Genomic DNA, 57,671 nt, shown 5'->3' on the forward strand with positions numbered 1-57,671 from the left:
CGGCCGCGTGGACGGCCTCCCCGACCCGGTCGAACGCTTCGGCCAGCAATCCTGCGGTGTTCATCCGCCCACTGTCGCTCACCGGGCGCCGGGAGCCCGGGGTGCGACACACCGCCGTACGATCGGCCCATGGTCCAGAGCAGCGCGCAGGATGTCGATCAGTATCCCGCCGAGGCCCCGGAGGCCCGCCGGGAGGCCCTCACGAGGGTGCGCGCGCTGTGCCGCCAGGAGCTGACGGAGTTCCGCGAGGTGATGGCGTACGGCATGCCCTGCTGACGAGGGCGCGGAAGGTCCGGCGGATGTTTCAGACGAGCAGGCTCAGCAGGTGGGCGCAGGCGGTGGCCTCGTCCGGGTGGCGGGCGATGAGCTCGTACGTTCCGCGCTCGAACGCCCCGGTCTCCCAGCCGCCGTCCCCGCTCCGCCGGACGAGGAGGAAGTCCGGTGGGGTGGGGACGGGCTCGTGGACGCCCTCGATCCGGTAGTAGCCGCCGGGGATCCGTGCCTCGACGAGTGCGGCGTGCAGGGCCCGGCGGTCCATACCGGGTTACGCGCCCGCGGGTGTCAGGTAGGCGTTGTCCAGCAGCCACTTCACATTGAGCCGCTGCCCCTCGCCCGGGTCGAGGAACACGGCGTCGAGCTTGATCTGCCGGCCGCCGCCGGGCTGCTCGAACCACGGGGCGATGGAGCCCTGCCAGACCCAGAAGGGCTTGGCGACCTTGTAGACGCGGTAGTCGCACGGGGTGTCCGCGTCGCGGGTGTTGAGGTTCTGCGGCGGCAGGGCGCGCTCGGCGTAGGCGTCCCCGGCGGGGGCCAGGTAGCCGCCGTACTCCGAGCCGAAGCGGTCCAGGCGCTGGCCGGTGCGGAGCTTGACGGGCTCCTTGTCGATCTCGCCGTTCACCTCGGCGAAGCCGTCGTTGGGCGGGTACTTCCAGCTGCCGGTGTCCGCGGCCCTTCCCAGTACTTCTTCAGGAAGTCCTTCGGGGTGAGGTCTCCGTGCGCTGGTAGCCGTTCAGGAGCGGGCCGACCGGGGCGAGCCGCTTGTTCGGCAGCCACTTGGGGCCGAGGCGGGCGTCGCCGCGGAACTCCCCGGTGCACTGTTCGTGGCGTTCGGCGGCGGGAGCGGGCCGGTCGGGCGGGGGCGGCGCTCGCGTCGGCGGCGATCAGTCCGGCGGTGATGCCGAGCGCGGCGAGTACGGTACGCATACGGTTCATTCAGGAGTCCCCTTGAGCACTGATGATCCATCAGGACAGCTGACGTAGGGTAACCGCTCGACTACTGCCATGTGTTCCACCATGCCGTCTTCCGGCCGACCGGAACAGCACCGCGCCCCGGTCGCGGCGGGGCGCGTCCGGGGCGTGGCGGCCGGCCGGGTGTGCACCCCCGGCCGGGTGGGGCCGCTAGCCGACGTTGACGTCGATGCAGGCGTAGAAGGCGTTGGCGGTGTCCGCGATGTTCCAGACGGCCAGGACCTTCTGCTGACCGGTCTTGTTGTCGAAGTCGACCTGGTGGGTCACGGTCGCGCCGGGCTGCGCGCCGCCGTCGTCGAATTCGGCGATCTTCTCCCCGCCCACGAAGTACTGCCAGGTGCTGGTCGAGTGGCGCGCGGTGAGCTTCCACTCGAACTGCTGGGACCGGTTCACCGAAGTGACGGCCCAGCCCTTGGAGTCGTCGTCCAGCTCGGCGAAGCCGCTGTTGCCGCCGCTGCAGCTGGTGAGCCCCTTGGGGCCCTCGACGCTCTGCGGTTCGTACGTGATCGCGCCGCAGCTGACCGTCCCGGCGGCGCACTGGGCCTGCCGGCTCGGCGGGTTGGAGATGTAGCCGTGGGCACTGGCGGAGCTTGCCGGGAGGCTGAGGGCGAGGGACGGGGCGAGCATGGCGCCGACGGCGAGTGCGGTCTTCCTTTTCGCGTGCATGCTTCTCCTTCACATGAGACCGCACCGCGCGGTGGTGGACCGTGGGGGGTCCGGCTTCGGCGGCAAGGCCTCGCGAGTGTGGGGCCAAGAGGCGAAGGGCTGCAAGTCCCTTGCCGGACAAGCCTGATGACAGGTGACCGGAAAGGCCTTGCACTTGGACTAGACCATACCCACCGACGCGTTCACGTCAAGAGTGTCCTGGGGGGGCGCACCCCCCAGCCGCGTGAGCGGCCGCGCGGGGTGCGCGGGCCGCCCGGGTGACTCGATCACTCCTGGTCGTCTCCGTAGCGGACCGTGACGCGTTCGAAGCCGAGGGAGCCGAGCAGCCCCTTGAGCATGTCGGCGGTGTTCTTCTCCGCCCGGGCCGTCAGTTCGCTCTCCTTCGCCGCCTCCGAGATGTGCTGGGCGGCGAGCTTGTTGACCGCCTGCTCGCTGCCGGGTTGTCGGAGAAGAGGTCGCCGAGACGATCCAGGGACCGCGCTGCTTGGACACCGCGTAGGAGCGGTCGGGGTCGAGGGCCGGTTCGCCCAGCACGGCCCGGGGCAGGCGCAGTTCGGCCGTGGTGCGGTCCTCGTTGACCACGACGCCGCCCTCGGTGACCTTGCCCAGGTCGACGGAGGCGTCGACCGTGCCCGCCCCGACGAACAGGGTACGGTGCCGCGCAGCGCGTCGGGGACGAACTTCGTGTCCTTCTCCAGGTCGACGACGACCTGGAAATTGCCCGAAGCCGCCTCGTACGAGCTCATGTCCTGGATGGACTTGAGCACGGCGGGGCCCGACCGGTCGCGGGTCTCCTCGCCGAAGAAGTCGCCGAGCCCCGGCAGCAGGCTGAGCCGGCTGCCGGCGAACAGCAGGGCCAGCACGGCCGCGCCCGCGCCGAGGACTTTCAGCCATCCCCGCGAGGGGCGGGCGGTGCGCTGTCGGTCGCCGTGCGGCGCGGGCTCTGTGGTTACGTCGCTGGACGTCATGGTAAGCGTGTGACCACATCCGGTGCGTTCAGTCCGCCTCCTGCTCCCACTCGCTCGAACTCCCGCACAAAATAGTCCTGTTCCGGTACGGACGGGCAGACACCCGAAGGGCTCCCGGGGCCGTTCAGCGCGGCGACGCGGCCACCCGTACGCGGTCGCTGTCACCGTCGGAGAGGAACGCCGCGAGCTCCCGCCCCTGGTCGGCGACGGCGGCCCGGTCGGCCCGGGAGAGAGTGCGCAGGGGTTCCACGGCGACGACGTTCTCGGTGACGGTCCAGGTGGCGGCGACGCGGCCGTCGACCAGCACGACCCGCTCCCCGCGACCGAGAGGCCCCGGTGGACGTCGTCGATGATCCGGCCGCGGTCCTGGTATCCGAGGATCACGTTGTCGAAGGCGGGCAGGAACCGCACCGGGGCGGGGGTGTCCGGGTCCGGGCGCGGCGCGTCGGGCAGGTCGAGCAGCTCCCGCCCACGCTCATCGCGGAAGCGGACCAGTTCGTCGCGTACGGCGGCCACGGCACCGGGCAGCCCGGCCAGGCCGGACCAGGCGCGCAGGTCGGCCGTGGCGGCGGGCCCGTACGCGGCCAGATAGCGCCTGACCAGCACCTGGCCGACCGGGTCGGTGCCCTCGGGGGCGGGCGGATCGACCGGGCGGCCCAGCCAGGAGGACAGCGCGACGTTGCGCACCCCGCCCTTGGCCCGCCACAGCCCCCGGGGCGGCGCCTGCGCCATCGGGACGAGGCCGGCGACCACCATCTCGCCCAGGGGGCGCGGCCCGGGACCGGGCCATCGCCCGGCGAGCGCCCGCACGATCTCGGCCGCGGTGCGGGGCTCGCCGTCGGACGTCAGTTCCCGGGCGTCCGCCGCGAGTTCTTCGAGGTCGACCCCCGTGAGCTCGTCGCGGTAGACGCCGAGGACTCGTTGGCGCAGCATCGCGTCGTGGCGGGCCCGCCAGGCGAGGACGTCGTCGGCGGTGACGAGGTGGACCGTGCGGCGCATCAGATGGGTGCGCACCACGCTCCGCCGGGTCAGCAGGTCCGAGAGAACGGCCGGGTCGAAGGCGGTCAGCCGGGACCAGAGCCCGACGAAGGGTTCCTGCGGTTCCTGCGCCTGGAGACCGCAGAGGTGGGCCACCGCGTCCACGACGGGCAGGTCGGCCCGCTCCAGCAGCAACTGGCGCGCGAGGGTCGCGCGGTTGAGCGCCCGGTGGTCGAGGACGGTCACGTCGCCTTCCGCCCGTCGAGCGTCTCGCGCAGGATGTCCGCGTGCCCGGCGTGCTGGGAGGTCTCGGCGATGACGTGGGTCAGCACCCGCCGTACGCTCCACGCGCCGCCGGGTTCGTTCCAGGGCGCCTCGGGGAGCGGGTGCGAGGCCGAGAGGTCGGGGACCGTGAGGATGATCTTCTCGCTGCGGGCGGCGACCTGCTCGTACGCCTGGAGGATGCCGGTCACCGTCTCCCCGGGCAGCATCCGGAACTCGTTCTCCCGGTCGGTCATCCACTGCGGGAACTCGCGTGCGGTCCCGGCCATGAGGTCGTCCCAGGTGACACCGTGGGGCAGGTCGAAGGACATCGCCGAGGGGCCCTCCGTCGCGAAGTTCAGCCAGCCCTCCTCCACGGCCGTGACGTGCTTGACAAGGCCGCCCAGGCACAGCGCGCTGACCGTCGGGGTCTGGCCGGCCTGTTCGTCGGTGAGGTCGCGCACCGAGGCGGTCAGGGCGGCTCGCGCCTCGGCGAGGGCGGCCAGCAGGTCGGCGCGCTCGGCGTCGCGGAACACGGAGGATGTGGTCATGGTGATCGGGTCCTTCCGGGGTTCTGTCGTGCGGTACGGATCGACCTTCTCAGGGACAGCGGTCAGGTTGTGTCCTCTTCTCCCCTCATACTCGTGACATGCCGAAGACTTCCGCCCGACTGCTGGCACTGCTCTCCTGCTCCAGGCGCGCCGCGACTGGCCGGGGCAGCTGCTGGCCGAGCGGCTGGAGGTCAGCCAGCGCACAGTGCGACGTGATGTCGACCGGCTGCGGGAGCTGGGCTACCCCATCGCGGCGTTCAAGGGGCCCGACGGTGGATATCGGCTGGACGCGGGCGCCCGGTTGCCGCCGTTGCTGTTCGACGACGACCAGGCCGTCGCCCTGGCCGTCGCGCTGCGGACCGCCACCGCGACCGGTGCCGGGATCGGGGAGGCCGCGGCCCGCGCGCTCACCACGGTCCGGCAGGTCATGCCCGCCGGCTGCGCCATCGCGTCGACGCCCTGAACGTCACCGCCGTCGAACGGACGGGAGGCCCGCCGCGGCCCCAGGCCGATCCCCGGTTCTTCTCGCGCTGAGCGACGCGGTGCGCGCCCAGGAGGTGCTGCGCTTCGGCTACTCCCCCGCGTACGCCCCGGCGACCGACGACGCACCGCCCGTGGTGCGGCGGGTGGAGCCGCACCGGCTGGTCACCTGGGGCGGGCGCTGGTACCTCGTCGCCTGGGACCTGGAACGCGAGGACTGGAGGACCTTCCGCGCGGACCGGATCACGCCGCGCACACCCACGGGCCCCGGTTCACCGCCCGCGAGGTGCCCGGGGGCGATGTGGCCGCGTTCGTGGCCGCCCGGTTCCAGGGCTCCGGCGGCCCCGGCGTCTGGCCCTGCCGCGGCGAGGTGATCCTCGACGCTCCGGCCTCCGCCGTGGCGGGCCACGTCCGCGACGGAATCGTCGAGGAGCACGGGCCCGACCGCTGCCGGGTGGTCCTGGGGGCCTGGTCGTGGCCCGGCCTGGCCGCCGGGCTCGGCAGGTTCGACGTGGACATCGAGGTGGTGGGGCCCGACGAGCTCAGGGACGCCTTCGCCGATCTGGCCCGCCGCTTCGCCGAAGCGGCGGGCCAGGGGCACGGCGGGTTCCGCGGGGCCCGGTGCCCCTTAGGGGGCGCCGGTGAGCTGGGTGTCGGTCGTGTCGTCGGTCGTCGAGGCGGTCAAGGACGAGGTGATGTGTCCGGCGAGGCCGAGCACCAGGAAGAGGACGACGAGCCACTTGGCGGCGCTGCTCAGGATCAGCGGGCGCGTCGCCGACCGCGCCTGCTCCGGGGGAACGGCGAGAGCGTCGTCGCCGAACAGGCCCTTGGGGTAGGCGGGGGTGAGCATCATGACGTACGCGGAGAAGCGCATCCGGTAGCGCAGAGTGGCCGCCGTCGCCTCGAACAGCGGCCGGGGCATCCGGCCGAGGCAGAGCGTGATCAGCCACCAGACGAAGGCCAGCGCCCACCACCCGTACACGGCGAGGCTCTGGACGATCGCCGCCGGGATCATCAGGAAGACGCGGAAGAGCACCGCGAGCCGGTTGAGCGGGGTGGGCCGCACCTCGATCTGCACCGGGTAGTCGGCGGGCGGGGTGAGGGCGAACGGCGGGTAGCGGTCGATGAGCAGCATGTCGCTCGCCGAGACGCGCATGTCGTAACCGAGGACACCGGTCAGGAAGCGGAAGACCGGGTCGGGCAGCCGCCCCAGCACCAGGGCGGCGAACCACCCCACGATGACGGTGAAGAACGCCGCGATGTGCAGGAAGAACAGCACGATGAAGTGCGGATCAGCAGCAGGAGTCGCAGGAGGACGGTCAGCCGCCGCTGGCGTGCCGGTTCGACGATGTCCAGGACGGGCCTGAACTCGTCGGCGTCCGCCTCCTTGCGGCCCGGGCTCCACTGGCCTTCGGCCATGTCGCTCCTCCTCGGCAGGGGATCCGTACGGCATCCGCACGCAGGACGTGTCCCCACCGTGCGTCCGGTCCGGGCCGCTCGCAAACGGCCCGGCCCGAACGGGTGCCCGGGCTCAGCGCCTGCGGAGGCGGTCGAGGAGGGGGCGGGGGGCCTTGGCGCCGGCGGACTTCACGTCGGTGGTCTTCTCGGCGGCGGACCGGTGCCCGTGCGCTTGGCGCCTGTGCCCTTGGTACCTGTGCGCTTCGGCCTCGGTGCGGGCCCGGGCTTGGGCTCGTCCCGCGGTTCCGAGGAGCGGGGAACGTCGGAGTACGCGTAATAGCGGTGGCTGATCCGGCGGCCGAGCACGAAGTACCCGAGCAGTGCGCCCGCCGTGTTGAGGATGACGTCGTCGATGTCGAAGGCGCGCCCCTGGACCAGGGCTCCCTGGATCAGCTCGACGACGGCCATCGCGGACGGCCGTCAGCAGCGTGGTCCGGATCATCCGCAGGCGCCGTGGCACGAAGAACGGCAGCAGGAGTCCGAACGGCACGCCGAGCAGCAGGTTTCCACCCGCCTGCTTGCACGCGGCGAGGAAGGTGTAGTCCTCGGCGTACTGGCGCAGCGAGCGCCCGGGGCGAAGGTTGGCGGTGACGATGTCCTCGGAGGCTGGCGAGGGGGTGAGCGTCACCTTGGCCAGCAGTACGGAGAACGCCACCAGTCCCAGCAGCACCACCGACAGGACCGCCCGCGCACCAGTACGCGTACCCATGTCCTCTGGCGGGCGGGGGGATTCGCCTCTGCTGTCATGGCCCACGGATGCCCCCGCCCGGCCGGAACACACGCCCAAGCGGGCGGCGGAGCAAAATCTGGTCCGGCCGTCCGCGACCGCCTGCGACGATGTGCGCCATGAGCACAGAGAAGAAGAAGGACCTGCTGGACGAGGCCGACCGGCTGCGTGAGGGGGGCCGGCCCGAGGAGGCGCGCGAACGGCTGCTCGCCCTGACGGCCGAGTATCCGGACGATGCCGAGGTGGCCTGCCGGACGGCGTGGATCCACGACGTGCTGGGCCTGGAGTCGGAGGCGGTGCCGTACTACGAGCGTGCTCTTGCCGACCCGGAGCTATCGGCGGAGGACCGGCGCGGGACGCTGCTGGGGCTGGGCAGTACGTATCGAGTCCTCGGCCGGTACGGGCAGGGGGTGGAGACGCTGCGCCGGGGCGTGGAGGAGTTTCCGGACGACGGTGCGATGCGGACGTTCCTGGCGATGGCGCTGTTCAACACCGGCGAGCACGACGAGGCGATGCGGCTTGTTGCTGGAGCTGACGGCCGCGACCAGCCAGGACCCGTACGTCCAGCAGTACCGGCGGGCGATCGAGCACTACGCCAAGGACCTCCACGAGACCGTCTGACCCACGCGGCGGCCGGGGTCGTTGCGTGTTGCGCGGGCGCGCCGAGGGCGACGCGCCGGTCGGGGAGCGGCGCGTCGGTCGGGGAGCGGCGCGTGCCGAGAATGCTCGGGTGTCCTCCGCTCCCCCGGCGCTTCCGCCGTCCCCGCCTTCCGCCTCTTCCTCCGGCGGTCCCGGACCGGTGACGCGCCGTGGGGCGGCGAGGCGGCGCTGCTTCTGCTGTCCGCGGCTTCCGGCGCGGCGGACGCGTTCGTCTTCCTGTGCGTGGGGCAGGTCTTCGCCGGGGTGATGACCGGGAACCTGGTGCTGCTCGGGGCCTCGGCCGCCGGTGCGGGCGAGGACGGCGTGGCGCTGAAGGTCGTCGTCGCCCTGGGGGCGTACTTCTGCGGGGCGGCGGCGGCGGCGCTGATGGCCGGGCGGTGGGGTACCGGGTCCCGGCGCTGCTGGGGTGGAGGTGGTCCTGCTGGGGGCGGCCGCCGCACTGGGGGCTGGAGCTGGTCTCGTCGTACGGGGACCGACTCGGGCTGCTGTCTCTGGTGGCAGTGGCGATGGGAGTACAGGGGCGGGTCCGGGTGACGCCGACGAACTACTTCACCGGGACGCTGACCTCGCTCGCCGGCCGCGTGGCGTTGCGCAAGCTGCGGGGCGGGGACGGCTGGGTGCTGGGGCGGCTGGCCGCGGTGGTGGCGGGGCCGCGGTCGCGGCGCTGGCCGAGCGATGGTGGAGCCCCGGGGCCGCGCTGGGGCGGTGGTGATGGCTGCCGGCGCGCTGGCCCTGGAGACGGGTCTGGGGGCGGGGCGGCCGATTGCGGCCGGACAGGAGGAAGCCCCGGCCGGATCGGGGGAATCCAGCCGGGGCGGCTTGAGTGCGGGCGTGAAGGGCGGTCGCCTCTCGGCGGGAGGCTCCACGGGGCTTCGGCGGTGCCGATCGTCCCCATGGGCTACAGGTGAGGCCCGGGGACACTGCCCCCCTCACACCCACGTATAGATGAACGATAAACCATCCCGGGGCGTTCCCGGGAATCAGCCCCCGCGGATGTGATCCACGGCACGGAATTCCCGGCTCTTCCCCTGGTCAGGCCGCGTTCAGTCAGCTTCCGGACGCCTCGCCGGTGCCGTAGCGGCGCCGGAACTGCTCGACACGGCCCGCCGTGTCGAGCACCCGGGTGCCACCGGTGTAGAACGGGTGGCTCGCCGACGAGGTCTCCACGTCGATGACGGGGTAGGTGCTGCCGTCCTCCCACACCACGTGCTCGCCGGAGTCGGCGGTCGAACGGGTCAGGAAGGCGACGTCGGCCGCGGGTCACGGAAGACCACGGGACGGGAGACGGGGTGGATACGGGGCTTCATCGATGCGTTCCTTCCTCACCGCCCGTGGCGGTGCCGTACAGGGTGAGGGGCCTTCTCCGTGCGGTCAGCGGACCTCGCGGAACAGGACGTGGCGACCGACGGCCGAGTCGAACTTGCGGAGCTCCAGCCGGTCGGGGTCATTGCGGCGGTTTTGCGTGTCACATAGCTGCGACCCGTTCCGGCGGTGGACCGGAGAGTGACGACGGGCCTGGACTCGCTGCGCGCCGTGGGCGCCTCCTTCGCTGCCTCCGACGAACCCCAGCCCCTCTATTCGGGAATGGGATTCGTTTTCGTTTTGGTGGGGTAACGCGGGTCGGTCGCGCGGCATTCCCGCCCCGCCCCACCCCTTCACCTGTCACCCGTGCGCCACTCCCACACCATCGGCCCTCCTCAGGGACCCCAGTCAACTCGCCCCACACGCAAGCCTGTTCGGACGGGAACCATCTCGGCCAGCCGCTGGCATATGCCAGAAGCAACTACGCGTCGAGTGTCGCCAAATCCCTTACGGCCCGCCGCGGCCTGTGCGACAGTCGGTAGCGGTCCCCTTCGGAACCGGCTAGGCCGCGCCTGCAACGGAGTACGAGATGCCGTCCCCCCTCTTCGCGGACCGCCCCGCACCACAGCTTCCCGCGCACGACGCCGTCGACGACCTGATCCACCGGACGCGCCGACTGCGCGGAGATGTGGACGCCGTGCGGCGGGACGCCGTCATGTCCGACGAGGACGACCCGCAGCTGCGCTGGCAGCGCGCCCTGTGCGAGCTGGCCGTGCACCACCTGGACACCCTCGGCGAGCATCTGGGCCAGCTCAGGGCGGGTCTGCCGGGCCCGCGCGCCGAAGGCTCCGCCCCGGGGGGCGAGGAAGCCCCGAAGGACCCCAAGGCCGGTTCCCTGCTGAGCCGGGTGGGCAGCGCCGAGTGGAACCTCCTCACCGACGAGTCCAGCTGGTCCGAGGAGCTGTACGAGATCTTCGGCAGGCCGCTCGACTCCGCCCCCCTCTCCCTGGACGACCTGCCGTCCGTGCTGCTGCCGGAGGACCAGCCGGTGCTGACCGCCATGGTGACGGGCTGCCTGGTCGACGGTCGGCCGATGGACGGCGAGTTCCGTATCGTGCGCCCGACGGCGACACGCGCACGCTGCACATGACGGGCGAGCCGGTCCTCGACGCCGAGGGCTGCACGGCCTCCATGTGGGCGGTCCTGCGGGACGTCAGCGAGCTGCGCCGCAGCGAGCAGGCCGTGACCAGGAGCCGCGCGTCGGTACAGCGCGAGGAGCACATCGAGCGCGCCGAGCACCGCATGGCCGTGGAGCTCCAGGAGACCGTCCTGCCCCCGTGGCGCGGATCACTGCGCCTCCCGCCGCAGGGCCCCGGCGCCCTGGACATCGCGGCGCACTACCTCCCCTCCGCGTCGAGCGGGCTCATCGGCGGCGACTGGTACGACGCCATGGAGCTGCCGGACGGACGCACGCTCCTCACCGTCGGCGACCTCACCGGGCACGGGATCCCGCCACCTCGGCGATGGCGATGCTGCTGGGCGCGGCGGGGCATGGCCGTCGCCGGCATCGAGCCGGGCGCGCTGATGGGACACCTCAACCAGGTGCTGGAGACGACGATGCAGCCCGCGCTGGGCAGTGCCCTGTGCTGCCGCTTCGACCCCGGAACCTCCGTTCTCTCCTGGGCGCAGGCCGGTCATCCCGCGCCGCTGCTCTTCCGCGGCGGTTCGGGGCGGCTGCTGCCCCCGCCGGACGGGATACTGCTGGGTGCCGCGCCGCAGGCCGTGTTCGAGCAGGACGAGGTACGGCTGTTCCCCGGCGACGTGCTCGTTCTGCACACCGACGGGCTGACCCGACGCGGCGACCGGGGTGCGGGCCCGGAAGCACTGCTCGCCCTCGCCCCTCGGTTCGCAGAGGCCCGTACGGCACAGGAGTGCGTGCGGGGCGTCGTCGAGGAGTTCGGCGGGACCGAGCGCCTGGACGACGCGTGCGTGCTGGTCGCCCGCATCGGGGCGTGAGGGAACACGGACGGATCAGGGCATGCCGCTGAAGCGCGGACGCGTCAGGGTGTGAAGGAGCGCGGGGCGGCGCGGTGGGGGCGGTTCAGATCTGCGTGCCCCTGGCCTTCTTCTGGCTCGGCAGCGACAGCTCGATCTCCTCGCGCAGATCCTGGATGCCCGCGTATCCGGCGAACTGGCCGGTGAGCCGGTACATCTCACGGAGCCGGTCCCAGGTCCGGTGCGAGGAGGTCTCCCCCATCGACACCAGCGCGAGCCGGGCGTAGCGGTCGGCCTGTTCCGGGTCGTTGGCGATGAAGCAGGCCGAGGCGAGCGAGATGTAGTCGAAGATCTTCGACCGCTGGCGCCCGTTGACCCGCAGCTCCAGCGCCTGCTTGGCGTGGCGCTGGGCGATGATCGCCCCCCCGGGTCGTGCTCGGCGAGCGTACGGAAGGCGAGCGCCTGCATGCCGTGCATATCGGCCTCGTCGAACATCTGCATCCAACTGGGCGGCGGGACGTCGCTCTTGTCCGAGACGAAGAGTTCCTCGGCCTCGCCGAGGGTGCGTCGCATGGCCTGGCCGCGCCCCATGGACGCCTGTGCCCAGGCCTCGATGGTGCGCAGCATCGCCTGCGTACGGGGCAGGGTCTCGTCGCCGAACCGGATTTGGCGAGCTTCATCAGGTCGAGTGCGTCGTCGGGGCGGCCCAGGTGCACCATCTGGCGCGCCGCCCGGGAGAGCGCCTCTCCGGCGCGCGGCCGGTCGCCGCCCTCGCGGGCCGCATGGGCGGCGATGACGAAGTACTTCTGGGCGGTGGGTTCGAGGCCGACGTCGTGGGACATCCAGCCCGCCAGGACGGCGAGGTTGGCGGCGACGCCCCACAGGCGGCGCTGGAGATGGTCGGGTGGCGGTAGGCGAGCATGCCGCCCACCTCGTTGAGCTGGCCCACGACCGCCTTGCGCTGGAGTCCGCCGCCCGGGACGCGTCCAGGCGCGGAAGACCTCGACCGAATGCTCCAGGCCTCGATCTCCTCGGAGCCGACCGGTGCGGCCTCGTACCGGTCGAAACCGGCGGGATCGGCGTGCAGCGGGTCGTTGGTCCGTGGCGCGTCGGCCGCCGGAGCGGGGTCGCTGTGCAGCCAGTCGTACATGGGGCCGCGATGGTTGAGCCGGCGGCGAGCGCGGCGCCCGCACCCACCAAGCCGCGTCGGTTGAGCATGAGGTCCATTCCGTGAATTCGGTGAGGACCGCTGCCGTCCGTTCGGGCGCCCACGGCAGTTGATCGGGATTGTTCTCCGTCCCGGAGTCACGCCGTTTCCCCACACGCCCGCGTCGGCCGAACCGAGGTCCTCGATGGTCACGACACGGCCGAGCCGCTCGGTGAACAGAGCTGCCAGCACTTCGGGCACGGGATCACGCGGGGACTCCCCCATGTCGATCCAGCGCCTGACACGCGAGGTGTCGGTGGCCAGCTGCGGGTGGCCCATGGCCGCCGCCTGCCGGTTCACCATTCTCGCGAGTTCGCCCTTGGACCAGCCGGCCAGGCCGAACAGGTCGCTCAGACGGGTGTTGGGTTCTCCGGTCACTTCAAGCCCCCAGGTTCTCGGCTGACTTGACACTAACCCCCTGTCAGATGCGCTGTGACTATTCGCCAGGGTTCGCCAGGGTCCGCAGATGGTCTGCCACCCGTGACCCGTTGTCAGGTAGGAGTGCGCCACCCCGCCCGGCAGCCCTAGGTACTCCCCAGGGTGCCGAACGGCCGTCGGCCGGGTTGGCGCACGTACCTTGTCGGCGCACGAAGGGATCTGTCTCGCCCATGTACACAGCATCGTCCTCCGTGTCCGCCCCGCCCCGTCCGCTCCGCCCGATGGGCGCGGGCGGCGGGCCCTATCTCGCTCCTCACGCCGGTGCGCCGGTGCAGGGTCCGGGCCGGGCCCGACGGGCCGCGGGACCGGGCGCCGGACCGCTCAGCGGAAGGATCGACCTGTCCGGGCCGCAGGGCGCACAGTGCGGATGGCCATCGCCTCCGTGCAGCGCATCTGCCCCGAGTTTCAACCCGGTCCAGGTACTGGCGCAGCGGACGTTCGGTCCTGATCGTGGGAACGACCGGGCGGGCGACGGCCGTGGCGAAGTGTTTACTGGACCACTCGCCGGCGTGGACCGAGCGGTTCCGGCACGAAATAGCGGCGTACCGCGCGTTCGTCCGGCATCGGCCCCCGGTTCGGGTGCCCCGGCTGATCGCGGCGGATCCGGAGAACTGCACGCTGGTGATCGAGCGGATGCCCGGACGGGTCGCCGCCCTCACTCGGCATCCGGCGGAGGCGCCGCCGCGGGCCGACATCCGGGCCGCCCTGGGCGCGATCGCCCGGGTGAACGCCTGGCGACCGCCGCCCGGACTGTTCGAGGCGCCGCTCGACTACGCCTCGCGGATCGCCCGCTACCACGAGCTCGGACTGTTCACCGACCGTGACCTCGGTGACCTCCAGAAGCTGTTGCACGGTCTGGCCCACGCGGGCGGCCGGCAGGGCATGGGGCAGTTCTGCCACGGGGACGCCCTGCTCTCCAACATCCTGCTGTCGCCGACCGGACCGGTGCTCGTCGACTGGGAGCACGCCGGCTGGTATCTCCCGGGGTACGACCTGGCGACGCTGTGGGCGGTGCTGGGTGACGCCCCGGTGGCGCGTCGCCAGATCAGCCAGCTGGCCCAGGCCAGGGGCCCGGCCGCGCGGGACGCGTTCCTGGTGAACCTGATGCTGGTGCTGACCCGCGAGATCCGGAACTACGAGACGGCGGTGCAGCGCACCATGCGGGAGGCGCCCGTGGCGGGCGCGGGGGCGGACCGCCCGGGTGCGCTCTCCTCGGGTGAGGAGCAGCGGCTGCTGCTGCGGAGGCTGCACGACGACTGCGCGATGGCGCGGAGGGCGGTGCGGGCGGCGGTCGGCACCCGCTGAGGCGGGACGACGCCGACGGACGAAAGGGCGGGCGGAGGGCCTGCCCGTCGAGGACCCCAGTGCCCCGTCGCTGTGGGCCCAGACCACTGTGAAGAAGAAGCGCGCTGCGGGACCGGTGCCGACACACCGGTCCCGCAGCGCGCTGTTCTGCGTTCGGTGACCGTGTGCTGACCCTGTGCCGTTCCGGGGCCCTCGCGGGTGAGGCCCGCCACGAGACCCACGTCACCTACGACGCCCGGTAGGAGGCCCGAGCCCTCCCGTCCGGCGTAACGAACCGCCCATACGGCTCATAAATTGGCATCTCACGATGAAGCGTAGTAAAGGCGGTCATTGCTTCCTATGTCGGTGCCCGCTAACCATGGATCCCGGCAGGCACCGAGTTCGAGTCCGCGTCGATCGCCCACCGGCGACCGCGGCCCGGACGGTCCGGTACTCGCCGACGCGGCGCGAAGGCCGCGAAGCCCGTCCCCCATAGGAAGAGCTCACGCATGCCCCGCATCTCCACCCTGCGCATCACCCGCTCGCACAAGATCGCCACCGCTGTGCTCGTCGCGGCCGGTTCCGTCACCGCCATAACCGCCACCGGCGGTCCGAGCGAAGCGCAGACCACCGCGACCCGGTCCTCCGTCTCCGTGGAGCCGGTCGCCGCCGCGGGCATCCCCACAGCGAAGGACGCGGCCGAGAAGGCCGCGAAGGAGAACGCCGCCAAGGAAGCCGCGGCGAAGAAGGCCGCCGCCAAGGCGACCGCGAAGAAGGCCGCCGAGAAGGAGCGCTCCGAGAAGCAGGCCGCCAACCGGTCCACCGAGCGCAAGGCCGTCACCCCGAAGAAGTACGCGAACAACCTCGACGGCTGGATCCGCGAGTCGCTCGACATCATGAAGAAGAAGAACATCCCCGGCTCCTACGAGGGGCTGCACCGCAACATCATGCGCGAGTCCAGCGGCAACCCGAACGCCGTCAACGACTGGGACATCAACGCGCGGAACGGGATCCCCTCCAAGGGTCTCCTCCAGGTGATCCAGCCCACCTTCGACGCGTACCACGTCAAGGGCACCCCGAAGAACCTCACCGACCCGGTCGCCAACATCACCGCCGCCGCCAACTACGCCGCGGACCGGTACGGCTCGATCGACAACGTCGACTCCGCCTACTGAGCCGACACCCCGACGCGCCGATGATGTGACTAATGGCCATCGTGCGTGCCCCGGATGGCCGAAGGGTAGTGCTGCGCGGACACCACCGGTCCGCGCGATTCCCGCGCGGAGGCTTCTGGAAAGGCCTGACGCACATGGCACAGCCCTTCTCACTGCCGGACTTCTACGTTCCGTATCCGGCCCGGCTCAACCCCCATGTGGAAGCGGCACGCTCGCACACCCGGGAGTGGGCCCGTTCCATGGGGATGCTGGAGGGATCCGGCATCTGGGAGGAGAAGGACCTGGAGGCGCACGACTACGCCCTCCTGTGCGCCTACACCCATCCCGACTGCTCGGCGGAGGCGCTCAGCCTCGTCACCGACTGGTACGTGTGGGTCTTCTTCTTCGACGACCACTTCCTGGAACTGTTCAAGCGCACCCCCGACCGGGCGGGCGGCAAGCGGTATCTGGACCGGCTGCCCGCCTTCATGCCGATGGAGCGCGGAGCCGCGACACCCGAGCCCGAGAACCCCGTCGAGGCGGGCTCGCCGATCTGTGGGCCCGGACGGTGCCCGCGATGACGGACGACTGGCGGGCCCGGTTCGCGGAGTCGACGGAGAACCTCCTCAACGAGTCCCTGTGGGAGCTCGCCAACATCCACGAGGGCCGCATCGCGAACCCGGTGGAGTACATCGAGATGCGCCGCAAGGTGGGCGGCGCGCCCTGGTCCGCGGGCCTGGTCGAGTACGCGGCGAACGCGGAGGTACCGGCGTCGGTCGCCGGGTCCCGGCCGCTGCGGGTGCTGCGGGACGCGTTCTCCGACGCCGTGCACCTGCGCAACGACCTCTTCTCCTACCAGCGTGAGGTGGAGGACGAAGGGGAGAACAGCAACGGCGTGCTGGTGCTGGAGAAGTTCCTCGGCTGCTCCACCCAGGAGGCCGCCGAGGCCGTCAACGATCTGCTGACCTCACGGCTCCAGCAGTTCGAGAACACCGCCCTCACCGAACTCGGCCCTCTCTGCGCCGAGAAGGCCCTCGACCCGGCGCAGACCGGGCGTGCTGGCGTACGCCAAAGGGCTCCAGGACTGGCAGTCCGGCGGCCACGAATGGCACATGCGTTCCAGCCGCTACATGAACGGCGGTGGCGCGGGCGAGGCCGTGCCCGGCCTGGGCATGTCCGCCGCCTCCATCAGGTTCACCCTCCGCTCGGAGGCCGCGCGGGCGCGCAGCCACAGCCATGTGCCGTACCAGCACGTGGGCCCTCGTCCTCCGCTCCCTTCGACTTCAGCTGCCCTACCACGCTGAGCCCCCATCTGGAAGGGGCCGGGGCCGGCTCGTCGAGTGGGCACGGCGGATGGGCATCCTGGAGGCCCAGCCGGGTGTGCCGGGTTCGCACATCTGGGACGAGGAGCGGATCCGCGCGATCGACCTGCCGCTCTGCGCTGCCGGTATCCACCCGGACGCGAGCCCGGACGAGCTGGACCTGTCCTCGGGCTGGCTGGCCTGGGGGACGTACGGGGACGACTGGTTCCCGGTGGTGCACGGACGGGCCCGGGATCTGGCCGGGCGCGGCTGGCGAACGACCGGCTGTCGCTGTTCATGCCGCTGGACGACGAGGGAACGCCGGAGCCGGTGAACGCGCTGGAGCGGAGTCTGGGCGACCTGTGGCGCAGGACCGCCGGCCCGATGGACAGGGACGCGCGGCGCACTTTCCGTACCGCGATCGAGACGATGACCGAGAGCTGGCTGTGGGAGCTGGCGAACCAGGCGCAGAACCGCATCCCCGATCCGGTGGACTACATGGAGATGCGACGGGCGACGTTCGGTTCGGACCTGACGATGAGCCTGTGCCGGCTCGGCCATGGCCGGAAGGTTCCGGAGGAGGTCTACCGCAGTGGTCCGATGCGTTCCCTGGAGAACGCGGCGGCGGACTACGCGTGTCTGCTCAACGACCTGTTCTCGTACCAGAAGGAGATCGAGTACGAGGGTGAGGTGCACAACGGCGCCCTGGTCGTGCAGAACTTCTCGGCGTCGACTATCCGACGGGCGTGGCGATCGTGCACGACCTGATGAACTCGCGGCTGCGGCAGTTCCGGCATGTGGCCGAGGTGGAGCTCCCGGTGCTGTACGACGACTTCGGCCTGGACGCCGAGGCGCGGGAGATCCTGGCGGGCTATGTGCGGGAGCTGGAGCACTGGCTGGCGGGCATCCTGATCTGGCACCGGGGCTGCCGCCGCTACCGCGAGGAGGATCTGCGGAGCGGTCACGCCGCGCCCTGGCATCTCGGCGGGCCCACGGGGCTCGGCACGTCGGCGGCGCAGGTGACCCGGATGATGACCCCGTTGGCGGGCAGCCGGGACACGGCCCCGTTGGCGGGCAGCCGGGGCTGACGCCTCGGGCCTGTCGTCACCTTCCCGTCGCCGCGGCAGGCGGGAAGGCGGCGGCAGGTCCGGCCGTGCGGCCGGGCGGACCAGGACGTGTCTCGGCACGGCCTCGAACGATCCCGCCCTCGGAGGTGTGCCGGTCGGCGGTCACTGGAGGAGCAGTCCGTCGACGACCGATTCCAGCGAGCAGGCGGTGAGCAGAGGGTCCGGGGTCCTGCCGTCGGCGTCAAGGGAAAAGGCCGCCCGGACGGACCCGGACGGCCTTGCGAAGGGACGTTTCAGCCTTGCTGGAACAGCTCCGCGGGCAGTGGCTTGAGGAGGGTGTAGAGGTCGTCGGTGATCGGCCGGTCCCAGCTGGCGATGGTCACGAGGACGCCGTCGCTGCGGTCGAACTGGACGCAGGCGATCCGGCTCTCGGAGAGCTTGACGCGGCGGACGATCAGCAGGTTGTCGCTGCATGACGGGGACGTCCTCGGAGCTGACGACCTCGATCGGCTCGTCGTTCTCCAGGGCGAGGAGCAGTTGGGCCACCTCGAAGGGGACCTGGCCCTCCTCGGTCTCGCGGGCGGGCGAGCCTTCCGGCAGGTTACCGATGATCATCGCCGGGCCCCGTCCGCCGTACAGGTCGTAGCGGAGGAAGACGCCCTGGCAGCTGCCGTCGGGGGCGGGGAGCAGACCGGCGCCGAGGTTGCCGGGCCAGTCCCCGGGTCCATGGCCAGGACGTCGAAGTCCGGGCCCGCGGGTGTTGCGGCGCTACGGCGGCGGAGGAAGGACATGCCTGCCATGTTACGTGTCCCGGCTCACGTTGCGGAGCCGGGCCCGGGCGCGCGGGGCCGGGCCCGTCGCGTCTTCTCAGCCGGGCGGGGGCTCCGTACCCACCAGCCACATGGCGAAGAACTGGGACCCTCCGCCGTAGGCGTGGCCGAGCGCCCGGGTGGCCGCGTCGATCTGGTGCTCGCCGGCTCTCCCCCGGACCTGGAGGGCCGCCTCGGCGAAGCGGATCATGCCGGAGGGGCCGATGGGGTTGGTGGACAGCACGCCGCCCGAGGGGTTGACGGGGAGGTCGCCGTCCAGTTCGGTGACGCCCGCCTCGGTGAGTTTCCAGCCCTCGCCCTCGGCGAAGCCGAGGTTCTCCAGCCACATCGGCGCGTACCAAGAGAACGGGACGTACATCTCCACGGCGTCGATCTCGCGGCGCGGGTCGGTGATCCGGGCCTGCCGGTAGACGTCGGCGGCGCAGTCCTTCCCGGCCCGCGGGGAGACGAAGTCCTTGCCCGCGAACAGGGTCGGTTCGCTGCGCATGGCCCCTCCGTGGACCCAGGCGGGCGGGTGCGGCGAGCGGGCGGCGCCGTCCCGGCCGGTGAGGATCATGGCGCAGGCCCCGTCGGAGGAGGGGCAGGTCTCGGAGTAGCGGACCGGGTCCCAGAGCATGGGCGAGGACTGGACCTTCTCCAGGGTGAGGTCGTGGTCGTGGATGTGCGCGTAGGGGTTCTTCAGCGCGTTGCGGCGGTCCTTGTGTCGTCGTGCATCGCAAGTTCGTGCCTTGACCCTGGAGGCGGTGCAGTCCCACTGCCGGCTCCGGCTGGCCGGCTACAAGATCCCCGGCGCGCTGGTGCTCGCCGACCGGATCCAGCGCTCGCCGAGCGGCAAGGCGGACCGCCGGTGGGCGAAGGCGGTGGTGGCGGGGGCCACCGGAGCTGAACGACCGGAGCTGAACGGCCGCGGGCCCATCCGAGCTGAACGGCCGAGGGACCCCGCCTGCCCCGGGCGCTGATCGTCAAGGCCCCGGCGCCGATCGTCAAGGACAGATCGGGAAGTGATCCGCAGACTGGTGGGTGTCGGGTCGCCCGGCGCCGCGGGGGTGCGCCGGGTGCTCGACCCCACGTACTCTCCCACCTGCGCCTTCATGTTCGAACGGGAAAGAGATCACAGTGAGTTCGCCGCTGACACAGGACGATCCGGAGCGCATCGGGGAGTACTGGCTCGCCGCCAGGCTGGGGGCGGCGGACAGGGCGTGGTGTACGAGGCGTACGACGCGTCCGGAGCCCGGTTCGCGCTCAAGACGCTGCACCGGGCCGCCGATCCGTTCCTGCGGGAGCGTTTCACACGGGAGGCGGAGGCGGCCCGGCGGGTGGCGCCGTTCTGCACGGCGCGGATCGTGCGCGCGGGCGTCGACGGCGAAGTCCCCTATCTGGTCAGCGAGTACGTGGCGGGGCCGACCCTCGCCGCCTCGGTACGGGAGAACGGGACGTCGTCCCCGGACGCGGTGCTGCGGCTGGCCACCGGGGTGGCGACCGCGCTGGCCGCGATCCACCAGGCGGGCGTCGTGCACCGGGATCTCAAGCCCGGGAACGTCCTGCTCGGCCCGGACGGGCCCCGGATCATCGACTTCGGGATCGCCCGCGCCCCCGACATGTCCCTCACCGCCACCGGCGCGATCATGGGAACGTTCGGCTACATGGCCCCCGAGGTCCTGGCCGGGCAGCGGGCCACCGAGGCGTCCGACGTGTTCGCGTGGGCCGCGGTCGTGCTGTACGCGGCGACCGGCACGGAGCCGTTCCGGGGCGAGAACATCGCCGAGGTCGCCCACCGCACCACCACCGTCGAGCCGGATCTGGGAGCGCTGCCCCCGGAGGTACGGCCGCTCCTGGCCGCGGCCCTCGCCAAGGATCCGGAGCTGCGGCCCACCGCCGCCGATCTGCTGCTGGGCCTGGTCGGTGCGCCCGTCAAGGCGGCGGACCCCCGAGCCGCGCTGATGGAAGCGGGCGCCCGGAAGGCCGCCGCGCCCGGGGCCGACGGACCGATGGCGACCGGCACGGATGGAGCGGGCAGCGGGGACGGCGCTGGTGGCGTCGGCGGGACCGTGGTGGAGGCGCCCCTCGGCGAGCGGGCAGAGGCGGCCTACGCGGCGCTCTCCCCCGCCGCCCAGCTCGCCGCCCACGGGCTGCTGCTCCGCCTCACCGTGCCGGGGGCCGCGGCGGACGGCTCCCAGGACTCCGTGCGTACCGCCCACCCCGACGAACTGCTGGCCGACCGGCCCGAGGGAGAGCAGCAGGAGGTCACCGCCGCCGCCCAGCGATTGCTGGCCGCCGGGGTCCTCGCCTCGGAGGCGGACGGGGCTCTGCGCCCCGCGAGCGCCGCGCTGCTGCCCGCGTGGCGGCGGCTGCACGCCTGGGTCGACGCCGACCGGCCGGGCCTCGCCGTCCTTCAGCGCATCGGCTCGGCGGCACGGCTGTGGCAGCGTCACGGCGAGCGGCCGGAAGACCTGCTGCGCGGCACCGAGCTGACCCGGTGCCTCGACTGGCTGCCCACCGCCCCCTACAGCCTGCGGCCCAACCCGCTGGAGCAGCGCTTCCTCACCGCGAGCCGGGCCACCGTGGCCCGTACCACCCGGCGTCGGCGGCAGTTGCTGTCGGGGCTCGCCGGGGCCACGGCGCTCGCTCTGCTGGCGGGTGGCCTGGCCTGGACCCAGAGCCGGGAGGCCGACCGCCGCCGGGCCGAGGCCACGGCCCGCGCGGTGGCCCGGGCGGCGGAGAACCTGCCGGCCACGGAGCCGGAGACCGCGATGCTCCTGGGCCTCGCCTCCTGGCGGATCGCCGAAGTGCCGGAGGCTCGGGCCGCCCTCGCCGCTGCCGCCGTCCAGCCGGTGCGCTCGGTCATCGACCTGAGCGACGTGAACGACGGTGAGGAGCAGTCGAGCCACCTCTCCGTGACGGCCGGCGTCTGATCGCCTCCTCGTCGCTGGGTGTGCGCATCCACGATCTGGCGGGCGGGCAGGCGGCCCTGAAGAAGCCGGTGGCGACCCTTTCTCCCGAGGAATTCGCTCTCGACGACACACGACGCCCGGCGTTCAGCCCGGACGGCCGGCTCATGCTCCTGGTCGCCGAGGACGGAACGTTCCGGGTCATGAACACCGAGGACGGTACTCCGGCCGCGCCCCGGTCCGGGCGCCGTCGGGGTACTTCGAGGGAGAGGCCATATCCAACAGCGGGCACATGCTCCTGTCCGACGGCCGCTCGACCGCCCTGGCCGACCGGGACGGCAACGGACTGGCGGTCGTGCCCCGCGGAAGCACGCTGACGCCCGACGGCTCGTACTCCGCCGGCTGCGAAGGCGGCGAGCTGCGCGTGGCGGGCCTGCTGCCCGGGGAGGCCCGGTCATCCGCGAGGAACTCCCCGACAAGGCCGGCCCCTGCGGATTCGAGTTCAGCCCGGACGGGCGGCACATGTCGGTGCGGATCGGTTCGACCGCGAACCTGTACGACCTGGTCACCCACAAGAGGACCGGCTCGATGCGCCACCGCGGCGACGGCCTCCGCTTCGGCTCACAGGGGCGTTTCCTCGTCGGCTGGGGAAACGACGGCACGACCATCGACGTGTGGGCCCGTGGCTCGGAGGAACCCCTGTTCACGGTGACCGCGCCCACCGGACAGGGTGACAAGGGGATGTACGCCCACCAACTCGCCCTGGACGAGGAGGCGGAGCGGCTGCGCTACTTCTCGACCACCACCGGCCGGCTCTACGAGATCGACCTGGCCGGCGCCCTGTCCGGCCGGGCGGACCGGCGCGTCACCGCAGCCGTGTCGGCCGGGGGCCGGTTCGGGCTGGTCCGGTCCGCGCCGAGCTCGGTCGACCCGCCGACGCTCCAGGCGGTCGACCTGCGCACCGGAGAGCCCGTGGGCGACCTCGTCGCGCAGCGCGAGGGCGGCGACGCGCTGGAGGGCGAGGAGCTGTTCGCCTCCATCGACGACGAGGGCCGCGTCATGGCGTACTCGTACCGGGAAAGGGTCTCCCGCTACGAGACCGACGACGAGGTGGTCGTGCGCGACGTCAGGGAGGGCAAGAACCTCCACCGCGTCCCCGTCGCCGCGAACCACCGCCCTCTGCATCTCGCCGTCTCCCCGAACGGCCGCCATCTCTCCCTGGTGTCTCAGGAGTTCGGGGTGAACAGTGCGGACTCCCACATCCACGAGGTCTGGGACATCGAGAAGCGCACGAAGATACGGCAGTTCAACGACCGGACCGCGGAAGCCGTGTTCAGCCACGACGGCGAACGGCTGGTGACCGCCGCGGGGACGGAGGTCACCTTGGCCGACGGGGCGGTGCGCAAGACCGGACTCGCCCGCGATCCCGGTGGCCGGCCGGTCTTCTCCCCGACGGTCGCTACCTGGCGGTGCTCAAGGAGTCCGGCTGGCTGGAGCTGTGGGACGGTGCGGTACGCGAACGCGAGGCGGTGCTGGCGAGCGAACTGGTGCCGGGCGCGACCAGGTTCGGGCAGCCCCTCGGCGACCTGGCCTTCTCCGCCGATGGCAGCCTGCTCGCCGTGGCCGTTCGGGCGAGGCGGTCCAGCTCTGGGAGACGAGCACGAGGACGCCCCTCGGGAACCCCCTGCCCATCACGGGACGCCGGGTGGACGCCCTCGCGTTCGAGGGCACGCGCCTGCGCACTGTGACAGGCTCCGCGGTCCACAGGCTGGACCTCTCGCCGGACCGGCTGGCGGAGCAGGTGTGCCGGCGCGCCGGGCGCGACATCACCCCTCAGGAGTGGCGTACGTACGTGCCCGACGCCCCGTACCGGAGCCTGTGTTGAGCGGGCGGGCCGACCGCCCCCGCCGCTCAGTTCGCAGACTCGTCGCTCTCCCGGAGCTTGGCGTACCGGTAGTCGACGGGGGACATCCCGTGGGCGGCGCGGAACACCCGGCTGAAGTGGGCCGGTGATCCGAAGCCGCACCGCGCGGCGATCACGTGGACCGGTGTGCCGGCCAGTCCGGGTTCGGCGAGGTCCCGCCGGGCCCGCTCCAGGCGGCGGTTGCGGATGAGGGCGGCCACCGTGGTTCCCTCCTGCTGGAACAGCCGGTGCAGGTGGCGGGTGGAGATGTGGTGCGCGGCGGCGACGGCCGCAGGAGTGAGCCGAGGGTCGTGGAGGTTGCCGCCGATGAAGGAGCGGATGGCCGGGACGAGGTTGTGGCTGCGGGCCTCCGGTGACAGGGCCGACTCCTGGTCGAGCCCGTCGGCGAGCACGCCGGCCATGAGGTCGAGCAGGACGCGGTGCAGCCGGGGTCCGTCGGCCGGTCCGTAGACCTCCGTCTGGTCCACCAGGTGCAGGAGCATCTGGGAGATCAGCGCGCCGAAGCCGTGGCGGCCGGACAGGCGGCGGCCCACGACGCCGTCCAGGGACGTGCTCGGCGGCAGGGGCAGCTGCGACCGGGGAGGTCGAGGCCGATACCCCTGATGGGGGCGTCGACGGTCGCCACCTCATAGGGCTTCGAGGTGTCGATGAAGTAGATGTCGTCCGGTGCGACAGCGCTGCGCACCGTGCCCTGTTCGACCTGGACGGACCCGCTGCCGGGCTGAACGAGCGTCATGTGGAGCAGCTCCGGGTCGGACTTCCGGATCAGCCGGGGGTGCGCCGGTAACGGGAGGCGGGCGCCCGGGTGGGCCACAGCGCCGCGTCCTCGATGCGCAGGAGCCGGTACTCGGCCCGGAAGTCGTGGGCGTAGGGGCTGCTGATCTCCATGGGCGCGACGACGTCGGCCATGTACGTGTGCCAGTAGGCGAACCGGTCACCCCGCGGCATCGTGTCGGTCCGGAACCTTCCCGCGCTCAGCATGCGTCGCCGCCTCCTTCCCGCCCGTGGAGCCCGAACGCCCGGATGGCCGCGAGGAATTCCCTGGGCCGGTCCGTGTGGATCAGGTGTCCGGCGTCGACGGTGACCAGCTCGGCGTCCGGTATCGCGCGGACCATCCGTGCGAGCTGTTCCTGGTCGATGTGGCTGTCGGGCCCGCCGCCGATGACGAGGGTGGGGACGGTGATCTCCGGGAAGCGTTCCCGGACGGCCGGGTCGGGATCGTTCAGCTGCGCGTCGGTGTCGGGAACGACGGGCCAGTCGAAGTCGAGGTCGCCGTCGGGGCGGACGGCGGGCGGGCGGGGCGGGTCGAGCGGGAGGAGGGGCGGCGCGTCCTCGATGATCAGGCGCCCGATCAGGCCCGGTTCCCGCTGGGCCAGCAGGTAGGCGGCGACCCCGCCCATGGAGTGCCCGACGACGGTCGCTCCGGCGAGGTTGCGGGCTTCCAGGAAGGCGCGCAGGTCGTCGCGGAACATCTCGAAGGAGTAGCGGCCGGGCCAGTCGCTCAGTCCGTGGCCGCGGAAGTCGGGGGCGTACACGCGGTGGTCGGCGGCCAGGTCCCGCGCGATCCGGGTCCAGGTCTCGCCGGAGCCCGTCCGGCCGTGCAGCAGGACGACGGGCGGGGCGTCGGGGCGCCCCACACCCGGTAGGAGAGCCGGACCCCGCCCGCCTGGACGCTCAGGATCTCCGGGTCGAGGAAGGCCTCCACCGTACGGGCGAAGGCCCCCGGGTCGTCCAGCCACGGGAAGTGCCCCGCGCCGCGCTGGACGACGAACTCGGCGCCAGGGAAGAGCGCGGCGAGCTCCGCGGCCCGGTCCGGGCCGGGGTGGCCGTCGTACTCCCCGGCCAGGACGAGGACCGGCACGGTCACCTCGCGCAGGGCGGCGGCGGTGGCGGCGGGGTCGAAGGCCCCTTCCCCGGGTAGCGTTGGCGGGCTTCCGCGTTGGTCTGGCCGGCGGAGGCCTCGGCGTGGGCGCGGGCCGCCTCGTCCCAGCGGCCGTAGGTGAGGGGCCGGACGGCGGGCCACAGCTCGGCGAACGGTCCTCCGGCGAGCAGCGCCTCCTGGGCGGCCCGTGCCTCGGGGTACCAGGGCTCGCCGCGCCGCAGTTCGGCGGCCTCGCGCAGGTCGTCGTCGGTCACTTCGATGCCGACGGCCCGGGTGCTGGGGGTGACGAGGGTCAGGGTGCGCAGCCGCTCCGGGTGCCGGGCCGCGTACAGGAGGGCGAGGTCGGCTCCGGCGGAGTGCGCCAGCAGGTCGACGCGCTCCAGGCCCAGGTGTTCGCGCAGGGCTTCCACGTCGTCGACGAGACGGTCGCAACGGTACGTCGAGGGGTCCTCGGGCACACCGGACGCGCCGGTTCCGCGCAGGTCCAGCAGGATGAGGCGGCGCCGCGCGGCGAGCCCTCCGAGGTCCCCGAGATACGCGCTCGCCCGCATCGGCCCGCCGGGCAGGCAGATGAGCGGTTCCCCCTCCCCCACCGGGTGCCAGGCGAGCGGGGTCGTGTCGTACGCGGAGAAGGTCGGCATACGCCCCATCCAAACAGGAAGCCGTGGGCGAGCACAGCGGACTTCGCGGGGAGCTGATCCACAGCGATGTGTGCGCTCCTCTTGCCAGCGCCCCCGACCTCCTGAATTACTGCTCCCAGGAAGATCGACCGAATGATCGGTCGCCCGCTTCGGGAGAGGAAGGGTCCTTATGACGGCGTTGCTGGACGCGGCGGAACAGCTCGGCCGGGGCGAGCTGGAGGCCCTGCAACTGGAGCGGCTGCGGACCACCCTGCGGCACGCCTACGACAACGTTCCTTTCTACCGGAACGCCTTCGACCGCGCGGGGCTGAAGCCCGAGGACTGCCGTGCGCTCGCCGATCTGGCCCGTTTCCCGTTCACCGCGAAGACGGATCTGCGGGACAACTACCCCTTCGGGATGTTCGCCGTACCGGAGCACGAGGTGCGCCGGATCCACGCCTCCAGCGGCACGACGGGCCGGCCGACGGTCGTCGGGTACACCGAACGGGATCTGGACACCTGGGCGGACGTGGTGGCCCGGTCGATCCGGGCGGCGGGCGGCCGGCCCGGCCACAAGGTCCATGTGGCGTACGGGTACGGGCTGTTCACCGGTGGTCTCGGGGCGCACTACGGGGCGGAGCGGCTGGGCTGCACGGTGATCCCGGCCTCCGGGGGCATGACCGCGCGGCAGGTCCAGCTGATCCAGGACTTCCGGCCCGAGATCATCATGATCACGCCGTCCTACATGCTGACGCTGCTGGACGAGTTCGAGCGGCAGGGGGTCGATCCGCGTTCGACGTCCCTGAAGGTGGGGATCTTCGGCGCGGAGCCGTGGACCGAGGGGATGCGCCGGGAGATCGAGGATCGGTTCGCGATCGACGCGGTGGACATTTACGGGCTCTCGGAGGTGATGGGCCGGGGGTGGCGCAGGAGTGCGTGGAGACGAAGGACGGCCTGCACGTCTGGGAGGACCACTTCTATCCGGAGGTCGTGGACCCGTTCACCGGTGAGGTGCTGCCCGACGGTGAGGAGGGGGAGCTGGTCTTCACGTCGCTGACCAAGGAGGCGATGCCGGTGATCCGTTATCGGACCCGGGACCTGACGCGGCTGCTGCCGGGGACGGCGCGGACGTTCCGGCGGATGGAGAAGGTCACCGGCCGCAGCGACGACATGGTGATCCTGCGCGGGGTGAACCTCTTCCCCACCCAGATCGAGGAGATCGTGCTCCGTACGCCCGCCGTCGCCCCGCACTTCCAGCTGCGGCTGACCCGGGACGGGCGGCTGGACGCGCTGACGGTCCTCGCGGAGGCGCGGGCGGACGCGACGGCCGACGAACGGGAGAGGGCGGCGCGGGGCATCGCGGCGGCGGTGAAGGACGGCGTCGGGGTGACGGTGAACGTCGAGGTCGTGGACCCGGAGACGCTGGAGCGCTCGGTGGGCAAGATCCGGCGCATCGTGGACCTGCGGGAGAAGGAGTCCGGCACGGGGTGAACAGCGGTGCCGACCGGGGCTGTTCACACCACCGCTCCACCCGGTCCCACGAGGCGGACAGCTGCCGAGACGTCTCGGGCGGGGCGCCGGCAGGGGCTGGTTCAGGCCAGTTCGTCCCGCAGTTGTCGCTTGAGGATCTTCCCGCTGGCGTTGCGCGGCAGTTCGTCGACGAACACCACACGCTTGGGCGCTTTGAAGGCGGTGAGCCTCTCGCGGGCGTGGGCGATGAGTTCGCCCTCGTCCACGCTCGCCCCGGCGCGCCGGACGACGACGGCGGTGACGGCCTCGATCCAGCGGTCGTCGGGGAGGCCGATGACGGCGGTCTCGGCGACGGCGGGGTGGGTGTAGAGGGCATCCTCGACCTGACGGGAGGCGACGAGGACGCCGCCGGAGTTGATGACGTCCTTGACCCGGTCGACGACGGTGTAGAAGCCCTCGGCGTCACGGACGGCGAGGTCGCCGGAGCGGAACCAGCCGTCGCGGAACGCCTCGGCGGTCTCCACGGGCTTCTCCCAGTAGCCGGAGCACAGTTGGGGCGATCGGTAGACGACCTCGCCGGGGGTGCCGTCGGGGACGTCCTCGCCCTTCTCGTCGACGACGCGGGCCTCCACGAAGAGGACCGGCCGACCGCAGGACTCCATGCGGCCCTTGTGCTCGTCGGGGCCCAGCACGGTGGCCAGCGGGCCGATCTCGCTCTGCCCGAAGCAGTTGTAGAAGGCCAGGTGGGGAAGGTGTGCGCGCAGCCGCTCGAGGACGGGGACGGGCATGATCGAGGCCCCGTAGAAGGCCTTCCGCAGTCCGCCGAGGTCGCGGGTGGCGAACTGGGGGTGGTTGGCGAGCCCGATCCAGACGGTCGGTGGCGCGAACAGGCTGTCGACGAGGCCCTGTTCGACGAGGTCGAAGATGCGGACGGCGTCCGGCGCGTCCATGATCGTGTTCTCCGCGCCCACCGCCAGATAGGGCAGCAGGAACACATGCATCTGAGCCGAGTGGTAGAGCGGCAGGGAGTGCGCGGGACGGTCGGCGGCGGTGAGGCCGAGCGCGGTGATCGCGCTGACGTACTCGTGGACCAGGGCCCCGTGCGTCATCATCGCGCCCTTGGGCAGGGCGGTGGTGCCGGAGGTGTACAGCAACTGCACCAGGTCGTCGGCGGCGGGCGGACGCTCGGGGGTGAAGGGCCGCTCTGCCTCCAGGGCGTCGAGCAGCGAACCGGGAGCGTCACGCAGCGCGCGTACGGTACGGCCGACGGGGAGCCGCCCGGCGAGGTCCGGGTCGGTCAGCACGAGGGAGGAGCCGGACTGGTCGAGGAGGTAGGCCAGGTCGTCACCGGTGAGGTTCTGGTTGACGGGCACGTGGACGAGGCCGGCCCGGGCGCAGGCGAGGAAGCCGATCAGATAGGCGTCCGAGTTGTGCGCGTAGGCGGCCACCCGGTCGCCGGGGGCGAGTCCGTGCTCCTCGGTGAGGACGGCGGCGGCCGTGGAGACGGCGGCGTCCAGGGAACGGTAGGTCCAGGCCCGGTCGGCGTACCGCACGGCGGTCCGTGCGGGGGTGCGCCCGGCGCTGCGGGTGAGGACGCCGTCGACTGTGCTGCTGCGTACACCTGTCATGGCGTGATCCTGTGCGGGGCGCACCCCGGGGGTCAAGAGGCGGGATACCGGCCGGACGGTCGACCGTGCCGGTTCGCCGCACCTGAGGGCGAGCGAGCGGCAACAGGCCTTCCGGCGGCGCGGCACGCGGATCCGCCGGCCGCGCGGGGGCCGACGCGAGGGCCCGGGCGGCTCTGCCGCACGCCCCGAAGGAGCGGTGGCGGCGGTTCGCGGACGCCGTGCGGACCGACGCCCTGACAGGGGAAGCCGAGGCTCTCTCCCCGCTACAGCGGCCGCTCAACGCCCGCCTCGTACCCCTGGGCGACGACGACGTCGATGCCCGCCGCCGCGTGGCGCCGGGCGTGCCGGGCGCTGCCGGCCAGGGCGGCGACGAGCACGCCGTGGTCGTGGGCGCGGGCGATGACGTCGGCGGGCGGGGAGCCGAGGGCGTTGGCCAGGAGCTTGATCGGATAGTCGAAGGCCACGTCGAGTTGGCTCCGGGCGACCTCCTCCATCCAGCCGGTGATGCGCCAGCCGGACGCCTCCCCCTCGGCCAGCTCGGGCACGCCGTGGCGGGCCAGGAGTTCCCGGACGAATCCGCGGTGCTCGTCGGGGATCATCGCCTCGACGTCCGCCTCGGTGACGCCCTCGACCTTCTTGGCGGGCATGACGACGTCGAGTCCGTAGGGTTTGCCGTCGGCGTTCTCGTGCAGGCGGTCGAGGTCGCGTGCGAGGTCGTCGGGGGCGGTGTAGCGAACGGCTCCGAGCACGCCGAAGCCGCCGGCTCTGGTGATGGCCGCGGCGACCTCGGGGAACGGCGTGAAGCCGAAGATGGCGTGCTCGATCCCCAGTCGGCGGCTCAGTGCCGTCTCCATGGGCGGCAGGATGCCGCAGCGGCGCACCCGAGGGAAGAGCTCTTCTGATGCAGTGTCAGATTCTTTGCGGACCTGGACCCGTCCGGAATCGGGGAGGTGACAGTAATCTCTGCGGCGGCAGGAACTTTCACTGCTCGGCGAGATTTCGGAAGTTACTTTCGCGCGGGCTCCGGCGTACGGGCACGGCCCGGTGACCGGACGTCAGGCGCGGGAAGGAGTTGCGGATGACCGGGGACACGCAGGGGTACGGGCGGACCTCCGAGAACACCCCACGCACCGCCCGGAGCGGCATCGCCCGGCGGCGGCTGGGCGGCGGGATACTGGCGCTGGGCGGGGCGCTCGCGCTGACGCCGATCCCCCTCGCGGGCGCGGCCGCCCGGAGCGATTCCGGCACGGGCGTGCCGGGCAGTGCGGCGGGCACGGGAGTGGGCATGGAGCCAGGGGCGCACCGGCCCACGCTGCGGCGCGGCAACGCGGCCCGCGCCGGGCTGCTCCAGGAGCCGCTGGACCAGCTCGTCCGGGACGCCGAGGCCTACCTCGCCGACTCCCCCCAGCACCCCTGGTACGCGGGTGCGGTGCTGCTCGCCGGGCGGGGCGGCACGGTGGCGCTGCACCGGCCGATCGGCAAGGCGGTGCGCTACGCCGCGTACGACGAGGAGACCGACACCGGGGTGGAGTTCCCGGCGGACCAGCAGATCGCGATGGCCGAGGACACCGTCTTCGACCTGGCCTCGATCTCCAAACTGTTCACCTCGCTCCTGGCGGTCCAGCAGATCGAACGCGGCGGGCTGGAGCTGGAAGCGGCGGTCGCCTCGTATCTTCCGGACTTCGCGGGCGGCGGCAAACAGGACATCACGGTCCGTCAACTGCTCACTCACACCTCGGGTTTCCGCTCGTGGATCCCGCTGTACAAGGAGCCGACCCGGGAGGGCAAGCTCCGCATGCTCTGGGACGAGGTGCCGGCGAGCACCCCGGGCAGCGCCTACCTCTACTCCGACCTCAACCTGATCTCGCTGCAACTGATCCTGGAACGGATCACCGGCCGCACCCTGGACGTGCTGCTCCGCGAGGAGATCACCGCCCCGCTCGGGATGCACCGGACCCGCTACAACCCGCCCGCATCCTGGAAGCCGAAGATCGCGGCGACGGAGGACGCCCGGCTGCCCTGGTCCGGTCTGGAGCGCGGTCTCGTCTGGGGCGAGGTGCACGACGAGAACGCTTTCGGCTTCGGCGGGGTGGCGGGCCACGCCGGGGTGTTCTCCTGCGCCTGGGACCTCGCGGTGCTCGCCCGGACGCTGCTCAACGGCGGGGTGTACGGCCGTTCCCGCATCCTGTCCGAGGAGTCGGTGGACCTGCTGTTCACCGACTTCAACACCGCGTTCCCGGCGACGAGCACGGCCTCGGCTTCGAGCTCTACCAGCACTGGTACATGGGCGCGATGGCGAGCCCGCGCAGTGCGGGGCACACCGGATTCACCGGGACCAGCCTGGTGCTCGACCCGACGACCGACACCTTCCTCATCGTGCTGGGCAACTCGGTTCACCCGGTACGGAGTTGGCGCTCGGGCAGCGCACCCCGGGTGGCGACCGCCAACCAGCTCGCCCGGGCCGTTCCGGTGCGGCCCGAGCGGGGGCGCACGGCCTGGTTCTCCGGGATGGCGAGCGCCTCCACGGCCACGCTCACGCTGCCCGCCCTGCGTCTGGGCTCCGCACGGGCCGGCTGGAGTGCGCGCTGTGGTGGGACACCGAACCGGCCTCCGACGGTCTCTTCCTGGAGGCGTCGGCGGGCGGGGAGGACTGGCAGCCGGTGCCGTTCACCACCGTGCGTCCGGGGCCCGGCCACCGCCCGCCCGCTGCCGCACCCGGCCGGCTCGGTGACGGGCTTCTCGGGGCGGGTGTGGCACCGCCTGGAGGCGGACCTGTCGGCCTGGCGCGGCACGAGCCTCCGGCTGCGGTGGCGGTACACCACGGACCGGCTGTACGTGGGGCGCGGCGCGTACGTGGACGCCCTGCGCGTACGGGACGGGACCGCACGGCCTTCGACTCCGAGCGGCCCCAGGACGCGGGGCGGATCAGAGCGACGGGCTGGGTGCTGTCGGCCGACTGAGCGGCGGGGCGGGGCGCCGTGCGCGGTGCGGCGGCGCCCCGCCCGACGCCCCCGCCACAATGGCGTCGCGTCCGGTGCGTGCCGACGTCACCACCGGTTCATCCGGAGGCCGTTGGATGGCACGAGGCGCACGCGAGCCGCTCGGCCCACCCGCTCCCCGTGGTCGATTCCAGGAGGCACACCATGAGCAGCGTTCGGTACCCCGCCCCCTCCTCCCCGGTGCTCTCCCGGTGACCGGCCGGGCCGGCGCACCGGCCAGACGGAGTCTGCGTACGCGGCGGCGGCCGGGTCAGGCGGCCTTCACCGCCGCGCCGCACGCGCGCGGCGGCCCCGCCGCGCCCCGCGCCCGGCCTCCCCCGGGCGGGCACGCACTGGACCTCTTCCTGGGCCACCGCGCAGACCGCGCCGACGGCGGACGACCCCGCTCGCGTCGGCCGGGCTCACGGACGGGCTCTGCGTGACGCGGCTGCGGCTCTCGGCGGGCGGGCAGGTCCGCCTGCGGTACGCGCACGCCTTCGGGACCGCGCAGGTGCTGGTGGGTCCGGTGACCGCCGGGGGCGGCCGGTCACCTTCGGCGGGCGGGCGCAGGCGTGGCTGGCGGCGGGCGCCTCCCTCACCAGCGACCCGGTGGTGGGACTCCGGGCGGCGGACGGCTCCCTGCTGACCGTCGAGACGCGGCTCCCGGGCCCCACCGGCCCCTTGTCCTTCCACCGCAACACGCATGCCTGGCACACCGTCGACGGGGTCCGGACCCGGTCCGTGTTCCTCCTGACGGGGTCGAGACGACCGGGGCGCGCGGCCCGGTGCTCGCCGTGCTGGGCGACTCCATCGCGGAGGGCTCCGGCACGCCCGACGACGCGGACCTCCGCTGGCCCGACCAGCTGGCCCGCAGACTGTCCGGCTCCGCCGTCGCCAACCTCGGCATCAGCGGCAACCGGCTGCTGCTCGACAGCGACCGCTTCGGGCCGAGCGCCCAGGCCCGCTTCGACCGGGACGTACTGTCGCTGCCCGGGCTGCGGACGGTCCTGGTGCACCTGGGCGTCAACGACCTCCACCATCTGCCGGTCGAGCGCGACCCGGCACGGATGGTGGCCGCGTACCGCCAACTGGCCCTGCGCGCCCGGTCCGCCGGGCTGCGGGCGGTGGGCGCCACCATCACCCCGTTCGAGGGCTGGACGCGCTGGACCCCGGAGGCGGACGCGGTGCGCCGAGAGGTCAACGAGGCCCTGCGCACCGGGCGGGTCTTCGACGCCGTCGCCGACTTCGACGCGGCGCTGCGCGACCCGGACCGCCCCTCCCGGCTGCTGCCCGCGTACGACAGCGGCGACGGGCTGCACCCGGGCACCGAGGGGCACACGGCGATCGCCGCCGCCGTGGACCCCCGGCACCTGCGCTAGGGGGTGCCCCTCGCTACCCCCCGAGGGCGGCCATCGCCGCGTTGTGGCCGGGACCCCGCTGACCCCGCCGCCGCGTACCGCGCCCGCCCCGCAGAGCAGCACATTGGCGTGCGCGGTCTCCACTCCCCAGCGCCCGGTGCCCTCGTCCGCGTACGGGAAGGAGAGGTCGCGGTGGAAGATGTGGCCGCCGGGCAGCCGCAGATCGCGCTCCAGGTCGAGCGGGGTCCTGGCCTCGATGCACGGCTCGCCGTCGGCGTCGAGGGCGAGGCAGTCGGTGATCGGCTCCGCCAGGTGGGCGTCCAGTTCGGCGAGGGTCGCCTTGAGGAGGGCGGCGCGGGCGGCGTCGTTGTCGGCGGCGAACAGCCGGGCCGGGGCGTGCAGACCGAAGAGGGTGAGGGTCTGGTAGCCGCGCGCGGCGAGTTCGGGGCCGAGGATCGTCGGGTCGGTCAGCGAGTGGCAGTAGATCTCGGAGGGCGGGGCGGTGGGCAGCCGGCCGGCCGCCGCGTCCCGATAGGCGTCGGCGAGCTGCCCGTACCCCTCGGCGATGTGGAACGTTCCCGCGAAGGCCCGGCGGGGGTCGACGGACCGGTCGCGGAGCCGCGGCAGCCGGGTGAGCAGCATGTTCACCTTGAGCTGGGCACCCTCGGCGGGCGGGGGCGGGGCGTCGCCGAGCAGGGCGGCGAGGGCCTGCGGAGAGGCGTTGACGAGCACGCGGCCCGCGGCGACGACGTGCTCGCCGTCCGGGGTGCGGACGGTGACCTCGGCGGCATTCCCGTCGGTCTCGATACGGGTCGCCTCGTGCCGTACGCGGATCTCGGCGCCCGCCGCCCGGGCGGCCCGGCCAGGGCGTCGGTGAGTGCGCCCATACCGCCGACGGGGACGTCCCAGTCGCCGGTCCCGCCGCCGATCACGTGGTAGAGGAAGCACCGGTTCTGGAGGAGCGAGGTGTCGTGGGCGTCGGCGAAGGTGCCGATCAGGGCGTCGGTGAGGACGACACCGCGCACCAGGTCGTCGGTGAAGTTCTCCTCGACGGCCACGCCGAGCGGTTCCTCGAAGAGCATCCGCCAGGCGTCGGCGTCGTCGATCCGCTCGCGCAGAGCGTCGCGGCCGGGCAGCGGTTCGGTGAGCGTGGGGAAGACGCGCTCGGCGACCCGTTGGGTCATCCCGTAGAAGCGCTGCCAGGCGGCGTACTCGCGTTGGCCTCCGGTGAGCGCGGCGAAGGAGTCCCGGGTGCCCTCGCCCGCGACGAGGAGCCCGGTGGGGCGGCCGTCGCGCACGGCGGGGGTGTAGGAGGAGACGGTCCGCTTGCGTACGGCGAAGTCGAGGTCGAGGTCGCGGACGATCTTGTCGGGCAGCAGGGAGACCAGGTACGAGTAGCGCGAGAGCCGGGCGTCGACCCCGGCGAAGGGGCGGGTCGAGACCGCCGCTCCCGGTGGTGCCGAGCCGTTCCAGGACGAGGACGGACTGCCCGGCGCGCGCGAGGTAGGCGGCGGCGACCAGGCCGTTGTGGCCACCGCCGACGATCACGGCGTCGTAACGGTCCCGGGCGGGCGCGCCGGGCCCGGAGGCCCGCTGGGGTCCGGGCTGACCTGCGGGTGTTCGGGGTACGGGGCTCTGAGGTGCGGGCATGCACCTTCGTAACACGCCGCCCGCCGTCCCCACCAGAGGCGGCGGCATGACGCGCGCTTCGGCCTCAGGCCTGGGCGAGCCGTTCCAGGCAGTGCGCCTCGTCGTCGCGGGCCGCGAGCGTCTGGGGATGGTCGGGGTACGCCACGAGGGCCTCGCCCACCGGGCGGAGCCCGGCGGCGACCTCCCGGCAGGTCATGGCATGTCCACCGCGCCGATCTGCTGGAGCATCCCCAGGTCGTCCACGTTCCACCAGCTCTCAGCCAGCTTGCCGCCTTGGCAGCGGAAAGTGGCGTGACCCGTGCCCGAAACGTCTCGTCCGGTGGCCTTCCATCCCCTGGTACGTGCCCACGTGGCGGCTCTTGAACGACACTCTTGCGCAGACCATGTCACCCTCGGCGGTCAGGCTTTCGATGGTGGCCACGGGTTCGAACGCCTCGATGACTTCGCGGTTCTCCGATTTGGCCTGCGCGAGAGTCAGGTCGTACGAGGACAGGGACGGGTCGTGCTCCCGGTAGTCGGCAGTGCACAGCTCGTCGGCGGCGTCGAGGTTCCGTTGTTGTGTGATGACCTCCTCGAAAGAAACGGCGGACCGCGAGCTTGTTCAGCTGATCGTCACGCATGATGTCGAGGTCGGTGAAGTCGGTTCGCCTCGCACAGGGCCACCATCTCACTGAAGATCCGGTCGGTCTCGGGAGGCGCGAGTTCCGCATCGCCTCCTCGTAGGAAGGGAACTCCACGATCTCCACGAGGTGCGTGGAGTCCGCTCGGTCCTGCCCCACGATCGCGTGTGTGGCCGTCCGCCTGCCCTGGGTGGCTTCGATCCACCTGTCCATCACCCGGTTCAGCGCGTCGGTCCGGTCCGTTTTGCAGTCGATGACCTGGATGAAAGTCATGACGCAACATCTCCCCAGTCGTATCACTGGACGACTTCATGTTAGGACGGCTGCGGAGCCGTGTCCTGTTCGGTTGACGTTGATCCGGTGGCGGCGCGCGGCGGCCGGGGAAGTCGGGGCCGGCCGCGGCGTCGGGCCCGGTGCCGGCGCCACCGGCGGTCGGCACCGGCGGCGAACCGTCCGTGTGCCCGCGGCCGTTCGACCAGCCGAGAGGAAGTCGCTCCGGGAGACCGTTCCCGGGGCCCCATGCGACGAGTACCGGCGGGGCGACGCCCCGGCCGCCCCACGCGGTCACTCGCTCAGCGACAGTGGACGGGGACCTGCTGGGCACCGTTGTTGCCGAAGCCGCCGCGGTTCCACGACTGGGCGATGGGCTGCACGTGCCCCTCGGCGTCGTGCGCGCGGGCGGTGAGCATGTGGTCTCCCGGGGTGGCCTCCCAGGTGGCACGCCACGCCTGCCACGCCCATCGACGGCCGTCCGGCGATCGACTTCGGCGGCGGCCCAGCTTCGCCCGTCGTCGTCGCTCACCTCCACCCGGGTGACGGGCGCGAAGCCGGACCAGGCACGGCCGGTCAGGATGACCGGTCCGGCGTCCACGACCCGGGCCCGGGACATGAAGTCCGGGAAGCCGGGCGGGGCCAGCAGCGCACGGGGGTTGATCCGGTCGACGGGTTCACCCGGTTCGTCGGCGGTCTGGCGATAGCGGTAGGCGACGCTCTGCTGGAAGCCGGTGAACGGCCGGTCCAGGAGCGTGATCTCCCGCAGCCACTTCACGTGCGCCATGCCGTACCGGCGGGGACGACAAGGCGCAGTGGACATCCGTGCTGCGGAGGCAGCGGCTGACCGTTCATCTCGTACGCGACGAACGCCGGCGCGTCGTCGCCGGTGGCCACGGCCAGCGGCAGGCCACGCTGGTAGTCCTGCTCCACTCCACGTTCCACTCCGTGGTCGGCGCCGGTGAACACCACGTCGGACGCGCCCGCCGCGACCCCTGCCTCTGCGAGCAGGGCGCTCAGCGGTACTCCCGTCCACTCGGCGGTCCCGACGGCTTCCACCAGCCAGGGCTGGCTCACCGGTCGCGGCTCCAGCCTGGCGCGGCCGTTGCCCGCGCACTCCATGGTGACCCGCGCGGTCATCGAGGGGAAGGCGCGGACCGAGGCCAGGTCGAGGGACAGGGCGTCGCGAACCAGCCCGTCGACCCCGAGCCGCCAGGCATCGGGGTCGACGGCGGGGATGTCGTAATGGACGAGTACGTAGTGCAGCCCCGGGGCGTGACGTCGTAGCGCAAGGCCTCCAACGGCAGACCGTGGTTGCGGGTCGCGAGCGCCAGTTCCTCGTGGCTGACGGCCTCCCCGTCCGCCGCCAGGCGGGCAGGTGCGCTGACGCCGCTCAGCGAAGCGTCCATGACCTCATCGTCCTCCCGGCCGGCCCGCAGCGAAACCGGCGACGGGCGGCCCGGACGTCCGACCCGCCGCGATGGCGGCCGGGGCCCGTCCGCCCGCCCGCGCCGCGGAACGGTGGACAACGGCAGGGAACACACGACGCCCCCGCAGGTATCGTCCCGGGGCCACGCGTGCGAGGCGGTGTCCGGCGGAGCGGACCCTGCCGCGATCGACGGCACGCCCCCGGCGGAACCCTCCGCCCGCCGTCCCCACCAGAGGCGGCGGCATGACGGGCGCTTCAGCCTCAGGCCTGGGCGAGCCGTTCCAGGCAGTGCGCCGCGTCGTCGCGGGCCGCGAGCGTCTGGGGATGGTCGGGGCCCAGGGTCCGGGTGCGCGCCTCGGCGACCTGGCGGTACGCCACGAGGGCCTCGCTCCACCGGCCGAGCCAGCCGAGCCGGCGGCGACCTCCCGGCGGCTGATGACCGTGTCGGGGTGATCGGGCCCAGGGCTCGTTCCCGGAGGGCACAGACGTCGCGCGCCTCCGCGAGCGCCTCCTCCCAGCGGCCCAGCCGTCCCAGGTTGACCCCGAGGCCGTGGCGGGCGCGCAGTGTCTCGGGGTCGGCCGCTCCTGCGGTCCGGGTGCGGTCGGCGACCAGGGAGCGGTACAGCTCCAGGGCCTCCGTGTCGCGGCCGAGGCGGCCGAGGCTGATGCCGGCCTCGTAGCGGGCGGCGAAGGTGTCGGGGTGGTCGGCCCCGAGGACGTCGGTGCGGGCCCGGGCGACGTCCTGGTAGGTCGCCAGTGCCTCCGCCCAGCGGTCCAGCCTGCCCAGGGTGTACGCCACTTCGTACCGGGTCGCGAGGGTGTCGGGGTGTGTCGCGCCGAGCACGCGGGCGCGGGCGTCGGCGACCTCCCGGGCCAGCCGCCAGGATTCCTCGGGCCGGCCCAGTCGGCAGAGGGTGAAGGCCAGGTTGTGACGGCAGCGCAGGGTGTCGGGGTGGTCGGGCCCATGACGCGTTCGCGGACGGCGAGGACCGTCTCGTACAGCCGGCGGGCCTCGGCGTGCCGGCCGAGCCGGCCCAGGGCGTGGGCGGTCGCCTGGCGGGCGGCGAGCGTCAGGGGAATGGTCGGCGCCCAGGGCGCGTTCGCGGCCCTCGGCGACCCGGGTGAACTCGCGCAGCGCCTCCTCGGCCCGGCCCGTACGGCTGAGGGTGAGGCCGATCTCGTAATGGCTGGCGAGCGTGTCGGGATGGTCCGGGCCGAGGACGCGGCCGCGCTGGGCGGCGACCTCGCGGTGCACCTTCCCGCCTCCTCCCAGCGGCCCAGGCGGCCGAGGTCGATGCCCGCGCTGTGGCGGCCCTCAAGACCGGCGAGGAGGTCCGGGGCCGGGGGCGCGGCCGAGACGGAGACGAAGGAGCCGGTGTGCGGGACGGTGGCGCGCGCGGTGGTCCACTGCCCCGTCAGACCGGCGGCCGGGTCGGGGCGTTCGTGTGCGGGCCGATCGCCCGGTCGCCCGATGACCGGCGGTCATGGACCGGGTCCAGGCGGGCAGCGCTCTTTCGCGCGGGGCCGGCAGCAGTCCGGCGGCGGGCCGCACGAGGGGGCCCGGTCCGAGCGCGGGCTGTTCGCCGGTCCGGCCGAGGACGATGCGGCGGCGCAGGTCGCCCGCGTCCACGGGCCGTTCCTCCGGGGCCTTGGCGAGCAGGTCGAGGACGACCCGGTCGAAGAAGCCGGGCAGTTCGGCGCGGTGGGTGCGCAGCGGTTCCGGCGGGTGTCGCGGTGTCCGACGAGGACGGCCCAGGCGTCCTCCTGGTCGAACGGCGGTACACCGGTGGCGATTTCGTACAGGACGCAGCCCAGCGAGTAGAGGTCGCTGCGGTGGTCGACCTCCTTGCCGCTGATCTGCTCCGGCGACATGTAGTGCGGGGTGCCCATGGCGAGGCGGTGGTGGTGAGCCGGGAGGTCATGCTGATGTCGTGGCCGAGGCGCGCTATGCCGAAGTCGCAGATCTTCACCGTGCCGTCGGTCAGCCGCATGATGTTGGCGGGCTTGAGGTCGCGGTGGACGATGCCCTGCCGGTGGGTGTAGCCGAGGGCGTCGGCGACCTGTTCCGCGATGTCGACGACATGCTCGACGGGCAGCGGGTGCTGCTGGTTCTCCTCCAGCAGCTGGCTCAGGTTCTGCCCGTCGAGCAGTTCCATGACGAGGTAGAGCACGCCCTCGTACTCACCGAAGTCGTGTACGACGGTGACGCCCCGGTGCTGGAGGGAGGCGGCCACCCGGGCCTCGCGCCGGAAGCGCTCGCGCAGGACACGGGTGAAGTCCTGGTCGTGATGGGGGCCCAGGGGTTTGAGGCATTTCACGGCGACCTGACGGCCCAGCGCCTCGTCGAGGGCGCGCCACACCTCGCCCATACCGCCGCGCCCGATCAGTTCGAGCAGCCGGTACCGGCTCTGGATCAGCCTGGTGTCCGCCATCTGCCGTTTCCCGCCCCCGTTGTCGCCTGTTCCCGTGTTCCCCGGCTGCTGGTGCTGCCGCCCTCCCCGGCCCGTCCAGTATGGCTGCCGGTCCGCGCAGTGTGTACGCGGCGGGGCGGATACCGGGTCCCGGCGGTCCACCGCGTGCGCGCCCCGGCGCTCCTGGGACAATGGCCGCAAGGGCGATCGGGAGACCGGCGTCGACGACAGGGAGCGCAGATGGGCGAGACGCCGACCGGCACCGGTACCCGCCGCCCCCGCCGCTCCGACGTGGATCTTCCTGCCGGACGCCCACGAGGTCGTCCGCCGGGGTCGGCGCAACCTTCTGGAGTCCGAGGCGGACCGGGTCGTCGAGCACCGCCACGTCCGGCCGCAGCGCGGGCCACGGCCGGTGCCCTGGACGGTCGTCGACGCCTCGCCCACCACGAGCAACGGCTCGGACCTGGTCTCCCTCGTACGGGCCGTGGCGGCGGCGGGCCGGTCGATGCCGGCCCCCTCGGCGAGGGCCAGACCGGCCGGCAGATCGCCGAGCGGCCCTGTCTGCCGGAGAAGACCGTGCCGAACCACATCTCCCGGCTGCTGGGGAAGTCGGGGGCCAGAGCGGCGGGTGCGCGCCGCCGTGATCGCGACGGAGGTGCGCGCGCACCGGCAGCACGGACGGCAAGGGCGTTCACGCGGCGCCTGGGGGCGATCTCCGTACCGACCTCGCCCTCACGTCACGGACGGAAGGAGTGGGCGCCGTCGTGAACCGCATGGCGGTGGAGACCGACGACGGACAGGAGACGCGAGAACCATGAGCAGCACCGAACAACGCGCCGCGGTCATCCCTCGCTCGTCGAGGAGGCCGTGGCCGCGCCGTCCATGCACAATGCGCAGTCCGTGGAAGTTCTTCCACCGCTCGGGCACCCGTCGTCTCTCCCTGTACGGCGATCCGGAACGTACGCTGCCGGTCGCTGACCCGGGCCGACGCGCCCTGCACATCGGTTGCGGGCGGCGCTGCTGAATCTGCGCGTGGCCGCCGCACACCGCGGCTGGACGGCCGTCACCGAGCTGCTGCCCGATCCCCACGACCCCTGGCATCTGGCCGACGTCCTGCTGGAGGAGGGCCCGGCGGTCACCGACCATCGGCTGGCGGATCTGCAACCCGCCGTGCGGCGCCGGCACACCAGTCGTCTCCCGCTCTCGGACGAGCGGATCCCGCCGGAGATCTGGGACGAGCTGAGCGCGGCGGCGCTGCTGGAAGGGGTCCGGCTGATCGTGCCGGGGAGCTGGCACGCCGGTGCCGTCATGGACCTCGTGCACGACGCGGAACTCTTCGAGTCGGCCAGCGACGCCATGCGCGCCGAGATCATCACCTGGACCCGCACGGGCAGGGCCGGGGAGGGTCCGGCCACCGAAGGGGTTCCGTCGTACGCGTTCGGCCCTCGCCAGCACGGGACGACGGCCCCGGTACGGGACTTCGACGCCCCGCAGGGCTCCCCGGGCGGGCGGCCGCCGTGTTCGAGGAGCGTCCGCAGACGGCCCTGCTGGGCACCGCGGAGGATCAGCCCGTGGACTGGTTGCGGGCGGGCCAGGGCATGGAGCGCGTGCTGCTCCAGGCCACGCTCGACGGGCTCGCGACTTCCCTGATCTCGCAGCCTCTCGAGTGGCCCGAGCTCAGGAACCTCGCCCGTGATCCGCGTTCCCGGGCCGGCTTCGTGCAGATGGTGTTCCGCTTCGGCTACGGGCCCTCGGGCCCGGCCACGCCCCGGCGGCCGGTCGCGGAGGTGCTGGAGGTCGGATGAGCCCGGTGTGCCCTTCCGCATCGGCCTTGTGTCCCATGCCGTGATCCATCACAGCGCGGCACCCGTCGCCGTGGTTCCGTTCGCGTGACGCCGGCGGCGCTCCGCGGCTCGCATGTGCCCCGGCTTTCAGCCGGCCTCGCCCGGGGCGTCGGGGACGACGATCTTGCGCCCGGTGATCCGCCGGGGCGCGAGGACCATGACGTGTTCGCGCTCGGGACCGGCCCACGGGGTCGCGTACGCGGCCTCCCTGAGCCGGCGCGCGGCCTCCTCGTCGGTGACGGCGTGCACGGTTCCCACGAGCAGGACACTCCAGCCCTTGCTGAAGGCGTCGTCGATGTGGTCGGCCTCGAAGGCGATCTCGGTGTCGTCGGCGGTGGCCAGCGGGGAGTCCTCCGCCGTGCTGAAGATCACCTCGCCATCGCTCACCTGGTAGTTCACCGGCAGGACGACCGGCCCGTCCCCGAGGGCCAGGGCCACCCGCCCCACCCCGTGGTCGCCCAGCAGCGTCCAGCACATCTCTTCGTCGAGTTCAGCCATCCGGGCCCGCCGGGCGCCCCGGCCCGCGCCGCGCGGCAGATCGACCGATCCGCCCGTCAGCTCCTGCACCGTGGTCTCCAGCGCGTCCGCCAGCCGGAGCAGGAAGCCGACCCCCGGGGTGGCGGACTGCTCCTCCACGTACTCGATGTAGCCGGGCGCGGCGCCCGCCCGCAGTGCTACGTCCTGCCGGGACAGACCGAGCTGCAGACGGCGGGCAACGATGCGCCGGCCCAGGTCGCCGCCGGCCGGATGCGGTGCTGAGGGCATCGCAGGGCTCCTTCACTGTCGACGTACGGCCCCTCGGCTCACGCTAACCAGGACAGGGGGCGGGCGCAGCGCGGAAGCCCGTCGTACTCTTCCCCGAGCCCACCTGCTCCGGGAGATTCGCTTGTCCGTCCACGCTCGGCTCCGTACCGCCGTTCCCGAGGACTGCCGGGGCGCAGGCTGCTCGTCCAGCGGAGCGACGACGAGCTCGTGGCGCAGCTTCTCGACGACGCCTTCGCCGCGCGGGCCGGGGCGTGCGTCCGGTTTCCGCGTCCGGTTTCCCGCGCCGTGGGCGCGCCGCCGAGGCACGTCGGAGGTCCGGCGCGAGATCATCTCGTGGATCGGGCTGGGGATGCCGCGCGTGCGGCGGTGATGCGCTGTCACACGGCCTTGCCGGGACGGCCGGGACAGCAGGGATCAGCTCAGCTCACCCTCGGGCAACGGTCCGCGTACGTGCGCCCGGACGAGACTGCCGTCCGCCGAGAAGCCGACCGAGCCGCTCCCGGGGAAGCGATGGTCCCGCCGGTCCGCGTAGGCGTCGTACGCATCGTGGATCTCCTCGCATCCGCTGTTCCAGCACCCGTGGCGTACCTCCCAGAGCGTCGCCCCGGACGGATCCACCGCGCGCACGGCATGGACCCCGGCGAAGACCGCCACAGTCGCGTCCGGCGCCCGGACCCAGCCGAGGTCGATGGGGTCGCTCGTGGGGACGAGGAGCATGGTGATGACCTTGTGCGGCGGGGCCTCGGGATCGGTACGCACGGCGAGCCAGACCCAGTCGGCGGTGTCGCCGTTGGTGGTCCAGATCTTCTGGCCGTTGACGACGTAGGTGTCGCCCTCGCGGACCGCGCGGGTCTTGAGGTCGGCGAGGTCGGTGCCCGCGTCCGGTTCGCTGCAGCCGATCGCGAAGTCGATCTCCCCCGCCAGGATTCCGGGGAGGAAGTGTGCCTTCTGCTCGTCGGCCGTACTGCATGATCGTCGGGCCGACGGTGCTCAGCGCCATCAAGGGCAGCGGTACGCCGGCCTGGGCGGCCTCGTCGAAGAAGATGAACTGTTCCATCGGGGTCAGCCCCCGGCCGCCGTACTCCTTCGGCCGGCCGACCCCCAGCCGGCCGTCGGCGCCGAGCCTGCGGACCGTGTCGCGGTAGAAGCGCTTCCGGGCGGCGGGCCCCGCGTAGCGCGCGTAGGCGTTGTCGGGGACCAGGGCAGCGAAGCACGTACGCAGTTCGGTACGTAACCGCTGCTGCTCGGGGGCGTATTCGAGGTGCACGGCCCCTCCAGAGTCTCGCGTCGGCGTCGTCCGTGTGCGGCGGCGCACACAGGAGAACCTGTTGCAGGAATCTGGAAGGACCAGGGGCGCGGGGTTCGCCGTCAGCGCTTGACGGCGCGCAGGACGACGAACTTCGGATCGCCGGCGACCGTGGTGCAGTTGCCGAAGATCCGGCGCAGGTGCGTGTGGTACGAGAGGTGGCGGTTGCCGACGACCCACAGCTCGCCGCCCTGCCGCAGGGCGGTCCGCGCGTCGGCGAACATCGCGCGGGCCATGGCGTCGGTGGTCGCCAGGTGGGAGTGGAACGGCGGGTTGTTCAGCACCAGGTCGACGCTGCCCGGATCGAGGTCGGCGAGTCCGTCGCCGACCAGGAAATCGGCCTTCGCGCCGTCCGGCGCCCCGGCCCGGAAGGTTTCCTCGGCGGAGGCGACCGCCCCGTAGGACTCGTCGACGAAGGTGATGTGCGCCTGGGGGTTGTCGACGGCGGCGGAGAGTCCGAGGACGCCGTTGCCGCAGCCCAGGTCGACGACGCGGACGGCCCCGCCCCGGGTGGGCAGGTGCTTCAGGAAGAAGCGGGTGCCGATGTCGAGGCGGTCGGCGCAGAAGATCCCGGCGTGGTTGACGGTGGTCAGGCCCGAGACCGGGCCCACGTCGGCGGGCAGCTCGTAGCGGTACGGCCACGGGCTCGGCGTACGCGGCAGCTCGGGGTCCGGGGTGCAGAAGATCAGCCGCGCCTTGCGGACGGCGAGGGAGGTGCGGGTCGGGCCGATGATCCGCTCGAAGAGCTTCAGCGTGGAGGTGTGGATCTCCTTGACCATGCCGGTGCCGATGATCACGGTTCCGGCGTGGACGGCGGGCGCGAGCCGGTGGAGCTGGTCCTCCAGGAACGCCAGCGACTTGGGCACCCGGACGATGAGGACGTCGATCCGGTCCGGCGGGGTGTCGCGCGAGGACAGCAGCCGTACCGCGTCCTGGTCGGCGCCGTTGCGGGCCAGGTTGGCGAGGGTGGCGCGCCGGGCCAGGTAGGAGTCGCTGATCTGGACGGGCCGGTGCGCGGCCAGCGCGGTGGCGAGGGCTCCCCAGCGGTCCCCCACGACGGCGACCGTCCCCGAGAGGTCGACCGGCCCCGCCTCGGGGTCCGTCAGCTGCTGGAGCAGGTATTCGTCGGCGGCGTCCCACGCCCGGAAGGGGTCGCGCGGGTGCTCGGGGAAGCGGGCGAGATCGAACGTGCCCTGGGGGATCGTCAAGCGGTTCATAGGTGACTCAGGCTAGCCGAGGGCCGGGGGCGCCCCACACGCTCCCCGGCCTCTCGGCCGCGTTCGCCTCGGTGTACGGAGCGGTGTACGGCTCCGGGCACCCGCCCGCCGGGACCCCAGCGAGCCCCGTGAGGTGTCAGGGCAGTTGTTTGTCGATGGCCGACCGCCCCTCGGCGGCCAGCTTGCGCCGGGCCCATTCCAGGGTTTCCGGAGTCAGGTCCCGCCCGGAGGCCAGCACCAGGTCCTCCGGGCTCGGCCGGTCGCTCGCGCCCGTGTGCAGGAGCCGGTCGGGCGTGACGCCCCCCGGCCCGGCCAGGGCCTCGGATACGGATTCGGACTCTTCGCTCATGCCGCCTCCTCGTCCTTGCGGCAATTCTCACCCTCCGGGGACCCGGCCGCATCCGATGGGCGCCGCCCCGTGACCCGGAGGGTGAATCAGCCCTTGGCGGGACCGGGGAGTGGGCAGGACTGGGAGATCGTTGCCCCACATTCCCGAGGCGGGTGCCCATGCTCCACGGTGTCGACGTCAGCGCCTATCAGCCCTCCTACGACACGGACGGTCTCGACTTCGTCCTCATCAAGTCCACCGAAGGCCGCTCCTACGTCAATCCGCGTCTGGACGCGCAGGTGAAGCGGGCCAGGGACGCCGAGTGCGTCGTCGGCTTCTACCACTTCCTCTGGCCGGGGAACGTGGCGGACCAGGTCGACTACTTTCTGAGCAAGACCCCCGAGAAGGCGGGCGATCTGCTCGCGGTCGACTGGGAACAGACCGGCGGCGGGACGCGGGCGAGCGACGCGGAGAAGGACCGCTTCATCCGCGCGGTGAAGAAGGAGAGGCCCGGTCACCGGGTCCTGCTGTACTGCAACCGTTCGTTCTGGCTCAACCACGACACCACGAGCTACGCGGGCGACGGGCTGTGGATCGCCGACTACGTCGCCGCGGGCAAGCCCCGTATCGAGGCGGACTGGCGCATCCACCAGTACACCGACGATCCGCTCGACAGGAACGTGGCCGACTTCTCCTCGGCCCGGGCCCTGCGCGACTGGGCGGCCGGATAGCACCGAGCCGTCGCCTCTCGCGGACGGCCCCGCGAGAGGCGACGACAGATCGACTCTTGACCTGCACATGATAGGTACGGAGTGTTCACACCTGGGCCACGGTGCGTGTGGAAGGCTCCCGGCTGACCACCCACCGAACGGCCGCCGCGCGAGCCCCTCCACCCAGGGCCCGCCGCGGCGCCCGCGTTCCGGAGAGGACACCCCACATGTCCCGTCGTCACTCGTTCTACGCGCGTCCACTGCTGGCCGCGGTGGCCACCGTCACCGTGCTCGCCGGCACCGCCGCCGCGGCCCCCTCGGACTCCTCCCCCGGCCGGTACACCACCGCCGCCGCCCTGGACGACACCTACTACCAGGACGCCCTCGGCAAGACCGGCGCCGAGCTGAAAGCCGCCCTGCACACGATCATCAGCGACCAGACCAAGCTCTCCTACAGCCAGGTGTGGGACGCCCTCAAGGCGACCGACGAGGATCCCGCCGACTCCTCCAACGTCGTCCTGCTGTACACCGGGCGCTCCCAGTCCAAGAACGACAACGGCGGCAACTCGGGCCAGTGGAACCGGGAGCACGTCTGGGCCAAGTCGCACGGCGACTTCGGTACGGCGACGGGCCCGGGCACCGACGTTCACCACCTGCGCCCCACGGACGTCCAGGTCAACTCCATTCGCGGCAACAAGGACTTCGACAACGGTGGCGGCGAACTCGGCTCCGCGCCCGGCAACTTCACCGACAGTGATTCCTTCGAGCCGCGCGACGAGGTCAAGGGCGACGTCGCCCGGATGATCCTTCTACATGGCCGTGCGCTACGAGGGCAACGACTCCTTCGCCGACCTCGAACCCAACGACCAGGTGAACAACGGGTCCGCGCCGAAGATGGGCAAACTGTCCGTCCTGAAGGAGTGGAGCCAGGAGGACCCGCCCGACACCTTCGAGAAGCGCCGCAACGACGTCATATTCGAGCAGTTCCAGCACAACCGGAACCCGTTCATCGACCACCCCGAGTGGGTCGACGCCATCTGGTAGACCCCCTCAGCCCTCCCCGGCCAGGGCCTGCGCGCAGCCTTCGACGGCATCCTCACGGGTGGCGTAGCGCGGCAGGTCCTGGCCGGTCCCTTCCCTGAGGACGTCGGGCGGCCCCAGCAGACCGCGCGGGTCGACGACGGCCGCGCGCCGCCCGTCGGACAGGAGCCGCGCGAGTCCGGTGTGCAGCATGGCCAGGGCCACGGAGTCGACGGCGGTGACATCGTGCAGGTCGAGTACCACGGAGCCACCGTTCGGCCCCGACTCGTCCAGGGCGTACAGCACGCGTTCGGCGGCCGTGAAGTCGATGGACCCCTGGGCGACGACGACGCCGACCTGTTCGTGGAGGACCCGTTCGTGCTCGGCCGAGGGCGCCGACGGCAGATCGTCCGCGGTCGTGACGAGGGTGACGGTGGAGCCCGGCAAGCGCGGGGTTGAGCATGAGGTGGAGCCCGTAGCGCTGCGACATCGTCTCCAGCGCGGCGTGGCGCGTACCGAGCCGCCGGTGGCGTCCAGCGGCGGGCTGTACGTGGCGACCCCGAAGCGGGCGGGGCCCACCGCGATGAGGCCGCCGGACACGCCGCTCTTGGCGGCAGGCCGACGCGCAGCAGCCAGTCGCCGGAGCCGTCGTACATGCCGCAGGTCGCCATGACGAGGACGGGACCCGGGCGGCGACCTCGGCGGAGACGACCTGCTCGCCGGTGACCGGGTTGACGCCGCCGTAGGCGAGCGTCGCGGCCATCGTGGCGAGGTCGACGGTGGTGACGCGGATGGCGCACTGGCGGAAGTAGCGGTCGACGGCGAGAACCGGGTCGACGGGCATGGTGCCGGTGGAACGGATCAGGTAGGCCAGCGCCCGGTTGCGGTCCCCGGTCACCGACTCGGAGCTGAACACCTCTTCGTCGACGTCCAGTTCCCGGCCGGCGAACCGGCCGAGGCAGCTCAGAATGCGGTCGAAGGCGGGCTCGCCGGGGTGTCGGGGATCAGGGCGGTGGTGACGATCGCGCCGGCGTTGACCATGGCGTTGGCGGGCCGCCCGGTGCCGGGTTCGAGGCTGATGGCGTTGAACGCCTCGCCGCTGGGCTCGGCGCCACCCAGCGGCTCACCTCGTCGAGGCCGAGCAGGGAGAGCGCGAGGGCGTAGATGAACGGCTTGGAGACGGACTGGAGGGTGAAGGGGATGTCGGCCTCGCCCGCGCTGTAGCGGTGTCCGTCCATGCTGACCAGCGCGAGACCGAAGGCGCCGGGGTCGGCCAGGGCCAGCTGGGGGATGTAGTCGCCGGCTTCCCGTCCTGTACGCCGATGAACCGGGCGCGCAGGCTCTGAAGCGAGTCGGTCACCGCGTCGGCGGCGCTCATGACCGCGCCCCCTCAGCCGCGCTCGGCCTGGGCGACCCGGGGAAGGTCTTCACCCCGGCGGCCTTGCGCTGTTGGCCTGGGTGTCGACCGTACGGTCCGGCGGAGCGTCCTCGATGCCGACGACGACGGTGTCCAGGACCTTGTCCTCGGCGTCGACGAACTCCACCTTCACGGCGTAGAACGCGGCCTCGTCGGTGGGGTTGGTGACCCGGACACGCGCGCTGCTGCGGACCTCCTCGGAGCCGCTGAGCGGCAGCCCGGTGACCGAGACGTCGGCGACGGCGTTGCCCCGGCCCTCCACCTCGTCGAGGCGTTCCGTCGCCTCCTGCCGTACGCGTTCGGACTCGGCGGACACCGAGGCGGCGAAGCTCTCCTGGGTGCGCGGGCTCGGGGACTCGCTCGGTGACTCCTCCGGTCCGGGCGTGAGGGTGTGGACGCCCCGGTCGGTGCCTTCGCTGGTGGTGTCGGAGTCGCAGGCCGCCGTACCGGCGAGGAGCAGGGCCGCGACCGCGACGGGGCCAGGGCGCGCGCGGCACGGGCCCGGCGGGCCGGGAGGTTCGCTTTCACGGACGGTCCGTCCAATCCAGGAGTGGGGGTGTGCGGGGGTCAGGCCGTGTCATCGCCGAAGATGTCGCGGAGCTTCGCCTCGCGCTCGGTGTCGAGATTGCTGTGGAGGAGTTCGGCGCCGTCGCCGGGCAGTCGCGCGCCGATCCGCTCGGGCACCTCGTTCATGGTCAGCAGGAACAGCGCCGAGGTTCCGGGGGTCACCTTCTCCTTGACCTCGGCGATGAAGTCGTCGTCGATGCCGACGTCCGCGAGCTTCCCGCCCAGTGCGCCGGCGGCCGCTCCGATGGCCGCACCCAGCAGCGGCATGAGGAAGATCAGCCCGAAGAGCATGCCCCAGAAGGTGCCGCTGAGGGCGCCGACGCCGACGAGGTTGTTCAGCTGTCTGGTGCGCGGCTTGGCCGCTCGGCGGGCCAGCTCACCACGGCCGCGTCGAGGATCTTGATCAGCCCTTCCTTCTGAAGGGATTTCAGGGCTTCCTCGACACTCTCCGCGCCGTCGGCCGACCGAACTTCCACACCGTGAGGGTGGACATCGCGCGCCTCCTGCACTCCCGCTCCCGCACCTCCGTGCAATAACTCGCCCATATTTAGGATCAAAAGGTATGAATTGACTCGTCGAAGCATCCGCTTCATACGGGAGCGGGTCCGAGCCCTGGGAGGGAACGATGGATACGGACGCCCTGACCGCCGACCTGTTGCGGGAGCTGCGGGCGACCCGGCCCTATCCGGCCCTGTCCCTGACCATGCCGACCCACCGCAAGGCCCCGGACAACGCCCAGGACCCGGTCCGGCTGCGGAACCTGGTGGCGGAGGCCGGGCACCGGCTGGACGCCGATCCGGAGGTCAGCCGCGAGGTCGCGGCCGCCCTGCGGGCCCAGTTGGAGCGGGCGGCGGAGGAGGTGGACCCGCGCGGGGCGCTGGACTCCCTGGTGCTCCTGGTCACCACGGACGACTACCGGATCTGGCAGCTGCCGCGCACCCACCCGAACGGGTGGTGCTCAGCGACACCTTCCTCACGCGCAACCTCGTCGCGGCCAAGGCGCAGACGCGGCCGTTCCGGGCGCTGACCGTCGCCGCCGACCACGCCACGCTCTGGATCGGCACCGCCGACGGCATCCGGCCGGAGCGGACCGGCGGCTTCCCGCTGACCGCGCCGAAGGAGCCGCCGAACCCGCAGCGCGAGGAGCGGATCGGGGACACCCGAGCACGTTCACCGACGAGGAGACCCGGAACTTCTTCCGCGATGTCGACGAGAAGCTGCGCGCGGTGCTCGCCGACGATCCGCGTCCGCTGTACGTGATGGGTCTGGCCCCCGCTCTCGCCCTGCTGGAAGAGGTCGGGGAGGGCTCCCGGTCCGCGATCGGCCGGGTCGCCAAGGGAGCGCCGGCCGACCTGCCGCCTGCCGAGGTCCTCCGGGAGCTGCGCCCCGCCCTGGAGGAGGGGGCGCACCAGGCGGCGGCCGAGGTGGAGACCCGGCTCGACAACGCCCGCAGCGCCCACGCCTTCGCCGGCGGTCTCGACGAGGTGTGGGCCGCCGTACGGGAGGGCCGGGCGGGTCTGGTCGCGGTCGAGGAACACTTCCAGGCGACCGTCCGGGTGGCCGACGAGCATCTGGAGCCGGTGCCCGAGGGGACGGCTCAGAGCGCGACGGCGCGGTCCGCGAGGACATCGTGGACGAACTGGTCGAAGCGGCGCTGGACAGCGGCGCCGACGTCGTGTTCGTCGAGGACGACTCGCTGGCGGAGCACGGCCGGATCGCGGCGGCCCTGCGCTACTGAACGGCCCCCGGGCGGGGCCGGTCCGCCGTCAGCTCAGACGGCGGACCGGCTGTCCGTCGAGGAACGCCCTGATGTCCTCCACCGCGTGGCCGTAGTACGTCTCGTAGTTGGCGCGTGACACATAGCCCAGGTGCGGGGTGGCCAGCAGGCGCGGGGCCGTCCGCACCGGGTCGCCGGCCGGCAGCGGCTCGACGTCGAACACGTCGGTGGCGGCCCCGGCGATCTCGCCGTCACGCAGGGCGGCGAGCAGCGCGTCCGTGTCGATGATGGCCGCCCGGGAGGTGTTGATCAGATACGCGGTCGGGCGCATCAGGGCGAGTTCGGCCGCGCCGATCAGCCCCCGGGTCCGCTCGCCGAGCGCCAGGTGCACGGAGACGAAGTCGCTCTCGCCAGCAGCTCTTCCTTGGAAGCGGCCAGGGTCACGCCGACCTCGTCGGTACGTTCCTTCGTGAGGTTCCGGCTCCAGGCGACCACGTCCATCCCGAAGGCCAGTCCCACCTGCGCCACCCGGGAGCCGATCTTCCCGAGCCCCAGCAGACCGAGCGTCCGCCCGTGCAGATCGGCGCCGAGGGTGGACTGCCAGGGCCCGCCCGTGCGCAGGGCCGTCGCCTCGGGGACGATGCCACGCGCCAGGCCCAGCAGCAGGGCCCAGGTGAGCTCGACGGGCGGAGCGGAGGAGCTGGCGGTGCCGCAGACCTCGACGCCGTGCCGCCGCGCGGCGTCGAAGTCGATGACGGAGTTGCGCATGCCGGAGGCGACGAGCAGCCGCAGCCGGGGCAGCCGGGCGAACAGCTCCGCCGGGAAGGGCACCCGCTCGCGCAGGGTGACCACGATGTCGAAGCCGTCGAGGGCCGTGGCCGCCTCGTCCACGGTCGCGAGGTGCTCGGTGAACGTCACGATCTCGACGTCGTCGGTGACGGGCGGACCAGTCGACGACGGTGGTGGCCACGGACTGGAAGTCCTCGATGACGGCACAGCGCAGCTTCATGGCAGCCTCTCTCCGGCCGGGCAGGGTCGCCGTCCATGATCGCGCACCGTCTCGGCCGGGCCGCACGGACCCCGTCGAACAGGCCGGTCAGCCGCCCCACTTCCAGTCCACGACCTCCGGCAGATCCGTGCCGTGCTCGCGGATCCAGTCGTGGTGACGGCCGCGGACGTCCGCCATCTCCTGGCGTACGGCGACCGCGCGGACGCCGAGGCCCGGGACCCGGTCGATGACGTCCATGACCAGCCGGTAGCGGTCGAGGTCGTTGCGGACGACCATGTCGAACGGTGTGGTCGTGGTGCCTTCCTCCTTGTAGCCGCGCACATGGAGGTTGGCGTGGCCGGTGCGGCGGTAGGCGAGCCGGTGGATGAGCCACGGATAGCCGTGATAGGCGAAGATCACCGGCTTGTCGCGGGTGAACAGGGCGTCGAACTCGGAGTCCGGCATGCCGTGCGGGTGTTCCGTCTCGGGCATCAGCCGGGCGATGTCGACGACGTTGACCACCCGCACCGCCAGCTCCGGCAGATGGCGGCGGATCAGGTCGGCGGCGGCCAGGATCTCCTGGGTGGGTACGTCCCCGGCGCAGGCGAGGACCACGTCGGGTTCCCGGCCGCCGTCCTCGGTCCCGGCCCACTCCCAGGCCCCGGCGCGCCGCGCGCAGTGGGCGCGGGCCTCGTCCAGGGTGAGCCAGTCGAAGGTCGGCTGCTTCCCGGCGACGACGACGTTGACGTAGTCCCGGCTGCGCAGCGCGTGGTCGGCGACCGAGAGCAGGGTGTTGGCGTCCGGCGGGAGGTAGACGCGGACGACCTCGGGGCTCTTGTTGAGGATGTGGTCGACGAAGCCGGGGTCCTGGTGGGAGAAGCCGTTGTGGTCCTGGCGCCAGACGTGCGAGGTCAGCAGGTAGTTGAGCGAGGCGATGGGCCGCCGCCAGGGCAGCCGGCGCGAGGTGCGAAGCCATTTGATGTGCTGGTTGACCATGGAGTCGACGATGTGGGCGAACGCCTCGTAACTGGAGAAGAGCCCGTGCCGCCCGGTGAGGAGATAGCCCTCCAGCCAGCCCTGGCAGAGGTGTTCGGAGAGCACCTCCATCACCCGGCCGTCGTGGGCGAGGTGTTCGTCCGTGGCGAGGGTCCCGGCCTGCCAGGCCTTGCCGGTGGCCCGGTAGAGGGCGTCCAGCCGGTTCGACGCGGTCTCGTCGGGGCGACCACCCGGAAGTCCCTGCGGTCGGCGGTGGCGGCCATGACGCTTTCCAGGAGGCCGCCGAGCACCTTGGTCGGCTCGTGGAGGGCGGTGCCGGGCTTGTCGACCCGTACGGCGTGGTCCGCGAGGTCGGGCAGCGGCAGCGCGCGCAGGAGCAGCCCCCCGTTGGCGTACGGGGTGGAGCCGAGACGGGCCTCCCCCTCGGGCACACAGGCGAGGACCTGTGCGGTGGGGCGTCCGTCGGTGTCGAAGAGTTCGGCGGGCCGGTAGGAGCGCAGCCAGTCCTCCAGCTGCCGCAGATGCTCGGGGTTGTCGCGGACGCCGGAGAGCGGGACCTGGTGGGAGCGCCAGGTGTTCTCCACCGGCAGCCCGTCGACCTCTTCGGGCCCGGTCCAGCCCTTGGGGGTGCGCAGCACGATCATGGGCCAGCGGGGGCGTTCGGTGACGCCGTCCTCGCGGGCCGCCCGCTGGTGGGCGGCGATGCGGTCGAGGGCGGTGTCCATGGCCGCGGCCAGGGCCCGGTGGACGGCGGCCGGGTCGTCGCCGCCGACGAACAGCGGGTCGTGGCCGTAGCCGCGCAGCAGCTGGTCCAGTTCCTCCTCGGGGATGCGGGCCAGGACCGTCGGGTTGGCGATCTTGTAGCCGTTGAGGTGGAGGATGGGCAGGACGGCCCCGTCGTGGACCGGGTCGAGGAACTTGTTGGCGTGCCAGGACGCGGCGAGCGGCCCCGTCTCGGCCTCCCCGTCGCCGACCACGCAGGCGACGAGGAGCTCCGGGTGGTCGAAGGCGGCCCGTAGGCGTGGCTGAGGGCGTAGCCGAGTTCGCCGCCCTCGTGGATGGAGCCGGGGGTCTCGGGCGCGACGTGGCTGGGCACGCCGCCGGGGAACGAGAACTGCTTGAACAGCAGCCCCATGCCCTCGGCGTCCCGGCCGACGTCCGGGTAGGTCTCGGAGTAGCTGCCTTCCAGCCAGGCGTTGGCGAGGACCGCGGGTCCGCCGTGGCCGGGTCCCCAGACGCACAGGGCGCTCAGGTCCCGGGCCTTGATCACCCGGTTGAGGTGGGTGTGGACGAGGTTGAGCCCCGGCGAGGTGCCCCAGTGGCCGAGGAGCCGGGGCTTGATGTCCTCGGGGACGAGCGGCCGGGTCAGGAGGGGGTTGGCCATCAGATAGATCTGGCCGACGGCGAGGTAGTTGGCCGCGCGCCAGTGCGCGTCGAGCGCGGCGAGTGCGTCGTCGGTGAGGGTGGCGGGGGTACGGGTGTCGCTCACGGAGCGGGTCTCCTCGTCGGGTGACGGCACACGGGCGATCGGCAAGCGTCTCAGGAGGCCCCGGGCCCGTACCAGAGCGTGGTGGCGTTGCAGAACTCGCGGATGCCGTGTCCGGCCAGCTCACGGCCGTAACCGGAGCGCTTGATCCCGCCGAAGGGCAGGGCGGGGTGCGAGGCGGTCATGCCGTTGAAGAAGACGCCGCCGGCCTCCAGATCGCGGGCGCAGCGCTCCTGTTCGCCCTGGTCGCGGGTCCAGACGTTGGAGCTGAGGCCGAAGGGCGTGTCGTTGGCGAGGTGGATCGCCTCGTCGAGGTCGGCGACCCGGTAGAGGGTGGCGACCGGGCCGAAGGTCTCCTCGCGGTGGATGCGCATGGCGGTGGTGATGCCGGCGAGCACGGTGGGCTCGTAGAACCAGCCGTTCTCCAGGCCGCCGCCGAGCTTGTCGGGACGTCGGCCGCCGCACAGCGCCTGCGCCCGCGCCCGACGGCGTCGTCGACGAGTTCCTCCAGGTCGGTGCGGCCCTGCTCGGTGGAGAGCGGCCCGATGTCGGTGGCTTCCTCCAGCGGGTCGCCGACGGTCAGGGCGCGCATGCCGGCGGTGAAGCGTTCGGCGAACGCGTCGTACACGTCGGCGTGGACGATGAAGCGCTTGGCGGCGATACAGGACTGGCCGTTGTTCTGGACGCGTGCGGTGACGGCGGTGGCGGCGGCCTTCTCCACGTCCGCCGAGGGCAGGACGAGGTAGGGGTCGCTGCCGCCGAGTTCCAGCACGGTCTTCTTGATCTCGTCTCCGGCGGTGGCGGCGACGGCGCGGCCGGCCGGTTCGCTGCCGGTGAGCGTGGCGGCGGCGATCCGCGGGTCACGCAGGACGGCCTCGACGGCGCCCGAGCCGATCAGCAGCGTACGGAAGCAGCCCGCCGGGAATCCGGCCCGGTGGAAGAGGTCCTCCAGGTAGAGGGCGGTCTGCGGGACGTTCGAGGCGTGCTTGAGGAGCCCGACGTTGCCCGCCATCAGGGCGGGTGCGGCGAAGCGCACCACCTGCCAGAGCGGGAAGTTCCACGGCATCACGGCGAGGACCACCCCGAGCGGCCGGTAGCGGACCAGGGCGCGGGAGGCGCCGGAGTCCGTCACGTCGGCGGGGTCCGGGTGTTCGTCGGCGAGCAGCCCCTCCGCGCGGTCGGCGTACCAGCGCATCGCCTTCGCGCACTTGGCCGCCTCCGCGCGGGCCGCGGTGACGGGCTTGCCCATCTCCAGGGTCATCGTGCGGGCGATGGTGTCGCGGTCCTCGTCGAGGAGGTCGGCGGCCCGGTTCAGCCAGGCCGCGCGCTGCTGGAAGGGGGTGGTGCGGTACTGGCGGAAGGTCTCCGCGGCGGCGGTGATCCGTCGTTCGGTCTCCTCCTCGCCGAGGGCGTCGAATGACCTGATCAGTTCGCCGTTCGCGGGGTTGACCGTCGCGATGGGCATGGCAGTGGCCTCCTTGCATCGGTAGTCCGACCGTGCCGCGCCGCACCGGTCCGCGCAACGCGGCCCTCCCCTCCCCCGCACGTACCCGGCCGACGCGGATCATGCGTGCCCGGGGGGCACGATCCGCGTCGGCCGGGGTGCGGGCCGCCCTGCTCGGGGCGTTACACGAGCGCCGCCGCCGGGATGTCCCGGGCGGTGCGGACGCCGGGCAGCGGGGCGTACGGGAGCAGTCCCGCGGCCTTCGGCGCCTCGGCGTAGCGGGTGAACCAGACCACTTTGCCGTCCGCGGTCCGGCAGGTGCCCCAGCTGTCGCTGAGGGCCATGACCCGGCTCAGCCCGCCGCCGGTCGGCAGGAGCCGGGGCATCCGGGCGCTGTTGTCGGCGACGGACACGGTCACGTGCCGTCCGGTCCAGCGGAGTTCGAGGACGCAGGTGTTGCCGTCGCCGACATGCCGGTGGACGTTGGTCAGGAGTTCGTCCAGGGCCCGGCACACCGGCCGGACGTGCAGATCGAGACTCCAGTGACGGAGGTGCGCGGCGACGATCCGCCGCAGCTGGGAAACGCGCTCTGCCGACACCTGCAGTTCGACCGAATAGCGCCGGTCGAGTGGAACGGTCATCGTCGAGGCTCCTCACCACGAGGCCCACGTGCTTCACCCCGTCGTACTTCACCCCGTCGTACGAACGACCCCCGAACACGAAGCGTGAGCACTTATCACTTCTGGGTCACTCCTCAGGGTGAGGCCGGTACGCCGGACGCGCAACAGCTGGGCCGTCCGTGCTGGTGGGGGCCGGTGCCCGGTCACAGCAGGTAGGGCAGCAAGGTGTCCGGGGTGAGGGGCAGCTCGCGCAGCCGGGCGCCGGTGGCGTGGCGGACCGCGTTGCCGATGGCGGCGGCGGTGCCGACGATCCCGATCTCGCCGATGCCCTTGCTGCCCATGGGGTTGAGGTGGCGGTCGTCCTCCTCGATCCAGTGGGCCTGGATGTCGGCGGTGTCGGCGCAGACGGGCACGTGGTAGGAAGCGAGGTCCTTGGCCGTGAAGTCGCCGAAGACCGGGTCGATGCCGCAGCCCTCGGTGAGGGCCATGCCGATGCCCATCACCATGCCGCCGGTGAACTGGGATCGGGCGGTGCGCGCGTTGAGGATGCGTCCGGCGGCGTACACCCCGAGGAGGCGGCGGACGCGCACCTCTCCGGTGACGGCGTCGACGGCCGTCTCGGCGAAGTGGGCGCCGAAGGCGTGCCGGGCGTACGGGGACTCCTCGGCGGTCTCCTGCTCGGTGTCGGCGGTGGTGGCGATCCCCTCGGCGGGGAGCGGCCCGGAGTGTGCGGCGAGGCGGGCGGCGAGGTCGGCGGCGGCCTTGTGCACGGCCCAGCCCCAGGAGGCGGTGCCGGAGGAGCCGCCGGCCAGCGGGGCGGTGGGCAGTTCGGTGGAGCCGATACCGATGTGGACGGCCGCGGGGTCGGTGCCGAGCGCGTCGGCGGCGATCTGGGCCAGGACGGTGCGGGCCCCGGTGCCGATGTCGGTGGCGTTGACCCGGATGGTCAGGGAGCCGTCCGGCGCGGCGTGGGCGCTCGCGGTGGACCGGGAGACGAGAACGGGGTACGTCGCGGAGGCCACGCCCGTACCGATGAGCCACCGTCCTTCCTGCCGGGCGGCGGGGCGGGGGTCGCGGTCGTGCCAGCCGAACCGTGCCGCGCCGTCGCGCAGGCAGGCGGCGAGACCGCGGCTGCTGAAGGGGCGGCCGCTGTCCGGTTCGGTCGCGGGTTCGTTGCGCAGCCGCAGCTCCACGGGGTCGAGGCCGAGCGCGGAGGCGAGTTCGTCCATGGCGGACTCCAGGGCGTACATCCCCGAGGCCTCCCCCGGGGCGCGCATCCAGGAGGGGGTAGGCACGTCGAGGGCGACCACCCGGTGGCCGGTGCGGCTGTTCGGCGAGGCGTACATGACGCGGGCGGGCACGGCGGCCTGCTCGACGAACTCCTTCACCGTGGAGGTCTGGGTGACCACCTCGTGGCTGACGGCGGTGAGCAGGCCGTCCAGGTCCGCGCCGAGCCGGACCCGCTGGATCGTGGGGGCCCGGTATCCGACGACCTCGGCGAGCTGGGCCCGGGGGAAGGCGAGTTTGACGGGGTGTCCGGTGT

At 72.5% G+C, this 57,671-nt stretch carries 30 protein-coding genes and 33 pseudogenes (2 of these 63 cut by a window edge); 22 read left to right on the forward strand and 41 right to left on the reverse strand.

Annotation, left to right across the window (positions count from 1 at the left end):
• Positions 1–64, reverse strand: partial view of a mycothiol transferase gene (locus CCZ36_RS00530; RefSeq protein WP_069735054.1) — the beginning only. It extends 446 nt beyond the left edge of the window; only the first 64 of its 510 coding nucleotides appear in the window; its start codon is at positions 62–64; the stop codon falls past the left edge of the window.
• Positions 65–129: 65 nt separating this feature from the next.
• On the opposite strand from CCZ36_RS00530, the gene CCZ36_RS00535 reads away from it, so the two are divergent.
• Positions 130–276, forward strand: coding sequence for a hypothetical protein (locus CCZ36_RS00535; protein ID WP_373297688.1), 147 nt, complete (start codon positions 130–132; stop codon positions 274–276).
• A gap of 28 nt (positions 277–304) precedes the next feature.
• Here CCZ36_RS00535 and CCZ36_RS00540 read toward each other — a convergent pair whose 3' ends face one another.
• From CCZ36_RS00540 to CCZ36_RS00565, 6 genes and pseudogenes are all read right to left on the reverse strand, one after another.
• Complete coding sequence (locus CCZ36_RS00540) at positions 305–538, reverse strand: hypothetical protein (protein WP_069735055.1); 234 nt, start codon at positions 536–538, stop codon at positions 305–307.
• Between the two features lie 6 nt (positions 539–544).
• Positions 545–1,212, reverse strand: a pseudogene (locus tag CCZ36_RS00545) (TNT domain-containing protein).
• A gap of 186 nt (positions 1,213–1,398) precedes the next feature.
• On the reverse strand, positions 1,399–1,914 hold the full coding sequence (locus CCZ36_RS00550) for a lytic polysaccharide monooxygenase auxiliary activity family 9 protein (protein WP_128816838.1): 516 nt from the start codon (positions 1,912–1,914) through the stop codon (positions 1,399–1,401).
• A 266-nt stretch (positions 1,915–2,180) separates the two neighbouring features.
• Positions 2,181–2,882, reverse strand: a pseudogene (locus tag CCZ36_RS00555) (DUF4230 domain-containing protein).
• A 124-nt stretch (positions 2,883–3,006) separates the two neighbouring features.
• Positions 3,007–4,106, reverse strand: a pseudogene (locus CCZ36_RS00560) (winged helix DNA-binding domain-containing protein).
• Positions 4,103–4,672, reverse strand: coding sequence for a DinB family protein (locus CCZ36_RS00565; protein ID WP_128816839.1), 570 nt, complete (start codon positions 4,670–4,672; stop codon positions 4,103–4,105). Before CCZ36_RS00565 ends, CCZ36_RS00560 begins: the two are co-directional and overlap by 4 nt.
• Positions 4,673–4,770: 98 nt before the next feature.
• On the opposite strand from CCZ36_RS00565, the pseudogene CCZ36_RS36275 reads away from it, so the two are divergent.
• Positions 4,771–5,747 (forward strand): annotated as a pseudogene (locus tag CCZ36_RS36275) (helix-turn-helix transcriptional regulator); the annotation flags it as partial.
• A gap of 33 nt (positions 5,748–5,780) precedes the next feature.
• Here the strand turns inward: CCZ36_RS36275 and CCZ36_RS00575 are convergent.
• Positions 5,781–6,571, reverse strand: a pseudogene (locus tag CCZ36_RS00575) (DUF4389 domain-containing protein).
• A gap of 168 nt (positions 6,572–6,739) precedes the next feature.
• The gene (locus CCZ36_RS36785; protein ID WP_443069775.1) at positions 6,740–7,018 is read right to left on the reverse strand and encodes a VanZ family protein; all 279 of its coding nucleotides are present in this window, start codon (positions 7,016–7,018) and stop codon (positions 6,740–6,742) included.
• A gap of 438 nt (positions 7,019–7,456) precedes the next feature.
• Between CCZ36_RS36785 and CCZ36_RS00585 the strand changes: the two are divergent.
• Positions 7,457–7,958: pseudogene (locus tag CCZ36_RS00585) on the forward strand (tetratricopeptide repeat protein).
• 261 nt (positions 7,959–8,219) lie between these two features.
• Positions 8,220–8,531, forward strand: coding sequence for a DUF1275 family protein (locus CCZ36_RS35300; protein WP_237302556.1), 312 nt, complete (start codon positions 8,220–8,222; stop codon positions 8,529–8,531).
• A gap of 513 nt (positions 8,532–9,044) precedes the next feature.
• Here CCZ36_RS35300 and CCZ36_RS00595 read toward each other — a convergent pair.
• Positions 9,045–9,304 (reverse strand): annotated as a pseudogene (locus CCZ36_RS00595) (type B 50S ribosomal protein L31).
• A 64-nt stretch (positions 9,305–9,368) separates the two neighbouring features.
• Positions 9,369–9,529, reverse strand: a pseudogene (gene rpmG, locus CCZ36_RS00600) (50S ribosomal protein L33); the annotation flags it as partial.
• Between the two features lie 359 nt (positions 9,530–9,888).
• Here rpmG and CCZ36_RS35305 point away from each other — a divergent pair.
• Complete coding sequence (locus CCZ36_RS35305; protein ID WP_237302557.1) at positions 9,889–10,449, forward strand: PAS domain-containing protein; 561 nt, start codon at positions 9,889–9,891, stop codon at positions 10,447–10,449.
• On the forward strand, positions 10,446–11,315 hold the full coding sequence (locus CCZ36_RS35310; protein ID WP_237302558.1) for a PP2C family protein-serine/threonine phosphatase: 870 nt from the start codon (positions 10,446–10,448) through the stop codon (positions 11,313–11,315). Before CCZ36_RS35305 ends, CCZ36_RS35310 begins: the two co-directional genes overlap by 4 nt.
• 85 nt (positions 11,316–11,400) lie before the next feature.
• Here the strand turns inward: CCZ36_RS35310 and CCZ36_RS00610 are convergent.
• Positions 11,401–12,879 (reverse strand): annotated as a pseudogene (locus CCZ36_RS00610) (DNA-binding protein NsdB).
• Positions 12,880–13,109: 230 nt separating this feature from the next.
• Between CCZ36_RS00610 and CCZ36_RS00615 the strand changes: the two are divergent.
• From CCZ36_RS00615 to CCZ36_RS36805, 6 genes and pseudogenes are all read left to right on the forward strand, one after another.
• Positions 13,110–14,244: pseudogene (locus CCZ36_RS00615) on the forward strand (aminoglycoside phosphotransferase family protein).
• Between the two features lie 488 nt (positions 14,245–14,732).
• On the forward strand, positions 14,733–15,398 hold the full coding sequence (locus CCZ36_RS00620; protein WP_069735070.1) for a transglycosylase SLT domain-containing protein: 666 nt from the start codon (positions 14,733–14,735) through the stop codon (positions 15,396–15,398).
• A 245-nt stretch (positions 15,399–15,643) separates the two neighbouring features.
• Positions 15,644–16,296: pseudogene (gene cyc2 / locus CCZ36_RS36790) on the forward strand (germacradienol/geosmin synthase Cyc2); the annotation flags it as partial.
• Between the two features lie 434 nt (positions 16,297–16,730).
• The gene (locus tag CCZ36_RS36795; RefSeq protein ID WP_443069776.1) at positions 16,731–17,012 is read left to right on the forward strand and encodes a hypothetical protein; all 282 of its coding nucleotides are present in this window, start codon (positions 16,731–16,733) and stop codon (positions 17,010–17,012) included.
• Entirely contained in the window at positions 16,976–17,446 is a 471-nt protein-coding gene (locus CCZ36_RS36800) for a terpene synthase family protein (protein ID WP_443069777.1), read from the forward strand. Before CCZ36_RS36795 ends, CCZ36_RS36800 begins: the two co-directional genes overlap by 37 nt.
• Entirely contained in the window at positions 17,425–17,766 is a 342-nt protein-coding gene (locus CCZ36_RS36805; RefSeq protein WP_443069778.1) for a hypothetical protein, read from the forward strand. Before CCZ36_RS36800 ends, CCZ36_RS36805 begins: the two co-directional genes overlap by 22 nt.
• Before the next feature lie 272 nt (positions 17,767–18,038).
• On the opposite strand, the pseudogene CCZ36_RS00630 reads toward CCZ36_RS36805, so the two are convergent.
• Together CCZ36_RS00630 and CCZ36_RS00635 are read right to left on the reverse strand one after the other, a co-directional pair.
• A pseudogene (locus tag CCZ36_RS00630) lies at positions 18,039–18,536 on the reverse strand (hypothetical protein).
• A gap of 76 nt (positions 18,537–18,612) precedes the next feature.
• A pseudogene (locus CCZ36_RS00635) lies at positions 18,613–19,278 on the reverse strand (thiolase C-terminal domain-containing protein); the annotation flags it as partial.
• Positions 19,279–19,300: 22 nt separating this feature from the next.
• Between CCZ36_RS00635 and CCZ36_RS00640 the strand changes: the two are divergent.
• The 3 genes and pseudogenes from CCZ36_RS00640 to CCZ36_RS00650 all read left to right on the forward strand — a co-directional run.
• Positions 19,301–19,534 (forward strand): annotated as a pseudogene (locus tag CCZ36_RS00640) (hypothetical protein); the annotation flags it as partial.
• A gap of 132 nt (positions 19,535–19,666) precedes the next feature.
• Positions 19,667–21,487: a serine/threonine-protein kinase gene (locus CCZ36_RS00645; RefSeq protein ID WP_257791383.1), complete on the forward strand. Its 1,821-nt coding sequence runs from the start codon at positions 19,667–19,669 to the stop codon at positions 21,485–21,487.
• 498 nt (positions 21,488–21,985) lie between these two features.
• Positions 21,986–23,476, forward strand: a complete 1,491-nt coding sequence (locus tag CCZ36_RS00650; RefSeq protein ID WP_128816842.1) for a hypothetical protein — start codon at positions 21,986–21,988, stop codon at positions 23,474–23,476.
• Here the strand turns inward: CCZ36_RS00650 and CCZ36_RS35315 are convergent.
• The 4 genes and pseudogenes from CCZ36_RS35315 to CCZ36_RS00660 all read right to left on the reverse strand — a co-directional run bounded on the left by CCZ36_RS35315 (position 23,375) and on the right by CCZ36_RS00660 (position 25,910).
• The gene (locus tag CCZ36_RS35315) at positions 23,375–23,920 is read right to left on the reverse strand and encodes a helix-turn-helix transcriptional regulator (protein WP_237302559.1); all 546 of its coding nucleotides are present in this window, start codon (positions 23,918–23,920) and stop codon (positions 23,375–23,377) included. The genes CCZ36_RS00650 and CCZ36_RS35315 overlap by 102 nt on opposite strands.
• On the reverse strand, positions 23,878–24,123 hold the full coding sequence (locus CCZ36_RS35320) for a hypothetical protein (protein WP_237302560.1): 246 nt from the start codon (positions 24,121–24,123) through the stop codon (positions 23,878–23,880). The genes CCZ36_RS35315 and CCZ36_RS35320 overlap by 43 nt, the downstream gene beginning before the upstream one ends.
• 29 nt (positions 24,124–24,152) lie before the next feature.
• A complete protein-coding gene (locus CCZ36_RS35325) occupies positions 24,153–24,368 on the reverse strand; it encodes a hypothetical protein (RefSeq protein ID WP_237302561.1) in 216 nt (71 codons plus the stop codon).
• A pseudogene (locus tag CCZ36_RS00660) lies at positions 24,362–25,910 on the reverse strand (alpha/beta fold hydrolase). Before CCZ36_RS00660 ends, CCZ36_RS35325 begins: the two are co-directional and overlap by 7 nt.
• Before the next feature lie 169 nt (positions 25,911–26,079).
• Here CCZ36_RS00660 and paaK point away from each other — a divergent pair.
• Positions 26,080–27,380, forward strand: a pseudogene (gene paaK / locus CCZ36_RS00665) (phenylacetate--CoA ligase PaaK).
• Between the two features lie 101 nt (positions 27,381–27,481).
• On the opposite strand, the gene CCZ36_RS00670 reads toward paaK, so the two are convergent.
• Positions 27,482–28,987 carry an acyl-CoA synthetase gene (locus CCZ36_RS00670; protein ID WP_128816843.1) on the reverse strand — a complete coding sequence of 502 codons (1,506 nt, stop codon included), beginning with the start codon at positions 28,985–28,987 and terminating at the stop codon, positions 27,482–27,484.
• 281 nt (positions 28,988–29,268) lie between these two features.
• Positions 29,269–29,841 (reverse strand): annotated as a pseudogene (locus tag CCZ36_RS00680) (nitronate monooxygenase); the annotation flags it as partial.
• 224 nt (positions 29,842–30,065) lie between these two features.
• On the opposite strand from CCZ36_RS00680, the pseudogene CCZ36_RS00685 reads away from it, so the two are divergent.
• Both CCZ36_RS00685 and CCZ36_RS35330 read left to right on the forward strand, forming a co-directional pair.
• Positions 30,066–31,947 (forward strand): annotated as a pseudogene (locus tag CCZ36_RS00685) (serine hydrolase).
• An 812-nt stretch (positions 31,948–32,759) separates the two neighbouring features.
• Positions 32,760–33,344 (forward strand): SGNH/GDSL hydrolase family protein, encoded by a 585-nt coding sequence (locus tag CCZ36_RS35330; RefSeq protein WP_237302562.1) that lies wholly within the window; start codon positions 32,760–32,762, stop codon positions 33,342–33,344.
• A 13-nt stretch (positions 33,345–33,357) separates the two neighbouring features.
• Here the strand turns inward: CCZ36_RS35330 and CCZ36_RS00695 are convergent.
• The 6 genes and pseudogenes from CCZ36_RS00695 to CCZ36_RS36810 form a co-directional block, all read right to left on the reverse strand.
• A pseudogene (locus tag CCZ36_RS00695) lies at positions 33,358–34,973 on the reverse strand (phytoene desaturase family protein).
• Between the two features lie 64 nt (positions 34,974–35,037).
• The gene (locus tag CCZ36_RS36375) at positions 35,038–35,169 is read right to left on the reverse strand and encodes a hypothetical protein (RefSeq protein WP_256095630.1); all 132 of its coding nucleotides are present in this window, start codon (positions 35,167–35,169) and stop codon (positions 35,038–35,040) included.
• Positions 35,166–35,363 carry an ester cyclase gene (locus tag CCZ36_RS35335; protein ID WP_237302563.1) on the reverse strand — a complete coding sequence of 66 codons (198 nt, stop codon included), beginning with the start codon at positions 35,361–35,363 and terminating at the stop codon, positions 35,166–35,168. The genes CCZ36_RS36375 and CCZ36_RS35335 overlap by 4 nt, the downstream gene beginning before the upstream one ends.
• Positions 35,356–35,538, reverse strand: a pseudogene (locus tag CCZ36_RS35340) (ester cyclase); the annotation flags it as partial. The gene CCZ36_RS35335 and the pseudogene CCZ36_RS35340, both read right to left, overlap by 8 nt.
• Positions 35,539–36,165: 627 nt before the next feature.
• Positions 36,166–37,272: pseudogene (locus tag CCZ36_RS00705) on the reverse strand (sulfite oxidase).
• 281 nt (positions 37,273–37,553) lie between these two features.
• Positions 37,554–39,724 (reverse strand): annotated as a pseudogene (locus tag CCZ36_RS36810) (tetratricopeptide repeat protein).
• Positions 39,725–40,570: 846 nt separating this feature from the next.
• Between CCZ36_RS36810 and CCZ36_RS00715 the strand changes: the two are divergent.
• Positions 40,571–41,508 (forward strand): annotated as a pseudogene (locus tag CCZ36_RS00715) (Acg family FMN-binding oxidoreductase).
• 126 nt (positions 41,509–41,634) lie between these two features.
• Here CCZ36_RS00715 and CCZ36_RS00720 read toward each other — a convergent pair.
• The 4 genes and pseudogenes from CCZ36_RS00720 to CCZ36_RS00740 all read right to left on the reverse strand — a co-directional run bounded on the left by CCZ36_RS00720 (position 41,635) and on the right by CCZ36_RS00740 (position 45,184).
• A complete protein-coding gene (locus CCZ36_RS00720; RefSeq protein WP_069741923.1) occupies positions 41,635–42,312 on the reverse strand; it encodes a helix-turn-helix domain-containing protein in 678 nt (225 codons plus the stop codon).
• A 690-nt stretch (positions 42,313–43,002) separates the two neighbouring features.
• A pseudogene (locus CCZ36_RS00730) lies at positions 43,003–43,579 on the reverse strand (acyl-CoA dehydrogenase family protein); the annotation flags it as partial.
• A 101-nt stretch (positions 43,580–43,680) separates the two neighbouring features.
• Entirely contained in the window at positions 43,681–44,835 is a 1,155-nt protein-coding gene (locus CCZ36_RS00735; RefSeq protein WP_128816844.1) for a methyltransferase, read from the reverse strand.
• Positions 44,836–44,971: 136 nt separating this feature from the next.
• A complete protein-coding gene (locus CCZ36_RS00740; protein WP_032788903.1) occupies positions 44,972–45,184 on the reverse strand; it encodes a hypothetical protein in 213 nt (70 codons plus the stop codon).
• A gap of 158 nt (positions 45,185–45,342) precedes the next feature.
• Between CCZ36_RS00740 and CCZ36_RS00745 the strand changes: the two genes are divergently transcribed.
• Together CCZ36_RS00745 and CCZ36_RS00750 are read left to right on the forward strand one after the other, a co-directional pair.
• Positions 45,343–45,894 (forward strand): GH25 family lysozyme, encoded by a 552-nt coding sequence (locus tag CCZ36_RS00745; RefSeq protein WP_128816845.1) that lies wholly within the window; start codon positions 45,343–45,345, stop codon positions 45,892–45,894.
• A gap of 206 nt (positions 45,895–46,100) precedes the next feature.
• A pseudogene (locus CCZ36_RS00750) lies at positions 46,101–46,917 on the forward strand (endonuclease I family protein).
• 6 nt (positions 46,918–46,923) lie between these two features.
• Here CCZ36_RS00750 and CCZ36_RS36815 read toward each other — a convergent pair.
• From CCZ36_RS36815 to CCZ36_RS35360, 6 genes and pseudogenes are all read right to left on the reverse strand, one after another.
• Positions 46,924–47,493 carry an STAS domain-containing protein gene (locus CCZ36_RS36815; RefSeq protein WP_250645208.1) on the reverse strand — a complete coding sequence of 190 codons (570 nt, stop codon included), beginning with the start codon at positions 47,491–47,493 and terminating at the stop codon, positions 46,924–46,926.
• Between the two features lie 142 nt (positions 47,494–47,635).
• Positions 47,636–47,863: pseudogene (locus tag CCZ36_RS36820) on the reverse strand (glutaminase); the annotation flags it as partial.
• Positions 47,857–48,287 (reverse strand): annotated as a pseudogene (locus CCZ36_RS36825) (glutaminase). The pseudogenes CCZ36_RS36825 and CCZ36_RS36820, both read right to left, overlap by 7 nt.
• Positions 48,284–48,838: pseudogene (locus CCZ36_RS00760) on the reverse strand (hypothetical protein). The pseudogenes CCZ36_RS36825 and CCZ36_RS00760 overlap by 4 nt, the downstream one beginning before the upstream one ends.
• A gap of 39 nt (positions 48,839–48,877) precedes the next feature.
• The gene (locus CCZ36_RS35355) at positions 48,878–49,168 is read right to left on the reverse strand and encodes a DUF1269 domain-containing protein (protein ID WP_237302564.1); all 291 of its coding nucleotides are present in this window, start codon (positions 49,166–49,168) and stop codon (positions 48,878–48,880) included.
• A gap of 44 nt (positions 49,169–49,212) precedes the next feature.
• On the reverse strand, positions 49,213–49,386 hold the full coding sequence (locus tag CCZ36_RS35360) for a hypothetical protein (protein ID WP_237302565.1): 174 nt from the start codon (positions 49,384–49,386) through the stop codon (positions 49,213–49,215).
• Between the two features lie 116 nt (positions 49,387–49,502).
• Between CCZ36_RS35360 and CCZ36_RS00770 the strand changes: the two are divergent.
• A pseudogene (locus CCZ36_RS00770) lies at positions 49,503–50,615 on the forward strand (baeRF3 domain-containing protein).
• 28 nt (positions 50,616–50,643) lie between these two features.
• On the opposite strand, the pseudogene CCZ36_RS00775 reads toward CCZ36_RS00770, so the two are convergent.
• The 5 genes and pseudogenes from CCZ36_RS00775 to CCZ36_RS00795 all read right to left on the reverse strand — a co-directional run.
• A pseudogene (locus CCZ36_RS00775) lies at positions 50,644–51,603 on the reverse strand (D-2-hydroxyacid dehydrogenase family protein).
• An 87-nt stretch (positions 51,604–51,690) separates the two neighbouring features.
• A pseudogene (locus tag CCZ36_RS00780) lies at positions 51,691–54,067 on the reverse strand (phosphoketolase family protein).
• A 50-nt stretch (positions 54,068–54,117) separates the two neighbouring features.
• A pseudogene (locus tag CCZ36_RS00785) lies at positions 54,118–55,529 on the reverse strand (NADP-dependent succinic semialdehyde dehydrogenase).
• Positions 55,530–55,690: 161 nt separating this feature from the next.
• Positions 55,691–56,149, reverse strand: coding sequence for an ATP-binding protein (locus tag CCZ36_RS00790; RefSeq protein ID WP_128816846.1), 459 nt, complete (start codon positions 56,147–56,149; stop codon positions 55,691–55,693).
• Between the two features lie 182 nt (positions 56,150–56,331).
• Positions 56,332–57,671 (reverse strand): annotated as a pseudogene (locus CCZ36_RS00795) (xanthine dehydrogenase family protein molybdopterin-binding subunit); it runs 759 nt beyond the window's last position.

Origin of the sequence: Streptomyces sp. S063 (genome assembly GCF_002832675.1) — a bacterium.
Taxonomy (GTDB): domain Bacteria; phylum Actinomycetota; class Actinomycetes; order Streptomycetales; family Streptomycetaceae; genus Streptomyces; species Streptomyces sindenensis.

Bases quoted from the DNA above. Each gene is read 5' to 3' on its own strand.
- CCZ36_RS00535 (WP_373297688.1), top strand. From the start codon at position 130: ATGGTCCAGAGCAGCGCGCAGGATGTCGATCAGTATCCCGCCGAGGCC.
- CCZ36_RS00540 (WP_069735055.1), bottom strand. From the start codon at position 538: ATGGACCGCCGGGCCCTGCACGCCGCACTCGTCGAGGCACGGATCCCC.
- CCZ36_RS00550 (WP_128816838.1), bottom strand. From the start codon at position 1,914: ATGCACGCGAAAAGGAAGACCGCACTCGCCGTCGGCGCCATGCTCGCC.
- CCZ36_RS00565 (WP_128816839.1), bottom strand. From the start codon at position 4,672: ATGACCACATCCTCCGTGTTCCGCGACGCCGAGCGCGCCGACCTGCTG.
- CCZ36_RS36785 (WP_443069775.1), bottom strand. From the start codon at position 7,018: ATGGCCGTCGTCGAGCTGATCCAGGGAGCCCTGGTCCAGGGGCGCGCC.
- CCZ36_RS35305 (WP_237302557.1), top strand. From the start codon at position 9,889: ATGCCGTCCCCCCTCTTCGCGGACCGCCCCGCACCACAGCTTCCCGCG.
- CCZ36_RS35310 (WP_237302558.1), top strand. From the start codon at position 10,446: ATGACGGGCGAGCCGGTCCTCGACGCCGAGGGCTGCACGGCCTCCATG.
- CCZ36_RS00620 (WP_069735070.1), top strand. From the start codon at position 14,733: ATGCCCCGCATCTCCACCCTGCGCATCACCCGCTCGCACAAGATCGCC.
- CCZ36_RS36795 (WP_443069776.1), top strand. From the start codon at position 16,731: ATGGGCATCCTGGAGGCCCAGCCGGGTGTGCCGGGTTCGCACATCTGG.
- CCZ36_RS36800 (WP_443069777.1), top strand. From the start codon at position 16,976: ATGCCGCTGGACGACGAGGGAACGCCGGAGCCGGTGAACGCGCTGGAG.
- CCZ36_RS00645 (WP_257791383.1), top strand. From the start codon at position 19,667: ATGTTCGAACGGGAAAGAGATCACAGTGAGTTCGCCGCTGACACAGGA.
- CCZ36_RS00650 (WP_128816842.1), top strand. From the start codon at position 21,986: ATGTCGGTGCGGATCGGTTCGACCGCGAACCTGTACGACCTGGTCACC.
- CCZ36_RS35320 (WP_237302560.1), bottom strand. From the start codon at position 24,123: ATGACGCTCGTTCAGCCCGGCAGCGGGTCCGTCCAGGTCGAACAGGGC.
- CCZ36_RS35325 (WP_237302561.1), bottom strand. From the start codon at position 24,368: ATGCTGAGCGCGGGAAGGTTCCGGACCGACACGATGCCGCGGGGTGAC.
- CCZ36_RS00670 (WP_128816843.1), bottom strand. From the start codon at position 28,987: ATGACAGGTGTACGCAGCAGCACAGTCGACGGCGTCCTCACCCGCAGC.
- CCZ36_RS36375 (WP_256095630.1), bottom strand. From the start codon at position 35,169: ATGACCTGCCGGGAGGTCGCCGCCGGGCTCCGCCCGGTGGGCGAGGCC.
- CCZ36_RS00720 (WP_069741923.1), bottom strand. From the start codon at position 42,312: ATGCCCTCAGCACCGCATCCGGCCGGCGGCGACCTGGGCCGGCGCATC.
- CCZ36_RS00735 (WP_128816844.1), bottom strand. From the start codon at position 44,835: ATGAACCGCTTGACGATCCCCCAGGGCACGTTCGATCTCGCCCGCTTC.
- CCZ36_RS00740 (WP_032788903.1), bottom strand. From the start codon at position 45,184: ATGAGCGAAGAGTCCGAATCCGTATCCGAGGCCCTGGCCGGGCCGGGG.
- CCZ36_RS00745 (WP_128816845.1), top strand. From the start codon at position 45,343: ATGCTCCACGGTGTCGACGTCAGCGCCTATCAGCCCTCCTACGACACG.
- CCZ36_RS35355 (WP_237302564.1), bottom strand. From the start codon at position 49,168: ATGCTCTTCGGGCTGATCTTCCTCATGCCGCTGCTGGGTGCGGCCATC.
- CCZ36_RS00790 (WP_128816846.1), bottom strand. From the start codon at position 56,149: ATGACCGTTCCACTCGACCGGCGCTATTCGGTCGAACTGCAGGTGTCG.